The organism is Haloferax sp. AS1 (assembly GCF_014530665.1).
In the GTDB taxonomy this organism is placed as follows: Archaea; Halobacteriota; Halobacteria; order Halobacteriales; family Haloferacaceae; genus Haloferax; species Haloferax volcanii.
Window position 1 is genome coordinate 230687 of sequence record NZ_SPSA01000003.1, and the last position, 57166, is coordinate 287852.

The 57166-nt window shown below is 65.8% G+C and carries 53 protein-coding genes (2 of these 53 cut by a window edge); 34 read left to right on the forward strand and 19 right to left on the reverse strand.

Annotation, left to right across the window (positions count from 1 at the left end):
- Both E4P24_RS17940 and E4P24_RS17945 read right to left on the reverse strand, forming a co-directional pair.
- Positions 1-997: the 5' portion of a hypothetical protein gene (locus E4P24_RS17940; protein ID WP_004041176.1), read on the reverse strand. The gene continues 170 nt to the left of window position 1, outside the view; the window shows 997 of its 1167 coding nt (coding positions 1-997); its start codon is at positions 995-997; its stop codon lies off the left edge, out of view.
- A gap of 248 nt (positions 998-1245) precedes the next feature.
- Positions 1246-2508, reverse strand: coding sequence for a glycosyltransferase family 2 protein (locus E4P24_RS17945; RefSeq protein ID WP_115861427.1), 1263 nt, complete (start codon positions 2506-2508; stop codon positions 1246-1248).
- Positions 2509-2666: 158 nt separating this feature from the next.
- Here E4P24_RS17945 and E4P24_RS17950 point away from each other — a divergent pair, with 158 nt between their 5' ends.
- The 10 genes from E4P24_RS17950 to E4P24_RS17995 all read left to right on the forward strand — a co-directional run bounded on the left by E4P24_RS17950 (position 2667) and on the right by E4P24_RS17995 (position 12008).
- Positions 2667-3308, forward strand: a complete 642-nt coding sequence (locus E4P24_RS17950) for a helix-turn-helix domain-containing protein (RefSeq protein WP_004041174.1) — start codon at positions 2667-2669, stop codon at positions 3306-3308.
- A gap of 132 nt (positions 3309-3440) precedes the next feature.
- The gene (locus E4P24_RS17955) at positions 3441-3680 is read left to right on the forward strand and encodes a 4Fe-4S ferredoxin N-terminal domain-containing protein (protein WP_115891583.1); all 240 of its coding nucleotides are present in this window, start codon (positions 3441-3443) and stop codon (positions 3678-3680) included.
- Positions 3673-6192: a molybdopterin-dependent oxidoreductase gene (locus E4P24_RS17960; protein WP_188148978.1), complete on the forward strand. Its 2520-nt coding sequence runs from the start codon at positions 3673-3675 to the stop codon at positions 6190-6192. The genes E4P24_RS17955 and E4P24_RS17960 overlap by 8 nt, the downstream gene beginning before the upstream one ends.
- Before the next feature lie 2 nt (positions 6193-6194).
- A complete protein-coding gene (gene dsrO, locus E4P24_RS17965) occupies positions 6195-7019 on the forward strand; it encodes a sulfate reduction electron transfer complex DsrMKJOP subunit DsrO (RefSeq protein WP_188148979.1) in 825 nt (274 codons plus the stop codon).
- Positions 7019-8332, forward strand: coding sequence for an NrfD/PsrC family molybdoenzyme membrane anchor subunit (nrfD, locus tag E4P24_RS17970; RefSeq protein WP_004061840.1), 1314 nt, complete (start codon positions 7019-7021; stop codon positions 8330-8332). Before dsrO ends, nrfD begins: the two co-directional genes overlap by 1 nt.
- Positions 8329-8922: a molecular chaperone gene (locus tag E4P24_RS17975; protein ID WP_004061839.1), complete on the forward strand. Its 594-nt coding sequence runs from the start codon at positions 8329-8331 to the stop codon at positions 8920-8922. Before nrfD ends, E4P24_RS17975 begins: the two co-directional genes overlap by 4 nt.
- A 151-nt stretch (positions 8923-9073) precedes the next feature.
- Positions 9074-9547 (forward strand): molybdopterin-dependent oxidoreductase, encoded by a 474-nt coding sequence (locus E4P24_RS17980; RefSeq protein WP_006600054.1) that lies wholly within the window; start codon positions 9074-9076, stop codon positions 9545-9547.
- A gap of 4 nt (positions 9548-9551) precedes the next feature.
- Entirely contained in the window at positions 9552-10304 is a 753-nt protein-coding gene (locus tag E4P24_RS17985; protein WP_188148980.1) for a molybdenum cofactor guanylyltransferase, read from the forward strand.
- Positions 10301-11218: an extracellular solute-binding protein gene (locus tag E4P24_RS17990; RefSeq protein WP_004041165.1), complete on the forward strand. Its 918-nt coding sequence runs from the start codon at positions 10301-10303 to the stop codon at positions 11216-11218. Before E4P24_RS17985 ends, E4P24_RS17990 begins: the two co-directional genes overlap by 4 nt.
- Positions 11199-12008, forward strand: a complete 810-nt coding sequence (locus E4P24_RS17995) for a molybdenum ABC transporter permease (protein ID WP_004041164.1) — start codon at positions 11199-11201, stop codon at positions 12006-12008. The genes E4P24_RS17990 and E4P24_RS17995 overlap by 20 nt, the downstream gene beginning before the upstream one ends.
- 214 nt (positions 12009-12222) lie before the next feature.
- Here the strand turns inward: E4P24_RS17995 and E4P24_RS18000 are convergent, their stop codons facing one another.
- On the reverse strand, positions 12223-13713 hold the full coding sequence (locus E4P24_RS18000; RefSeq protein WP_188148981.1) for an aldehyde dehydrogenase family protein: 1491 nt from the start codon (positions 13711-13713) through the stop codon (positions 12223-12225).
- 209 nt (positions 13714-13922) lie between these two features.
- On the opposite strand from E4P24_RS18000, the gene E4P24_RS18005 reads away from it, so the two are divergent.
- From E4P24_RS18005 to E4P24_RS18020, 4 genes are all read left to right on the forward strand, one after another.
- Positions 13923-14117, forward strand: a complete 195-nt coding sequence (locus tag E4P24_RS18005) for a hypothetical protein (RefSeq protein ID WP_004061830.1) — start codon at positions 13923-13925, stop codon at positions 14115-14117.
- Between the two features lie 181 nt (positions 14118-14298).
- The gene (locus E4P24_RS18010) at positions 14299-14514 is read left to right on the forward strand and encodes a hypothetical protein (protein ID WP_049897149.1); all 216 of its coding nucleotides are present in this window, start codon (positions 14299-14301) and stop codon (positions 14512-14514) included.
- A 236-nt stretch (positions 14515-14750) separates the two neighbouring features.
- On the forward strand, positions 14751-15488 hold the full coding sequence (locus tag E4P24_RS18015; RefSeq protein ID WP_004041160.1) for a sporulation protein: 738 nt from the start codon (positions 14751-14753) through the stop codon (positions 15486-15488).
- A gap of 81 nt (positions 15489-15569) precedes the next feature.
- Positions 15570-16580, forward strand: coding sequence for an aldo/keto reductase (locus tag E4P24_RS18020; RefSeq protein ID WP_004061825.1), 1011 nt, complete (start codon positions 15570-15572; stop codon positions 16578-16580).
- Between the two features lie 18 nt (positions 16581-16598).
- On the opposite strand, the gene E4P24_RS18025 is transcribed toward E4P24_RS18020, so the two are convergent.
- Positions 16599-17618 (reverse strand): GNAT family N-acetyltransferase, encoded by a 1020-nt coding sequence (locus E4P24_RS18025; protein ID WP_006600047.1) that lies wholly within the window; start codon positions 17616-17618, stop codon positions 16599-16601.
- 260 nt (positions 17619-17878) lie between these two features.
- Here E4P24_RS18025 and E4P24_RS18030 point away from each other — a divergent pair, with 260 nt between their 5' ends.
- Positions 17879-18271 carry a pyridoxamine 5'-phosphate oxidase family protein gene (locus tag E4P24_RS18030; RefSeq protein ID WP_188148982.1) on the forward strand — a complete coding sequence of 131 codons (393 nt, stop codon included), beginning with the start codon at positions 17879-17881 and terminating at the stop codon, positions 18269-18271.
- A gap of 6 nt (positions 18272-18277) precedes the next feature.
- On the opposite strand, the gene E4P24_RS18035 is transcribed toward E4P24_RS18030, so the two are convergent.
- Genes E4P24_RS18035 through tenA form a run of 3 tightly spaced genes read right to left on the reverse strand, consistent with a single transcriptional unit; the run spans position 18278 to position 21248 of the window.
- On the reverse strand, positions 18278-19807 hold the full coding sequence (locus E4P24_RS18035; RefSeq protein WP_188148983.1) for a sodium:proline symporter: 1530 nt from the start codon (positions 19805-19807) through the stop codon (positions 18278-18280).
- Complete coding sequence (locus E4P24_RS18040; protein WP_115861623.1) at positions 19801-20586, reverse strand: TenA family protein; 786 nt, start codon at positions 20584-20586, stop codon at positions 19801-19803. The genes E4P24_RS18035 and E4P24_RS18040 overlap by 7 nt, the downstream gene beginning before the upstream one ends.
- Complete coding sequence (gene tenA, locus E4P24_RS18045) at positions 20583-21248, reverse strand: thiaminase II (protein ID WP_188148984.1); 666 nt, start codon at positions 21246-21248, stop codon at positions 20583-20585. Before tenA ends, E4P24_RS18040 begins: the two co-directional genes overlap by 4 nt.
- A gap of 272 nt (positions 21249-21520) precedes the next feature.
- On the opposite strand from tenA, the gene E4P24_RS18050 reads away from it, so the two are divergent.
- The 3 genes from E4P24_RS18050 (at position 21521) to E4P24_RS18060 (ending at position 25394) form a co-directional block, all read left to right on the forward strand.
- On the forward strand, positions 21521-22087 hold the full coding sequence (locus E4P24_RS18050; protein ID WP_004061821.1) for a TATA-box-binding protein: 567 nt from the start codon (positions 21521-21523) through the stop codon (positions 22085-22087).
- A gap of 795 nt (positions 22088-22882) precedes the next feature.
- Positions 22883-24115: a Cdc6/Cdc18 family protein gene (locus E4P24_RS18055; protein WP_004041152.1), complete on the forward strand. Its 1233-nt coding sequence runs from the start codon at positions 22883-22885 to the stop codon at positions 24113-24115.
- Between the two features lie 121 nt (positions 24116-24236).
- On the forward strand, positions 24237-25394 hold the full coding sequence (locus E4P24_RS18060) for a M20 family metallopeptidase (RefSeq protein WP_188148985.1): 1158 nt from the start codon (positions 24237-24239) through the stop codon (positions 25392-25394).
- A 47-nt stretch (positions 25395-25441) separates the two neighbouring features.
- Here the strand turns inward: E4P24_RS18060 and E4P24_RS18065 are convergent, their stop codons facing one another.
- Complete coding sequence (locus tag E4P24_RS18065; protein WP_004041150.1) at positions 25442-25861, reverse strand: heme-binding protein; 420 nt, start codon at positions 25859-25861, stop codon at positions 25442-25444.
- A gap of 234 nt (positions 25862-26095) precedes the next feature.
- Complete coding sequence (gene glyA, locus E4P24_RS18070; RefSeq protein ID WP_008608059.1) at positions 26096-27343, reverse strand: serine hydroxymethyltransferase; 1248 nt, start codon at positions 27341-27343, stop codon at positions 26096-26098.
- Positions 27344-27711: 368 nt separating this feature from the next.
- Between glyA and ilvA the strand changes: the two genes are divergently transcribed.
- On the forward strand, positions 27712-28953 hold the full coding sequence (gene ilvA / locus E4P24_RS18075) for a threonine ammonia-lyase (RefSeq protein ID WP_188148986.1): 1242 nt from the start codon (positions 27712-27714) through the stop codon (positions 28951-28953).
- 154 nt (positions 28954-29107) lie between these two features.
- On the opposite strand, the gene E4P24_RS18080 is transcribed toward ilvA, so the two are convergent.
- Positions 29108-29986 (reverse strand): hypothetical protein, encoded by an 879-nt coding sequence (locus E4P24_RS18080; RefSeq protein ID WP_115891580.1) that lies wholly within the window; start codon positions 29984-29986, stop codon positions 29108-29110.
- Positions 29987-30228: 242 nt separating this feature from the next.
- On the opposite strand from E4P24_RS18080, the gene E4P24_RS18085 reads away from it, so the two are divergent.
- The gene (locus E4P24_RS18085; RefSeq protein WP_004061817.1) at positions 30229-30879 is read left to right on the forward strand and encodes a helix-turn-helix domain-containing protein; all 651 of its coding nucleotides are present in this window, start codon (positions 30229-30231) and stop codon (positions 30877-30879) included.
- Positions 30880-30907: 28 nt separating this feature from the next.
- Here E4P24_RS18085 and E4P24_RS18090 read toward each other — a convergent pair whose 3' ends face one another.
- Positions 30908-31282 carry a hypothetical protein gene (locus E4P24_RS18090; protein ID WP_006600038.1) on the reverse strand — a complete coding sequence of 125 codons (375 nt, stop codon included), beginning with the start codon at positions 31280-31282 and terminating at the stop codon, positions 30908-30910.
- A complete protein-coding gene (locus E4P24_RS18095) occupies positions 31275-32417 on the reverse strand; it encodes an aromatic ring-hydroxylating dioxygenase subunit alpha (protein ID WP_004041144.1) in 1143 nt (380 codons plus the stop codon). The genes E4P24_RS18090 and E4P24_RS18095 overlap by 8 nt, the downstream gene beginning before the upstream one ends.
- Positions 32418-32614: 197 nt before the next feature.
- Here E4P24_RS18095 and solA point away from each other — a divergent pair, with 197 nt between their 5' ends.
- From solA to E4P24_RS18115, 4 genes are all read left to right on the forward strand, one after another.
- Complete coding sequence (gene solA, locus E4P24_RS18100) at positions 32615-33757, forward strand: N-methyl-L-tryptophan oxidase (protein ID WP_115803600.1); 1143 nt, start codon at positions 32615-32617, stop codon at positions 33755-33757.
- 290 nt (positions 33758-34047) lie between these two features.
- Positions 34048-35802: a BCCT family transporter gene (locus E4P24_RS18105; protein ID WP_115803599.1), complete on the forward strand. Its 1755-nt coding sequence runs from the start codon at positions 34048-34050 to the stop codon at positions 35800-35802.
- A 36-nt stretch (positions 35803-35838) separates the two neighbouring features.
- Positions 35839-35997 carry a hypothetical protein gene (locus tag E4P24_RS18110; protein WP_188148987.1) on the forward strand — a complete coding sequence of 53 codons (159 nt, stop codon included), beginning with the start codon at positions 35839-35841 and terminating at the stop codon, positions 35995-35997.
- 197 nt (positions 35998-36194) lie between these two features.
- On the forward strand, positions 36195-38708 hold the full coding sequence (locus tag E4P24_RS18115) for an FAD-dependent oxidoreductase (RefSeq protein ID WP_188148988.1): 2514 nt from the start codon (positions 36195-36197) through the stop codon (positions 38706-38708).
- A 170-nt stretch (positions 38709-38878) separates the two neighbouring features.
- On the opposite strand, the gene E4P24_RS18120 is transcribed toward E4P24_RS18115, so the two are convergent.
- From E4P24_RS18120 to E4P24_RS18135, 4 genes are all read right to left on the reverse strand, one after another.
- Positions 38879-39253, reverse strand: coding sequence for a PIN domain-containing protein (locus E4P24_RS18120; protein ID WP_115803597.1), 375 nt, complete (start codon positions 39251-39253; stop codon positions 38879-38881).
- Entirely contained in the window at positions 39254-39484 is a 231-nt protein-coding gene (locus E4P24_RS18125) for an AbrB/MazE/SpoVT family DNA-binding domain-containing protein (RefSeq protein ID WP_004061804.1), read from the reverse strand.
- Between the two features lie 155 nt (positions 39485-39639).
- Positions 39640-40062, reverse strand: a complete 423-nt coding sequence (locus tag E4P24_RS18130) for a hypothetical protein (RefSeq protein WP_188148989.1) — start codon at positions 40060-40062, stop codon at positions 39640-39642.
- A complete protein-coding gene (locus tag E4P24_RS18135) occupies positions 40059-40922 on the reverse strand; it encodes a ParA family protein (protein WP_007274175.1) in 864 nt (287 codons plus the stop codon). The genes E4P24_RS18130 and E4P24_RS18135 overlap by 4 nt, the downstream gene beginning before the upstream one ends.
- A 260-nt stretch (positions 40923-41182) precedes the next feature.
- On the opposite strand from E4P24_RS18135, the gene E4P24_RS18140 reads away from it, so the two are divergent.
- The 6 genes from E4P24_RS18140 to E4P24_RS18165 all read left to right on the forward strand — a co-directional run bounded on the left by E4P24_RS18140 (position 41183) and on the right by E4P24_RS18165 (position 49494).
- On the forward strand, positions 41183-42553 hold the full coding sequence (locus tag E4P24_RS18140; protein ID WP_049896025.1) for an SLC13 family permease: 1371 nt from the start codon (positions 41183-41185) through the stop codon (positions 42551-42553).
- A 157-nt stretch (positions 42554-42710) separates the two neighbouring features.
- Positions 42711-43364 carry a helix-turn-helix domain-containing protein gene (locus E4P24_RS18145; protein ID WP_004061798.1) on the forward strand — a complete coding sequence of 218 codons (654 nt, stop codon included), beginning with the start codon at positions 42711-42713 and terminating at the stop codon, positions 43362-43364.
- Between the two features lie 183 nt (positions 43365-43547).
- Positions 43548-45416, forward strand: coding sequence for an ABC transporter substrate-binding protein (locus E4P24_RS18150; RefSeq protein ID WP_115861457.1), 1869 nt, complete (start codon positions 43548-43550; stop codon positions 45414-45416).
- A gap of 51 nt (positions 45417-45467) precedes the next feature.
- Complete coding sequence (locus E4P24_RS18155) at positions 45468-46463, forward strand: ABC transporter permease (RefSeq protein ID WP_004061794.1); 996 nt, start codon at positions 45468-45470, stop codon at positions 46461-46463.
- Entirely contained in the window at positions 46460-47380 is a 921-nt protein-coding gene (locus E4P24_RS18160) for an ABC transporter permease (RefSeq protein ID WP_006600034.1), read from the forward strand. Before E4P24_RS18155 ends, E4P24_RS18160 begins: the two co-directional genes overlap by 4 nt.
- Positions 47377-49494: an ABC transporter ATP-binding protein gene (locus E4P24_RS18165; RefSeq protein WP_006600033.1), complete on the forward strand. Its 2118-nt coding sequence runs from the start codon at positions 47377-47379 to the stop codon at positions 49492-49494. The genes E4P24_RS18160 and E4P24_RS18165 overlap by 4 nt, the downstream gene beginning before the upstream one ends.
- Positions 49495-49879: 385 nt before the next feature.
- Here E4P24_RS18165 and E4P24_RS18170 read toward each other — a convergent pair whose 3' ends face one another.
- A complete protein-coding gene (locus E4P24_RS18170; RefSeq protein ID WP_115861459.1) occupies positions 49880-50920 on the reverse strand; it encodes a zinc-binding dehydrogenase in 1041 nt (346 codons plus the stop codon).
- 98 nt (positions 50921-51018) lie between these two features.
- Between E4P24_RS18170 and E4P24_RS18175 the strand changes: the two genes are divergently transcribed.
- From E4P24_RS18175 to E4P24_RS18190, 4 genes are all read left to right on the forward strand, one after another.
- On the forward strand, positions 51019-51792 hold the full coding sequence (locus E4P24_RS18175; protein ID WP_115803594.1) for an SDR family NAD(P)-dependent oxidoreductase: 774 nt from the start codon (positions 51019-51021) through the stop codon (positions 51790-51792).
- 798 nt (positions 51793-52590) lie between these two features.
- Complete coding sequence (locus E4P24_RS18180) at positions 52591-53460, forward strand: fumarylacetoacetate hydrolase family protein (RefSeq protein WP_004061785.1); 870 nt, start codon at positions 52591-52593, stop codon at positions 53458-53460.
- Entirely contained in the window at positions 53457-54629 is a 1173-nt protein-coding gene (locus E4P24_RS18185) for a D-xylose 1-dehydrogenase (RefSeq protein ID WP_188148990.1), read from the forward strand. The genes E4P24_RS18180 and E4P24_RS18185 overlap by 4 nt, the downstream gene beginning before the upstream one ends.
- Positions 54630-54689: 60 nt before the next feature.
- Complete coding sequence (locus E4P24_RS18190) at positions 54690-55667, forward strand: D-xylose 1-dehydrogenase (protein ID WP_004061781.1); 978 nt, start codon at positions 54690-54692, stop codon at positions 55665-55667.
- A 24-nt stretch (positions 55668-55691) separates the two neighbouring features.
- On the opposite strand, the gene xacC is transcribed toward E4P24_RS18190, so the two are convergent.
- Together xacC and E4P24_RS18200 are read right to left on the reverse strand one after the other, a co-directional pair.
- A complete protein-coding gene (xacC, locus tag E4P24_RS18195; protein WP_115803592.1) occupies positions 55692-56567 on the reverse strand; it encodes a pentonolactonase XacC in 876 nt (291 codons plus the stop codon).
- A 141-nt stretch (positions 56568-56708) separates the two neighbouring features.
- Positions 56709-57166, reverse strand: partial view of an SDR family oxidoreductase gene (locus E4P24_RS18200; RefSeq protein WP_004061776.1) — the 3' portion only. It continues 304 nt past the right edge of the window; only the last 458 of its 762 coding nucleotides appear in the window; its start codon lies beyond the right edge, outside the window; its stop codon occupies positions 56709-56711.

Sequence of the window (57166 nt, forward strand, 5' to 3'; positions counted from 1 at the left end):
CGGCGCTAATCCAGTCCATGCCCCAGACGTAGCGAGTGAGCGCGAGCCCGGCGAGGATGGCGATAAAGCTCGTCAGCGCCGAGGCCGCCACGATTTGGAGGCCGTACTCGGAGATGGTTGCGAGGAAGCCGCCGCCGGCACCGATGCCGACGACCGCGAGGAACATCGCGAGCGTGAACGCCCGAATCTCCGAGAGGATGCCGGTGTCCATGCGCGTCGGCACGGGACCCACCCGGCCGAAGTAACCGAAGACGAGCGCGGCGACGAGGACGCCGCCGGTGGTCCCGAGCGAGGGCGTGCCGAACGGTCCCATCGGAATCGGAATCGACCCGATGACCGCGCCGGCGACGATGACGAGCGCGTAGCCCATCACGCTGAACGTCACCTCGGTGACCGACGAGCCCGATTCGTCGTCGTCGGTGCCGCCGATAGCCTCGTCGAAGCCGCGCTTCTCCTCGTCGAGGTCGAGGCGGGCGATGACGGGGTACAACTGCTGGAACACGACGATGACGAGCACGCCGACGACGTAGCCGACCGAGTGGCCGATTTGGTAGTCCTGCCGGGCGGCCGCGGGGAGGGCCTCGATAGCCGACCCCAGCCCCGGACTGCTCGTCAGCGCGCCCGAGAACGACCCCATGATGAGGGGCGTCGACGCGTTGGGGAAGACGAACTGCGTCCAGACGTAGGTGAGCGCCAGCGCGACGGTCGGCATCAGCACCGCGACGGCGACGAAGTTGAGCCCGTACGCCTTGACGGTCCCCTCGATTTCGTGCGCCGCGATGAGACCGACGGCGGCGACGAACAGCGCCAGCGTGAGCCCGCTGTACGCGTCGGGGACGGTGAAGCCGAAGTGGCCGAGCACCAGCCCCGCAAACAGCGGGCCGGCGACGCCGAACTTGACGCCGCGGAAGCTGATTTTGCCGAGCCCCATCCCGACGAGCACCGCGAGGAACAGGACGAACAGGCCGTTGCCGACGAGCGACTCGACTATCGCCACGGGCGGTCACCCCCGAGACCGAGATGCACGCGAGGGGTCGAACCGCACCCGACCGAGCACCGTGACGGGCACTGACATAGTTGAATGTTCGGTGACATACACATGGAGATTCACAGATACGGTGGATAAGGCTTGATTCGATTCTCACGGGCTGACGACGAACCAAAAATCGCTGGACGGCAGCGCACACACTGTATTCTACGGGATATTATCAGCCGCCACGTCGAGACGGCTCGGTCGGCCCACAATCAATCATCATCTATGTGAAATGATTCGCGGAGTTCGGTCGTGAGTCGGTGCACGTCCAACTGTTCCGGCAGGTCGTCCCGGCCGTCGTGGTCCGTGAGCGAACCGGGTTCGAACGCGGGGTTCCGCTTTTCGACCGTCTCCAGGGGAACCTTGGTCGTGACGGTAAAGTGTTCGACCGGCGAGACGAACCCCCAGAGCGCGCCCGCGGTGTTGAGAACGACGAGAACCGGCGTCCACGGGACCGCGAGGAGCGTGAGTTTCGACTCGGACCAGTAGCTCGCGACGCCGACGCCCGTCACGACGAACAGCGTGGCGAACTCGACGAGCGAGCCGATTCGGTAGAGCATCAGGTCGGGGAGCGCGCCGGGGACGAGAAACGTGAGGAGCGTTATCAGCGGGATGAGCGGCGAAAAGCCCCACGCGACGAGGCGGAACTGGAGGAACACCTGATAATGTAGCGGCAGGAGGTCAGAATCCTGTCGCGTCCCCGAGAACCACCGACGGCGCTGTTTGAGCATCGTCATCACCGACGGTGGGGCCTGATTGCGGAACTTGCAGTCCAGCACGTTGAACTCGAGGTTCGTCGCGCTGGCGGCGCGCCACGCGAAGTCCGTGTCCTCGGTGATGGTCTTCGAGTCCCACGTGATGTCGTTTTCGAGGCGCGTCCGAATCGCGATGCCGCCGCCCCACGCGTACAGCGGGAATCTGAACCGGCCGAACGCCCGCTGCTCGCGCTGGTAGCCGATGCGGAACACCTCCGAGAGATACGTCACCCACGACCCGGTGTACAGCGGGAGTTCCGTAATCTGGACGATGTCGCCCTCCGGCAACCCCTCGAAGTTCGCCATCAGCGTGTCCTCGTCGAGGTAGAGGACGAACTCCTTGTCGCAGGGAATCTCGCGGCGCGCCCATTCGAGCGCCCGGCCCTTGTGGGTCGCCGTGCAGGTGAACTCCTCTGGGACGACGTGGACCGACGCACCGTCCACCGAAATCGGCTTCTCGGCGACGACCCGAACGTCCGCGAGGCCGTCGGGGACCGCGTCGACCGTCGATTGGACGATTCCCGCCGCGTCGATGGTGATGATGCGGACTTGGATGTCGTCGTAGCCGTAGGCGACGTCGTCGGCGGCGATAGTCTGTCGCCACGCGAGGACGAGCACCTCGACGAACCACGTGAAGACCGACGCCGAGTAGAGCGCGAAGACGGTCCAGACGAGCATCAAGAGGACGAATATCGCCAGCTCGGACTGGACTTCGAACATGTAGATTAGACATACATTCTTGGAGTAATGAATGTACGGACTACGGAATCGACCGACTCGGTGCGGGCCGGGAGCCGTCGCCCGCGACGAGACAGAGCAGTGCCGGAATCTGAGAACCAGCACAACCCACTTCCCCCGTGTTGACCGACTGACTACCAATGGCTGATTCCACGAGCGGCGTCGCGGAGGCGAAAGCCGACACACTGCGGGAACAACACCTCCAGCTCCTGCTGGAAATCGAGCCTGCAAAGCGCTGTTCGTGCCCGTTAGCCGGCCCCGACTCGGCGGTCGAAGACGTCCACACGCAGCTCGACGGCGACGTCTGCCACGCCGAGGTGACCGTCGGCGACGGGGACGCCTCGAAAGTGGTCCACGCGACGACGAGCGTCGGCGACGACTGTCTCTGCCGGGCGTTCGCCGAGTTCGAATGCGTACCGCGAATCCGCCGCGCCGACGGCGAGTGTATCGTCGTCGAGACGTATCTCTCGGACCGCGCGGTCATCACCGACCTCGTGGAGCGGCTCGACGAACTGACCGAGCGCGTCTGTCTCAGGCGACTCACCTCCGACGGGCGCGGCGATTCGACCGAGTCGAAGACGGCGACTATCGACCTCTCGTCGCTCACGGCGAAGCAGCGCGAGGCGGCGCTCATCGCCGTCCACCACGGCTACTACGAGACGCCGCGACGGACGGAGTTGGCGACGCTCGCGGAGGCGCTCGGCATCTCGAAGTCGGCGCTCTCCCAGCGGTTGAACGCCGTGGAAGCCAAGCTCGCGACGGCGGTGTTCGACTCCGAGTAATCCCTCGACCACCCCGCAAAAACGGCAGACAGCTGACGTTCGAGACGGCTCGGTGCGACGTCGAGTATATAAACCGCTTCATTATCCAGCGGGTGGCCTACCGAGGCCGCCACCCTCGGTACGTGTGTAACCATGAGCGACCCACAACAGCCGCGACTGACTCCGCTCGACGAGTGGGAGACGGAAGCGGCGAACATCCTCGACGGGGGCGATTACGACGCCGAGTTGGGACTGCGGATGGCCCGCGACGCGATTCGGGTCTCGAACGGCGAACTCTCAGACGAGGCGTTCCACGAGAAGTACCACGAGGCGGTCGTCGCGGAGTTCGGTGAGGACGCCCGCCCGACCGAACCGGAGGGGTTCGATGAGTGACGACAGACGCGGCTCGACGGGAGGTGGTGGCGACGGCGTGTTCAGACGCGACGTGCTGAAAGCCAGCGGGGCCGCGGCCGTCGCGCTCGGACTCGGGGGCGGCGGCTACGCCTCCTCGCTGGCCGAGACCGCCACCGAACCGGCGTCGAGGCAGAACCCCGGCATCGAGAGCTACGTCGGACAGGACGAGATTATCAGGACGGCGTGCGCGCCGAACTGTCGCGGGAAGTGTCCGCTCGAAGCGCACGTCCGCGACGGACGCGTCAGGAAAATCGAGCCGCAGATTCCCGAAGACGAGCGGTACAAACGCGCCTGTACCCTCGGGCTGTCGCACACCCAGCGCATCTACAACGCCACGCGGCTCAAGTACCCGATGAAGCGCGTCGGCTGGGAGCCGGGGAGTCCGAACCCCGAGGGCCGCGGCGACGCCGCCGAGTTCGAGCGCGTCACGTGGGACGAGGCGCTCGACTACATCGCCGCGGAGATGGAGCGCGTCCGCGACGACTACGGCCCCGAGAGCGTCTACTTCGAGACGGGGTCGGGGAACAACGGCATCAGCGGCACCATCCAGAGCCGGCTGTCGTCGCTGTTCGGCGGGACTCAGAAGTCGTGGTCCATCGACATCAACGTCGGACTCGGCTTCAGTCGACTCGCCGGAGCCGGCTTCTTCAACGTCCCGACCAACGAGGTCGTCGACTGGCGGAACGCGAACACGGTCATCGTCTGGGGGTCGGACATCTTCGCCAGCAACCTCCAACAGGACGCCTCGAAGCTCCTCGACGCGGTCGAAAACGGCGCGAAGCTCGTCTGCGTCGACCCGGTGTACACGAACACCGCCGCGAAGGCCGACCTCTGGCTCCCCATCAAGCCGGGGAAGGACACGCTCCTGACCCTGTCGATGATTAAGACGGTCCTCGACGACGGCACCTACGACACCGAGTTCCTCCGGGAGCGGACGCTCGGGCCGGCGCTCGTCCGCGACGACACGGGCGAACTGCTCGACGCGAGCGACGTGTTCGACAACGTGACCGAGGACCTGCCCGTCGCGGTCGACGAATCGACGGGCGAGCCGGTCGCGCTCGAACCCGAGACGTACGGCGAGTACGCGCTGTTCGGTGAGTACACCGTCGCCGGCGTCGACTGCCACACGGCGCTTTCGCTCCTCGAAGAACACGTCTCCGACTACGACGCCGACGCCGTCGCCGCCGAGGTCGGCATCAACGCCGACAACATCCGCACCGCGGTGCGCTGGCTCGCAACGCGCGGCCCCGGCGGCATCGCCTCCGGCTACGGCGTCGACCGCTACAAGTACGGCCACACCTTCGGGCAGGCGTACGCCATCCTCCTCGGGCTGACCGGCGACTTCGGTCGCCACGGGAGCATTCAGGGGAGCCACCCGCTCGGCGGGTCGTACGACAACGGCGGCTACGACGCCCCCGAGGACGGGCCCGGAACCACGTCGCTCCCGCAGACGGACATCCTCACCGCGATAGAGTCCGGCGACCCCTACCAGCTAAAGGTGATGTACTCACAGGAGTCGAACTTCATCGCCAACCAGATGCCGGACAGACAGCGGTGGCTGGAGGCGTCGAAGAACCTCGACCTCATCGCCGTCGCCGACATGCACCACACGCCGTCGGTCCAGCACGCGGACATCATCCTGCCCGCGTCCCACTGGTTCGAACGCGAGGACGTCGTGGACACGTGGGGCGGCCACCCGCACATCATGTACCGCCAGCCCGCCCACGACCCGCTGTGGGAGTCGAAGTCCGACCACTGGATGCTGGTCAGGCTGGCCGAGCGCCTCGGCTTCGGTGACTACTTCAACCGCGATAAGTCGGCGACGCTCCGAGAACTGCTCGCCAACGACGACGAGGTGGACTACGAGACGCTGAAAGAACAGGGAACGGTGAAGGTGAGCACGCCGGTCGTCAAGTTCACTGGGGAGTTCAACACCCCGTCGGGCCGGCTGGAACTGTACGACGAGGACGCGCCGACCGAAGGCGGCGTCACGCTGGAACTGCCGAAGCACATCGAGAGCCGGACGGCCGACGACTGGGACACGGCGGAGGACTACCCGCTGATGTTCATCCAGAAGCACTCGAAGTGGCGCATCCACTCGCAGTACGAGTACCAAAACTGGCTGCGGGAGATAAACAACGAGCCGCAGTTGGACATCAACCCGAAGGACGCCGCGGCCCGCGGCATCGAAGACGGCGACTACGTCCGCGTCCACAACGAGCGCGGCGAGATGGTCGTGAAGGCGAAGCTGAACGACGGGATGCAGCCCGGGCTGGTGAACACCGACCAGGGCTGGTGGGGAAGCGACTACGTCCGCGGCCACCACAACGACCTGACCCACACGGACGTGTGTGAGGTGACGGGGAACTTCGCGTTCTACGACACCAGAGTCGAGGTCGAACCGGCGCCGAGCGACGTCGACACGAGCAAGTACACGAGCGACCAGCCGACCGGTTCGGGCGCGACCAGCGCCGGGGCGGGAGGTGACTGACCATGACTAACTACGGCTTAGTAATCGACCAAGAGCGGTGTATCGGCTGTCACGCCTGCGCCGTGACGTGTAAACAGGAGAACAACGTCGGCCTCGGCCAGTACTGGAACCGCGTGCTCACCGAGGGCGGCGACAAGATGGACACGCCGGCCGGGACGTACCCGGAGAACGGCGAGGACGGCACGCTGGAGATGTCCTACCAGCCGACGGCCTGCCAGCACTGCGACAACGCGCCGTGCGTGAAGGTGTGTCCGGTCAACGCGACCTACACCCGCGAGGACGGCATCGTCGAAATCGACTACGACAAGTGTATCGGCTGTCGCTACTGCATGGCCGCCTGCCCGTACAACGCCCGCGTGTTCAACTGGGACGAACCGCAGACGGTCCCCGAAGACGGCACCGGCGACGTGCCGGCCCGGCCGCAGGGCGTCGTCGAGAAGTGTACGTTCTGTTCACACCGCGTCGAGGAGGGGCTCGACCCCGCCTGCGTCGTGAACTGCCCGGCGGACGCCCGCATCTTCGGTGACCTCGACAACGAGGAAAGCACCGTCTCGAAGTACATCAGAAAGTACCAGACGACGCGACTGCTCGAAGACCGCGGCACCGACCCGAAGACGTACTACATCCGCGGCGAGATGAGTCCGGGTCGCCCGCAGACCTCCGACAAGATGGAGAGCGAACTCGACGACGTGTCGGTCTGGTCGGAGCCGAAGGACAACGGTCCGGTCGAGGAAAGCGGCGGAAGCGGCGGCGGCGGCGGGTCGCACGGCTCGCTGTCGAACGACGCGCTTCCGCACGTCCCCGCGTTCGAGGGAGGTGACGACTGATGTCGAGAGAGACCGCCACCTCGCGGTTCGTCGTCCCCGAGTTCGGAAGCGCCGGGAAGCTCTGGGTGGGCTTTCTCGCCGCCGTCGTCTTAGTGGGCGTCGCCGCGTGGGCCTACCAACTCACCACCGGCCTCGTCGTCACGGGGATGCGCAACGTGTTCTCGTGGGGGCTGTACATCATGATGTTCGTCCTGTTCGTCGGGCTGTCGGCCGGCGGGCTCATCATCTCCAGCGCGCCGAAGTTCTTCCACTCGCACCGCTACGAGGGGTTCGCGCGCCTCGGGGTGCTGGTGAGCCTTGCGTGCATCACCGTCGCCGGGCTGCTCATCCTGCCCGACATCGGCCGCCCCGAGCGCCTCTACCAGTTTTTCACCTCGCCGGACTTCCGGTCACCGATGGTGTGGGACTTCGGCATCGTCATCCTCTACGGCGCGCTGAACCTCTGGTATCTCTGGCTCCTGACCCGCCGCGACCTCGCGGCCCGCGGGTCGCGGCTGGCGCTCGGCGTCGAGGACACGGAAGCCGGCCGCGAGCGCGACCGGACGCTCATGTTCTGGACCGCCGCCGTCGCGCTGCCGACCGCGGTCGCGCTCCACTCGGTCACCGGGTGGATTTTCGCGACGCAAATCGGCCGCGGCGACTGGTTCAGCCCGCTCGTCGCGCCGGTGTTCATCGCCAAGGCGCTCGTGTCCGGGCTCGGTCTGCTGTTGGTCGTCTCCGTCCTCGTCTCGCGGTTCACCCGCTTCAGCGTCGACCGCGAGGAGCTGACGAGCCTCGGGAAGGTGCTCGGCATCTTCCTCGCGTTCCACGTCGTCTACCTGCTCGCGGCCGAGCGCCTCCCGCACGCGTGGGCCGACCACTTCGGGTTCTGGGCCATCACCGAAAGCTTCCTCATCGGTGAGTCGGCGTACTTCTGGCTCTGGACGGTCGTCGGCGGGGCGGTCCCGCTTGTCATGCTCGCGCTCCCGTCGTTCCGCAAGCGCGTGTCGGTCATCTTCACCGCCAGCGCCCTCGCGGTGTTCGGGACGACCTTCGAGGGGGTTCGACTGGTCTTCACCGGCTACGACGCGGCCAACATCGACGCCGCGCCCGGCATCTCCGTCGGCGGCGAGTACGCCGGCGTGACGACCGACATCTGGGCGACCGCGGGGTCGTACACTCCCACGCTCGTCGAGGTCGCGGTCACCGCTGGCGTCATCGCCATCGGCGCGCTCATCGTCACCCTCGGACTGCGGTACGTCCCGATTCAGGCGGAACCCGAATCGACCGCCGTCGCGACCGACGGTGGCGAGACGCGGGGGGAAGACCGATGAGTGAACCCGCCGCCCAAAGCCCGAGCGAGGGGAACGAGAAGTACGAGGAGCACGCGGCGGCCGGCGACGCCTTCGAGTCGGCTCGGACGGCGACGTACGCGGTCCTCGCGGCCTGCTGGCGCGAACCGACCGAGCGGCTGGTCGAAGTCGCAAACGACGGCGAACTGTCGGCGCTGTTCGGCCCGCTGGAGTCGCTCGAACTCCACGCGCTGCGAAGCGAGTACGCCCGGCTGTTCATCGGCCCGGCCGGCCCGCCGTGTCCGCCCTACGAGAGCGTCTACCGCGACAGGGCGGACGACGACGAGTTCGGAGAGGTACTGGGACCGGCGACGACGGCCGTCGAGCGCTGGTATCAGGCGTTCGGCGTCGAGCACCGACCCGAGCAGCGCGACCTGCCGGACCACGTCGCGACGGAACTGGAGTTCTGCGCGTACCTCGCCGAACACGGCCGCGACGACCGCCTCGACCAGTTCCGCGACGAACACCTCACGCAGTGGGTCGACGACCTCTGTGACCGGGTCGAAACCGAGACGCGGTCGCCGTTCTACGCGGCGCTCGCCCGGACGACGCGGGAGGTGGTCAGCGACTGACACACAGCCGAGTTGGAACCGCCGAACCGAACGCACTCACCAGGTCGCTCCCGCGCCGAGTCGACTCGCTTTTTCGACCTCTTTAAAAGCCTTAATTATCAGCGGTTACATACACCGTTAGAGTCAACCGATATTGGAGTAGTGAGTACGCATGCACGCACACCACGACCGGTCGCGGCCGGCGACCCCCCTCTCCGAGTCGATTCTCGTCTGCGGCGACAGTCGAGTGTCGCTGACCGGCCCAGAGCTACGCGGGTTAGCCAGCGAGGACCGAACAGTGACGGTCGCGTGCGCGTCGGGGACGCGACACACCGCGACGTGGACCGGGGTTCCGGTCCTCGACCTCTTTGCCGACGCCGGCCTCGACGACGAGACGACGCACCTCCTGGTCGAGAGCGCCGACGGCTATCGGGTCTGCATCGACGTGTACGCCGCCCTCGACGCGGTCGTCGCCTACGCCCGTGACGGGACACCGATAGGCGAAGAACACGACTACGAGACGCGCTTTATCGCGCCCGACGTCGACGGGTCGCGGACGGTGAAAGGCGTCCGCGCCGTCGAGGCGCTCGCGCTCGACCCCGCCACCGACCCCGAATCGCTCGAAGACATCTTCAAGAAGCCCTGACCAGATGACGCGAGAGAGACAGAACCGACCGGACCGGACGGACGCGCCGACAGCGGCGGCCGCGCCGAGTCTACGGCCCGCGCCGGACGCGACGGCCGTCGTCCTCGCCGGCGGCGAGAGCACCCGCTTCGGGCCCGGACACAAGGCTCTCGCGACGCTCGACGGGGAGCCGCTGATTCGGCGCGTCGTCGGGACGCTCCGAGCCGTGGCGGGCCGCCCCCCGATAGTCGCGGTTCGGACCGCAGACCAGCGCGAGCGCCTCGCGCAGGCGCTCCCGAGGGACTGGGACGTGCGGTTCGTCCGCGACGAACCGAGGCTAGCGGGGCCGCTCGCGGGCGTCACCGCGGCCGCCGACACAGTCACCACTTCGTGGCTGTTCGTCGCCGGCTGTGATATGCCGCTTCTCGAACCGCACGCGGTGGCGGCGCTGTTCGAGTGCGCCGCCCGGAGCGACGGCGACCGCGACCGCGACCGGCACGTCTCAGCGGACGGCGACCGCCCCAGTCCGCCGGCCATCGTCCCCGTCTCCGAGCGCGGCCACGAACCGCTTCACGCCCTGTACCGCCGTGCCGCGGTCCGAGACAACGTCTCCGAACTCGCTCCCGACGACGGCCTCGGGGCGCTTTTGAACCGACTCGACGGCGTCGAGTACGTCGGATTCGACGCGCTTCCCGAGAGCGTCGACCGGTCGGTGACGAACGTGAACACGCGCACGGAGTTGGCGCGGGTCGCCGCCGGAGACGAGGTGCGGCGATGAACCCCGACTCGGCCGCGGGTCGGTCGAGCAGACGGGCGTTCCTCGCGGCCGTCGGCGGGGTCGCGGCCGGCGGCCTCACCGCGACAGCGGGCTGTCTCGGCCGGGGTGAGGAAGCACCGACCGTATCGATTCTCGCCGCCGGAAGCCTCCAGCGGGCGCTCACCACCGAGTTCGACGCGCCGGACGGAACTCGCATCGAGGTCGAGGCCCACGGCTCAGCGCGCGTGGCCCGGATGGTCGACGACGACCAACGCGACCCCGACATCGTCGCCCTCGCGGACCCGGCGCTGTTCGACGCGCCGCTTTCGGTCCCGTGGTACGCGACGTTCGCCAACAACGCGCTCGTCGTCGCGTACAACCCCCAGACGGAGGGCGGAACGCGGGTCACCGAGGCCGCCTCGTGGCCCGACGCCCTCCTCGACGACGCGGTCAGCCTCGGTCGGACCGACCCCGACCTCGACCCGCTGGGCTACCGGACGCGGTTCGCGCTCGCGCTCGCGGCCGACCACTACGACCGGCCGGCGCTCACAGCGGACCTGCTCCGCCGCGACCAGATATACCCCGAGACGCAACTGCTCGCGCAGTTCGACGCCGGCGGCGTCGACGCGGCGTTCGTCTACCGGAGCATGGCCGTCGAGCGCGACTACCCGTACCTCGAACTCCCGGCGGCAATCAACCTGAGCGACCCCGACCACGCGTCGGCGTACGCGACAGTCAGCTACACGCTCCCGGACGGCGTCACCGTCCGCGGCGGCCCGATTCGGTACGCCGCGACGCGCCGCACCGACACGGCGGCGGCGAAGTCGGTGTTCGAGGCGCTCGTCGGGACCGCCGGCGACTTCCTCGAACCCTCCGGGTTCACCGTGCGCGCGAGCCACCCACACTACTTCGGAGATGTCCCACCGACAGCCTAACCGCCGCGAGCGCGGCGTCACGCGACTCCTGCCCGAGACGTGGCGAGGCCTGACGCTGCTTCTCGCGGGGGTGCTTCTCCTCTACTACCTGCTTCCAATCGGCGCGCTCGTCTTCGCGCAGTCGCCGGCGTCGCTGGCTACCGACGTGACGAACGAGGTCGTCCTGACCGCCGCCACCAACTCCGTCGTCGCGGCGACGCTCAGCACGCTGGTCGCCGTCGCCTTCGGCGTTCCCTTGGCCTACTGGCTCTCGCGCACGTCGTTCCGCGGCCGCGACGTGATTCTGGCGCTGGTGATGCTCCCGCTCGTCCTCCCGCCGGTCGTCAGCGGGATGTTACTGCTCAGACTCGTCGGCCCCGCCGGCCTCGGCCAACTGACGAGCGTCCCGCTGACGCGCTCGCTTTTCGGCGTCGTTCTCGCGCAGACCTACGTCGCCTCGCCGTTTCTGGTCGTGACCGCGAAGACGGCCTTCGACGGCGTGGACAGGCAACTCGAAGCGGCGGCCCGCTCGCTCGGAGAGGACCGCGTCGGGAGCGTTCGACGCGTGACGCTCCCGCTGGCGAAGCAGGGCATCCTCGCCGGCGTGACCCTGACGTTCGCGCGGGCAATCGGAGAGTTCGGCGCGACGCTCATGCTGGCGTACTACCCGCGGACGCTCCCGGTGCAAATCTGGGTGTCGTACCTCTCGACCGGCCTCGACGCCGCGTTCCCGGTCGCGCTCGTCCTCGTCGGCATCGCCGTCGGGGCGATTCTGCTGGTCCACGCGCTGGGGACGAACCCGTGGGAGTGAACGGACAGAAACCCACCATCGCGCCGCACCCGAGGGTCGAGTGCGGCGGCCCCCGAAGCGACCGTATGCCCGTCGCGAGCGTGGGCGACGAGACGGTCGTCTCCGGCGAGGCCGTCGTGTTGTCGCTGGCGCACGACGGGGGCGTGAGAGGAAGGAACGAAGAGAGGAGTCGGGCTACCGACCGCAGGACTCACTCAGACCGGCGTCGTCCCGCTTACAGCGGGTAGTCGCGGGGTTCGTGCTGGAGGGAAATCCACTTGTCCTCGGTGATTTCGTCGAGGAAGGCGTCGCTGTTGTAGGTGCCGACGCCGGACGCCCCGATGCCGCTGAACGGGACGTGCGCCTCGTCGTTGATGGGCTGGTCGTTGACGTGGACGTTGCCGGTCTCCATCCGGAGGGCGATTTCCTTGCCGGTGGCGAGGTCGCCGGCGTGGACCGATCCGGAGAGGCCGTACTCGGTCGCGTTGGCGAGTTCGACCGCCTCGTCGACGTCCGAGAACGGGATGACGGGCGCGATGGGGCCGAAGTGCTCGTTGCAGGCCGCGGCCATGTCGTTCGTCACGCCCGAGAGGACGGTCGGTTCGACGACCAGCGAGTCGTCGACGCCGTCGAGGTCGGCCGTCGAGCCGCCGGTTTCCAGCGTCGCACCGGCGTCGACCGTCTCCTCGACGTAGCCCAGCATCTCGTCACGCTGGGACTCGTCGATGATGGGACCGACGACCGTGTCGTCCTCGTGGGCGGAGCCGACGGGCAGCTCCGCGGCCCGCTCGGTCAGCTTCTCGACGTACTCGTCGTAGACCGACTCGTGGACGATGTGGCGGTTGATGGAGATACAGACCTGTCCCTGGTGGACGAAGCTCCCGAAGACCGCGGCGTCGACCGCGCGGTCGACGTCCGCACCCTCGGTCACGACGTGGGCGTTGTTGCCGCCGAGTTCCATCGCGGGCACGGCGAGGTTCTCGCCGGCGATGCCCGAGACGCGCTTGCCGACCTCGGTGGAGCCGGTGAACGCCACCACGTCGCTCTCGGGGTGGCCGGCGACGCGGTCACCGATTTCGGAGCCGCGGCCGGTGACGACGTTGACGACGCCCTCGGGGAGGTCGGTCTCCTCGAACAGCTTGGCGAACAGCAGCCCGCCCGTGATGGGGGAGTTGGTCGAGGGCTTCAGTACGACCGCGTTCCCCGCGGCGACGGCGGGCGCGACCGCCCGCATCGACAGGTTCAGCGGGAAGTTCCACGGCGAGATGACCGTCACCACGCCCTTCGGGTTCTTCTGCACGATGTTCTCCTTGCCGGGGATGTTGGAGGCGACGTGCTCGCCACGCATCCGACGGGGCAGCGTCGCGGCCTCGCTCGCGTGGTCGGAGGCGATTTGGATGGAGGTCTCGCCCATGATGCGCGAGCCGCCGACCTCGTGTGCGAGGAGGTCGATAATCTCGTCTTCGTACTCGTTCAGCGCCTGGAGGAACTGCTCGACGACCTCCTGCCGCCGCGCGGGCGGCGCTTCGGCCCACGATTCCTGGGCTTCGGCGGCCGCCTCGTAGGCGGCGTCGACGTCGGCCTCCGTCCCGCGAGGGACGTGCGCGACCGTCTCGCGGGTCGACGGGTCCTCGACTGCGATGCTCTCGCCGCTCTCACTTTCGGTCCACTCGCCGTCGATGTACAGCGCGTTCCAATCGGCGTCGGTGGCGATGTCGTCGACCATGTGCAGTCGTGAGTTGGGGACGGCGGGATAAATGGGGCCGTAATGGGGAGAACTGCTCGCGTTACAACAACCTCAAGAGCCTCTGTCCCCGCGGCGCGCGAGGCGCGGTGACAGTATGGACGTGTCGAATGAAAGCGTCGTACACAACGACGACGAGGAGACGACAGACCGCCGATGAATATATGTTTTTTTAACAGAAACGGGTTCCCATGAGGCGAACCAGGGCGCTGACGATGTATCTCATCGTTCCGTGTCTGCTCTACGCTGCCGCGTTCGTAATCGTGGTAACTCAGTTTTCGGCTGTCGTCGAAACCAGCACGCTGCGGCAGTCACACACGATATTCGCAGCGATTATCGCGGTCGTTCTGCTCGTGAAAAGAGACGAACTGTCCGCCGAGAGGTGAGCGCGTTCCGCTCGGGGTGCGTGCTGTACTGCGTCACGAATCAGAATCGTCCGCCGAGTGCGAGGCGTCATCCGTACGCCTCAAGTTTGCCCATTCGACGGCGAGTCGCCGTTCCGCGAAACATCCGAATCGGCACCCACCTTCTTTACGGAGCGTTCCGTGGTCGCGAACAGAGGACTCGATGACACCGAAACAGGGTGGACATACACCGCTTTCTCCTCGCGCGACGCGAGCGTTCGAGCACCTTCGGCCCCTCGTCGCTGACCGCGACGCCGGGATGCCCGTGGCGGACGCGCGCCAACGAGTTCGCTCGGCGGGTGAAGACCCCGCGGCCGTCGACGAACTCCTGAACAAGGGCTATCTCTACGAAGTCGAAGGCGACGTGTTCGTGACGTGAGCGCTGCCGCGCCGGCCTGACCGGACGCGAAGGCGGACCACCGAACCGGACGCGACGAAGTGCGAGGCCGCGCCGACCGCGACCCGCTCGCGGGAGTCGGGTGCGACTATCCTGTGACACGCGAAGATTTTCGGCTATATAGCTCCCGTGCGACTCGTGAGACGCACATATCCGTCACGAGAATCGAGAGGAGCCACGAGATACTTACACCGCGAGCGAGACGTGCGGGGTGCATCATGAAGAAGGTCCTCGCACGAATCGGAATCGGCAACGCGACCGTCGATACCGTCCTCCCCTCCGATACCGTCCGCCCCGGCGAGACGGTCGACGCAGAGGTTCGCATCGAAGGCGGGTCGGCGGAACAGGAAATCGGGAAGGTTCGGTTCGAGCTGGAGACCCGCTACCGAACCGACGACGGCTACCGAGAGGTCGATATCGCGCAGTACACCCTCGCGGAGAGCCTCACTGTCCAACCGGACGAACAAGAGACACGGGACGTGTCACTCGACATTCCCCACGGGACGCCCGTCACACTCGGGAACGTCGACGTGTGGGTCGAGACCGAACTCGACATCGAACTGGCCGTCGACCCCGAAGACAAAGACTACCTGAACGTCCAGCCGACGCCGCGGCTGCAAGCCGTCTTCGACGCGCTCGACGACCTCGGCTTCTCGCTGCACACCGCCGAGTGCGAGGCCGACCCCCACGGCGTGTTCACCTCGTCGCGGCGCTTCGTCCAAGAGTTCGAGTTCCGACCCACGTCGGGTCCGTTCGCCGGCGATGTAGACGAACTCGAAGTCGTGCCGCGACCGGACGAAGACGCGCTCGAACTGTTCCTCGAAGTCGACCGCCGCGGCGGCGTGCTGAGCGAGCTCAGCGACTTAGACGAGCGGACCGTCCAGACGACGGTTCGGACCACCGACGTGAGCGACGTGCGCGACGAGCTGGAGTCGCTGATTCGCGCCAACGCCTGACGGCGGCGCACGGGACGAATTACCCCAACTCACTTCCGGCGACCCAACGTTTTTGCGTCGATTCGGCGTATCTCTGCCGGCATGACGACACTCGAAGACATCGACCTGGACTTCGTCCCGTTCGGCCAGACGGGTCTCCAGACGAGCGAACTCCAGTTCGGGACGTGGCGGTTCGGCAAGGAGACCGAACAGGGCAACGTCGAAATCGACGAGGAGCGCGCGCACGAACTGCTCGACGCTTACGAGGCGGCCGGCGGGCGCTTCATCGACACCGCAGACATCTACGGCGGCGGCGCGAGCGAGCGCTGGATCGGCGACTGGCTCGAAGACCGAGACCGAGAGCGCTTCACCATCGCGTCCAAAATCTACTGGCAGATTCGCGACGGCGACCCGAACAGCCGCGGGACGAACCGGAAGAACGTCCGCCACCGCATCGACGCCCTACTCGACCGCCTCGACACCGACTACGTTGACGTGCTCTACATCCACCGCTGGGACGACGAGACGCCCACGCGCGAGATGATGAAGACGCTCAACGGCCTCGTCGAAGACGGGAAGGTCCACTACCTCGGCGCGTCGACGCTCCGACCGAACGCCTGGAAAGTGGCGAGGGCGAACGAAATCGCCCGCGCCGAGGGCTGGGAGCCGTTCACGGTCGCACAGCCGCGGTACAACCTCGTCGACCGCGAAATCGAAGGGGATTACTTGGAGATGACCCGCTCGTACGGCATCGCGGTCTGCCCGTGGAGCCCGCTCGGACAGGGCTTTCTCACCGGAAAGTACACCCGCGAGGACGGTCTCACCGGCGAGTCCCGCGCCGCGGAGTCCAGCCGGTTCGAGGAGTCGTATCTGACCGAGGAGAACTTCGACGTGCACGACGAACTCGATGCGGTCGCCGGAGAAGTCGACGCGACGCCCGCGCAGACGGCGCTCGCGTGGCTCATGCACCGCGACGGCGTCACCGCACCCATCGTCGGCGCGCGCACGGTCGAACAGCTGACCGAGAACCTCGAAGCCGCGACCATCGACCTCACGGACGAGCAGGTCGACCGCCTGACCGGGGCGAAGCCCGACCCCTACGCGGGGCTCTAACGGCCTATTTGGGCAGTATTACACGCCCTCGCGAATCGTCTTGTAGAGGTGCGCGAGCGTCTTCATCCCCGGCGCGTTCCGTTCGAGGGAGTAGAAGGGGTGAAGTTCGGGGTTGAACTTCGCCTTGTATCGGTTGATGCGGCGGTTGTTCGCGCCGACGAGGTCGTAAGTCGTCCGCCCGCGGTCCATCGCGTCGCGCATGATGCGCCAGTCCAGCAGGTCGTTGATGGCGAGGTCTGAGTCCACGTCGGCCCGGACGCCGCCCTGCCACCGCGACACCGTCTCCTTGTAGTCGACGGCGAGGATTCCGCCGGCGAACTCGCCGTCGATTCGGAGGACGTAGGGGCGAATCTGTCCCTCGGGAAGGGTGGCGTAGAGGTCCCTGACGAACTCCGGCGACGACCGATAGGAGATGCCCTGCGCTTCGTAGCGCGAGGCGACCTGTTCGACGATGCGCGCGATTGCTTCGGGTCCGCCCTCCTCGATGGTGTACGCGTCGTCGGGCGCGTTCCGGATGTTCGACCGGGCGTCGCTACTGAAGCTCATGAACACGTCGTCGACGCCGGGCGAGAGGTCGACGTGGTAGGTGTACTGCGGCGTTATCGCGTAGTCGTTCCACGAGAACGCCCTGAGGTCGTCGTACCGGCCGTCGAGTCGGATGTGGGCGTAGCGCGGCCGAATCTCGTCGCGGACCCATGCGAGACAGTCGTCGATGAACTCGTGGTGTCGGCCCTCGCGCTTTCGCTGTTTCATGTGGTCCATGTTCAGGAGGACCGGACCGAGGTACGCGACGCGAAGCTCCGGCGGCGGCGAAAACACCGTCGCTATCGGCCCCTTGTTGATTCGGAACACCGGAAACAGTCCGACGACCTCCTCGCCTTTTCGTCCGACGAGCGGAACCAACTCCGCGCCCGCGTGCGCCGCCTGAATCTCCAGCGCGTCGTACTGATGGAACGCGTTGCCATGCGGTGACTGTTCGACGAACGCGTCCCAGCCGTGGACGTCGTCTCCAGTCGCCCGCCGAACCTCGATACTCATGAGTAAGGTGCCTGAACTGTCGCGTCAGCCCTCTTTGTTATGCGCCCGTTATGCGGGTGATTTGACCCGCTTCGGACGGCTCACAACCGCATCACGGCAGTCGTTAACGGCAAATCTCAGATAAGAATCCGACGACGGTGCAAACGTTCGCGGGTCGGAAGTCGACGAGTCGGGAGGAAGCCGTCAAAGCGGGGACTACCCTCGCGTTTGTAACGCCGGGTCGAAGCCACCGTTTTACGCGGTGAGACCGAACTTCGACCATGGCCGGTCTCTCCGAACGCGCCGCGTCGCTCGTGACGAGCGAACCGCTCATGGCGCACCTCGCGACCAGCGTCGACGACCGCCCCCACGTCGCGCCCGTCTGGTTCGACTACGCGGCCGACCGCGGGGTAATCGAAGTGCTCACCACGGGCCGAAAGCTCGCTAACATCCGCGAGAACCCGCGCGTCGCGCTCTCCATCCAGAAGGACGAGAAGGGACAGGCGCAATGGAAGGTGACGGTTCTCGGAACGGCCACCGTCGTCACCGACGACGACGCCCTGCGAGACGCCACGCGGCGAATCAATCGGAAGTACGGGGCCGATGAGTCGGCGTGGCCCGAAAACGAGTTGGTCCGCATCTCGGTGGGGACCGCGACGGTCAGCGAGTACTGAAGTCGTTCAGTCGGACGACGGCGCGTCAGTTTGGCCGTCGTCGAACCGCCGAATCTCCCGCGAGAGCCGCCCGAGGTCGAACCCGGCGTCCGCGAATCGGGCGGCGACGAGCGACGCCGCCGTCGACACCACGAACGCCCCGCCGAAGGAGGTGAGATACAGCGGGTCGGCCGCGGGGAGCAGGCCGCCGACGACCGGAATCGACGTGATGACGCCGCGGAGGTCGGGGAAGAACGCGAGGCCGACGGCGAGCCCGGTGAGACTGCTCGCGAGCGCGCCGAGGCCGGTGATTCGCGTCGAGTACAGCCCGTAGACGAGCGGGAAGGCGACGGCCGCGCCGAGCAGGTCAGCGAAGAAGAACAGCCGGAGGACGCTCTGAGCACGGAGACTGACGTAAATCGCGGCGGCCGCGACGGCGATGGTGAGCGCCCGCGACCCGAGGGCGAGGCGGCGGTCGCTCGGCTCCGCGAGCAGGCGGGCGAGGTCCGCGGTCACGAGACTCGAAAGCGCGTTGAACAGCGTGTCGATGGAACTCATCACGAGCAGGAGCGCGAGGAGGACCGCCGCGAGGACGAGCCACTCGGGGAACGCCTCGCCGAGGAGAACGAAGAAGGCGGCGTCGGCGTTGTAGCCCGCGCTCGCGGGGTCGGTGACGACGGCGGCGTTGCCGACCGCGACGACGCCGAAGAAGGCGGTGACGAACACGATAGCTCCGTTGGCGAGCGCCGCGGTCCGGAAGCTCCGCCCGACCGTCTCCGACGAGTCGGCCGCGTAGATGCGCTGCCACCAGGTCTGGTTGATGAGTTCCGCGCCGAGGATGGCGAACGCGAGCGCGAGGCCGAACTGGAGGCCGGCGACCGCCCCGAGGTCGAGGAGCGCGGGGTTCGTCGCCGTGATGCCGTCGATGGCGGCGGCGGGGCCGCCGAGCGCGACGAGTGCGCCGGCGAACGCGAGCAAGAGGAGCGGGATGACGACGACCGCTTGGACCGCGTCGGTCGCGATGCTGGCCCGGAGGCCGCCGTAACTCGTGTAGAGCAGGACGAAGCCGCCGACGAGGAGCGCGGTCTGCCACTGCGGGACGCCGGCGACGAGCGAGAGCGCGCCCGCGATGCCGGTCAGTTCGGCGGCGAGGAAGATGAACATGTAGAGCGCGCTCACGAGGAGGACGAAGGCGTACATCGCGGTCCCGTAGCGGGCGTGGGCGTACTCGGTCAGCGAGTGGCCTTCGGGGATGAGTTTCCGGATTCGCGGGCCGAGGCGGGCGTAGACGAGCATCGGGACGGCCTCGCCGACCGCGTAGCCGACGACGGCCGCGATACCGAAGCTCGCGCCCGCTTCGGGGGCCGAAAACAGCACCCAGACGCCCATGACGGACGCGACGAGCGTCGACGTCGTCCGCCGGCTTCCCGCGGAGTCGCGGGCGCTGATGAGGTCCTCGACGGAGCCGACGCGACCCCGGGAGAACCACACGCCGACGCCGGTAAACGCGACGAGCGTCGCGACGGTTAGCCCGAGCGCGACGGTCGAACTCACCATCGGTCGTCACCCGGTCGGGACGAACCTCGGCCCAGTTCGTACGCCTCGTCGAAGAACGCGACCTCCAGTTCGACCGTGCGACGGAACAGCTGTTCGAGCCGCCGTTGTCGGCGCGGCGAGGCGGCCGCACCCTCGCGGTCGAGTTCGGTTCGGAGCCACTCGACGAACGACGCGAAGTCGTCGACTGCGTGGAGGTCGACCCACTCGGAGAGGTAAAATCGAGACGGGGAGTCGTCAGCGTCGGCCGCGGCGGTCGCCCACGACAGGTAGACCCACTCGGCGGGGACGAGCACCGCCAGCGTCTCGGCGTACCCGCCCTGCCCCGCGGCGCGTTCGAGGAGGTCGATGAAGGCGCGCGTCGTCGGCGTGGTTTTCGGCTCCGAGTAGACCGATTCGGGCACGTCGAGCGCGTCGAACGCCCGCAGGAAGTAGTCGTCCTCGTCGTCGGTCAGGACGCCGAGAAACGAGACGAGTTCCGACTTCGACGACATCGTCGGCGCGGTGCCGACGGCGTGACCGAAGACGCCGACGAGCGTCTCCACGAAGGCGTAGTCCTGCACGAGATACTGCCTGAACACGTCGTCCGCGAGTTCGTCGGCGGCGAGTTCCCGCGTCAGTCGGTGCGCGGTCGCGTCGTCCCACGACTCGCCCGCGCGGTCGCGGAGCCAGTCGGTAAAGCGCGGGTCCGACCGCGACGCGGCGAACTCGTCGTACGTCTCGGGGGCCGGCTGGCTCTCACCGGGCGAGCCGACCGAGTCCGACGGGTCGCCGTCGGTCATAGCGGCCACTCCTCTTGCCGCCACGCGGCGTCCCAAAACTGGTACTCGTACTGCGCCGACGTGCGGAACAGGTCGCGGTAGCGCTCGCGGTCCGACTCGGTCGCGCTCGCGGCCACGTCGTCCATGAGCGCCTTACACCAGTCGGTGAGTTCGGTGAACTCGTCGCCGGCGTACATCTCGACCCACGCGGCGTACTGGTCGTGGTCCGGGACACCCGCGTCCGCGAGGCGGCGTCCCGTCTCGTTGAACCCCCACATGCAGGGGAGCAAGGCGGCGACGATATCGCCGAACGAGCCGAGCGTCGCGGTGCGAACGAGGAAATCCGTGTAGGCCCGGGTCGTCGGTGACGGCGTCGTGGCTTCGAGTTCGTCGGTGTCGATGCCGAACTCGGCGGCGTAGCTCCGGTGGAGGTCCATCTCCTCGTTGACGGTCGATTCGAGGAGGCTCGCGAACGTCCCCATCGAGTCGAGCGTCGGGGCCTTCGCGGCACCGAGCGCGAAGAGACGACTGTACTCGACGAGGTAGACGTAGTCCTGCCGCACCCAGTAGCGGAACGGCTCCTCGTCGAGGCTCCCCTCCCCGAGTCGGACGACCATCGGATGGTCGAGGATGGCCGACCAGAACTCGTCGGCCTCGTCGTGAATCGTGTCTGTGAACGCCATAGCGAGTAATCGAAGAAGACGCTGAAAAGAATTATGATGGGGTAGTATTCATTAGTTATTCGTGCGGGAGAGCGGCGTCTCGGACCAGCGTATCGGATGTGTTCAACGGGGTCGCCACCGTTCGACGGTTTCTAAGTCCGGACTGTGTTTCAAATCCGGACTGTTGTCCGGTCGACGGCCGATTAGCCGCCCGGTTGTCCAGTTGTCCGGTGGTTAACGGGGAGAAACGACCCCGGTAGTTTAAGGCAAATGAGTGTCAACTATTTCACAAGATGTCGCAGGTGAACGCCATCGGGTCCATCGAGATTCAGAACGTCGTCGCTTCGACGGAAGTTCCGGTCGAGCTCGACCTCGAACGGCTCTCGCTCGACATGAACGGGACCGATTACGACCCCGAGAACTTCCCCGGACTCGTGTATCGGACTCGGAATCCCAAGTCGGCGTGTCTCGTCTTCCGGTCGGGCAAAGTCGTCTGCACCGGCGCGGACAGCGTCGACGACGTGAGTACGGCCATCGAAACGCTGTTCGACGAGTTCACCGAACTCGGAATCCCGATTCCCGACGACCCGGATATCACCGTCCAAAACATCGTTTCGAGCGCCGACCTCGGGGCGGCGCTCAACCTGAACGCGTTGGCTATCGGCCTCGGTCTCGAAGCCGTCGAGTACGAACCCGAGCAGTTCCCCGGACTCGTCTACCGCCTCGACGAACCGAGCGTCGTCGTCCTCATGTTCGGGAGCGGGAAAATCGTGATTACGGGGGCGAAGCGGGTTGGCGACGCCGAAGCAGCCCTCGAAACCGTCGACGATGACGTTCGCGAACTCGGACTACTCGGGTGAGCACTCGTCGGGTACTCGGTCGGCGGTGAGCGACGGGGTGTTGCCCGACGTGTTGGCGTGGTTGGGGGGTAGTGAACTGGAAGTCGGCAGACCGGTCACGGATTCGTTGTTCGTTGTTTGTTGTTGGATTTTGTGCCGCTTTGTTATTTTGTTGTTGTTATTATTTTGTTGCTGTTGTTTTATTGTTTTTTGTTGTGTTAAGTAGTAGAACTAGTAGTCTAGCTACTAGTGATAATGTGATGTCGAGATACCATGACTACTCTTCGAGGACCGGGTGTCACTCACGAGTAGACCATCTGTCCTCGGGAACACACACACACCCCCCTCGCGTTTGTAACGGCTACGCCAGTCCCTAGGGAGATTCGACACACCCCCCTCGCGTTTGTAAATATAGGGGCAAAATCAACCGATAACACCTCACCCGTCGGCCCACCCCCCACGCCGATTCGCGTTACATTCGCGAGGGTGGTGTGTCTGCACTGCCCCTTTCACCACTCGACGTTACAAACGCGACGGTACTCCCCCGTTCGATTACAAACGCGAGGGTGGTCTCTCGGAGGCCGAGTTACAAACGCGAGTGTACCCCCCCCACCGACTGTGTCTTCCTCGTGACCGCCTCTGCCGTTACAAACGCGAGGGTGGTGTCTGACGGTCTTACTTGCGCGATACTACTCGTTGATCGTCGAATCCAAAACCGGGTCCGAAGTGCCGTTCAAACGGCCGTATTTGTCGCTGTTACAAACGCGAGTCCACCCCTTCACATTTATTACGGGTGAGTATGAATACCGAACTCACATGACATCGGACGAGAGCGAGGGTGGGACCCGCGACCCGCTGTTCCGCTATGACCAACCCATCTTTGCGAACGAGGATATCCTCAAAATCTCTCATCTCCCCGGTCCCGACAAGATTGTCGGCCGCGACGAGCACATGTCGAAAGTCGCACAGGCGCTCAACCCCGCCATCTTCGGACGCGAACCGACCCATCTGTTCATCTTCGGCAAGACCGGGTCGGGAAAGACGCTCACCGCTCGCCTCGTGAGCGAGCGACTCCAGCACGAGGCGGTCCGCGAGGACGTCGACGTCCGCATCGCCGTCATCGACTGCGGCGAACAGCACACCGAGGCCTCGGTCATCAAGACGCTCGCCTCGCAGGTCAACGACCCGTCGAAAAGCGGGATGACGATTCCCGAGCGCGGGCTGTCGACCGGCGACTACTACAACCGACTGTGGCAGGTGCTCGACACCTGTTCCGACGTGACCATCGTCATCCTCGACGAAATCGATATGCTCCGCGACGACGAGGTGCTCCGAAAGCTCTCGCGCGCGGGCGAGAATCAAAAGATAGTGGACTCGCGCATCGGCATTATCGGCATCTCGAACAAAATCGACTACCCCGAGGAACTCACGGAGCGCGTCAAATCGAGCTTCGCCCACGACGAACTCGTCTTCCCGTCGTACGACGCGAACCAACTCCGCGAAATCCTCGAAAACCGGAAGGACGCGTTCAAGCCCGGCGTCCTCACCGACGACGTGATTCCCCTCGCGAGCGCGCTCGCCGCCCAGGAACACGGCGACGCCCGGAAGGCCATCGACATCCTGCGCAACGCCGGCCGAATCGCGCGAAACGAGAGCGCCGAGACCGTCACCGACGACCACGTGCGGGCGGCCAAGGAGAAAAGCGAGGCCGACCGCTTCAGCGAACTCCTCGAAGGGACCGCCACGCAGTCGAAGGCCGTCCTCTACTCGCTGGTCCTCCAGACCGGCGGCCGGAAGACCGCCGAGATTACGACGAACAAGATTTACCGACAGTATCTCACCGTCGCCGACGACCTCGACATGGACCAACTCTCCGAGCGCCGCGTGCAGGAACTCCTGCAGGAACTCGACTTCCTCAACGTCATCCAGTCGGAGGTCCGCGGGCGCGGCCGCGGACAGGGCGTCCACGGGACCCACCGCCTGCTCGAGGACCCGGACATCGTCAAGCGAGTGCTCCTCCGGGACAGCCGTATCTCCACGCTCGAATAGCGACGCACGGCACGCGACGCCTGCGTCCGCACGGGTCTCCGATGCTGTCGGCCGCGTCGGAAAAAAGCTACCGCACGAACCCTTAACACACGTCCGTCTCTGTCGATAGACGACCGAAACCATGGACGAAGAGTTACGCTCGTTGCTCACGAGTCTCGTCGAAATCGAGACCGAGAATCCGCCGGGGGACGAGGCGGCGGCGGCGCAGTTCGTGTCCGACTGGCTGGACTCCCGAGGCGTCTCGGCGACGCTCGTCGAGGAACCGTTCCCCGACCGACCGCAGGTCGCGGCCCGCGTCGGCGACGGCGAACCCTCGGTCGTCCTCAACGGCCACCTCGACGTGGTCCCGGCGGGCGACCGAGACCAGTGGACCCATCCACCGTACGACCCGACCGTCAGAGACGGCAGACTGTACGGTCGCGGGAGCGCGGACATGAAGTGCGGCGTCGCCCTCGCGATGCTCGCGACGGTCGAGTTCGCCGACGCGTTCGAGTCCGGAGCGCTCGACGGCTCGCTCGTGTTCCACGCCGCCGTCGGCGAGGAGACGGCCGAACCGGGGACGAAGACGCTCCTCGAACGCGGCTACGACGGCACCTACGGCGTCGTGCTCGAACCGACGGCGCTGCGGACCGCGACGAGCGCGAAGGGCCTCGGCTGGTACGAGATTTCCGTCGGCGGCGACCCGTCGCACGCGAGCCGGCCCGACGAGGGGGACAACGCGATTGGGAACGCTCGTCCCGTTCTCGACGCGCTCGAAGCGTACGACGAGGAGATTCGGGCACGCTCCGACTCGCTCGTCGGTCGCCCGACCGCGACGGTCACGCGGTTCGAGGCGGGGACGAAGGAGAACGTCGTTCCGGAGAGCGCGACCATCACGGTCGACAGGCGGTTCGTCCCCGCTGAGACAGTCGAGGAAGTCGACGCCGAAATCGACGCGCTGCTCTCCGACGTGGCGGCCGAACACGACCTGAACGTCGAGTGGACGCGAACGCGAGTCTACGAATCGGCGGCGGTTCCGACCGACAGCGACATCGCGGCGCGCTTTCGGGACGCGGCCGCCGAGCGGGCGGATATCGACCCCGAGCCGTGGGGGATTCGGGCGGCGACCGACGTTCGGAACCTCGTCAACGACGCCGGGATGGACGCGATTACGTGGGGGCCGGGGTCGATGGCGCAGGCCCACGCCTACGACGAGTACATCGAACTGTCGGAGGTCGAAGCCGGGTACGACATCCTCCGCACGGCGCTCCGCGGGCTGTTCGAGGCCGGCGCAGACTGACACCGACTGTCGGCTGACGGGCTGAAAAAACGTGACGCCGCGTTCGGCTATTCGACGAGTTCTTCGAACCGCTCGACCGCGGCGCTCGCGACCGCCATGTCTTCGGACACCTCGCCGCCGCTGACGCCGACGGTCCCGACGAGTTCGCCGTCGACTTCGAGCGGATAGCCGCCGCCGAAGACGACGAGTCGATTCTCGTCCGTCGTCTGGAGGCCCCACAGCGACTCGCCGGGCTGGCTCCCCTCGGCAAGTTCGTGCGTGGGCATCTGCAGCGCGGCCGCCGTGTACGCCTTGTTTCGAGAGATGTTGACGCTCGCCAGCCACGCGTCGTCCATTCGGTGCTGTGCGATGAGGTTACCCTCTGGGTTCGCGACCGTAATCACCATTCGCAGCCCCATCGACTCGGCTTCCGCTTCCGCCGCTTCGATGAGTGTCTTCGCCGTCTCGAGATTGATTGCATCGGACATATCGCTTCGTCGAAACCGGTCTCGACGGCCCTACTTATACGTGCGCCGCGGGTCTCGAACGAGCGGCCGATTTCGCTCTTCTCTCCCGATTTCGGGCGTCTGAGTGACCCTCGAACGACGCTGACGGGAGAACAACAACTATTGGTTATCTTATACTTATTGTCAACCCTCGGAATCGGGTCGAAGACGCATCGAGAAGGCGTTCGGTTCGAGGCGAACCGACCCGATAGCCGGTCAGTCGTACAGCGGGTACTCGGCGGTTAGTTCGTCGACCTTCTGGTCGACGAACCCCTTGACCGACTCGTCGTGCGGCGCGTCGACGATTTCGTAGATGAGGTCCGCGACGGTCCGGCAGGCCTCCTCGTCGAAGCCGCGGGTCGTCAACGCGGGCGTGCCGGCGCGAATCCCGCTCGGGTTGAACGCCGAACGACTCTCGCCGGGAACCGTGTTGGCGTTGAGGACGATACCGACCTCTTCGAGCGCCGCTTCCACGTCCTTGCCCGTCGTGTCCGGGTGCGACGGCCGGAGGTCGACAAGAACTAAGTGCGTGTCAGTCCCCCCGGAGACGAGTTCGAGGCCGCGTTCCTGTAACCGCTCGCCGAGGGCGGCGGCGTTATCGACGACCTGCGAGGCGTACTCCTCGAACTCGGGGGTTAGCGCCTCGCCGAAGCCGACGGCCTTGCCGGCGACGTTGTGCAGTATCGGTCCGCCTTGGAGGCCGGGGAAGACCGCGGAATCGACGTCGTCGGCGTGTTCCTCGTCGCACATGATGATGCCGCCGCGACCCGACCGAATCGTCTTGTGGGTCGAGCCGGTGACGAAGTCCGCGGTGCCGACGGGCGACGAGTGTTCGCCCGCGGCGACGAGGCCCGTGATGTGGGCGATGTCGGCGAGGTGGTACGCGTCGACCGAGTCGGCCGCGGCCTGTACGCGCTCCCACTCGACCTCTCGCGGGTACGCGGAGTAGCCCGAGATGATGATGTCCGGGTCGAACGCCTCGGCTTTCGCGGCGAGTTGGTCGTAGTCGACGTAGCCCGTCTCGGCGTCGACCTCGTACTGTTCGACCTCGTACGTCTTCCCCGCGACGTTCACCGGGTGGCCGTGGCTCAGGTGGCCGCCGTGGGTCAGGTCCAAGGAGAGAATCTTGTCGCCGGGTTCGAGCACGGCGAGGAACACGCCCATGTTCGCCTGCGAGCCCGAGTGCGGTTGGACGTTGACGTGGTCGGCGCCCCAGAGCTCCTTGGCGCGGTCGATGGCGAGCTGTTCGACCTCGTCGGCGTACTCACAGCCGCCGTAGTACCGGCTCCCCGGGTAGCCCTCGGCGTAGTTGTTCGTCAGTTCCGAGCTTTGGGCCTCCATGACCGCCTCGCTGACGTGGTTCTCGCTCGCTATCATGGCGAGCGTATCGTTCTGTCGTTCGCGTTCGCCCGCCAGCGCGTCGGCGACGGCCGGATCGGTCTCTCGAACGGTGTCGTAAGGCATCGTGGGTGCATCTCGACTCTGCGGTATAACGCTTCGCCGTCCCCCGAGACGAGGCCGGCACGCCGAACCAGAACCACAACGTGACAGGACGCGCACGTTCTGTGTTCGGGTCGATGAGCGCGGTGAGTGCCGCTTGGATATCTTCGAAAGATATCCTGAATTGGGTTCGCTCACGGCCGAAATCGACGTATTACGTGTTCAGTTCTCACCGAGACGAGTACCCACCGGCGATAGCTCTATATTGGAACTTCGTCACGTCTCTCACATACCGTGCCAAGAACTATCACAGACCGCGGAACGTCCCGGAACCGAGGGGACACGCGCACGCCCCGGCGAGCCGTTCGGCCGACCGCCGAGGTGAGCCGTCGATGAGTGAGGTCGAGTCCCTCCCGGTGCAGTACAGCGACATCGAGCGCGCGAGCGAGCGACTCGAAAACGACCGCGTCGTCAAGCGGACGCCGATAGAGCGGAGCACCTCGCTCGGTGACCTCGTCGGCGCGGACGTCTACCTGAAGATGGAACACCTCCAGTGGACGGGGTCGTTCAAGACGCGCGGTGCGTACAACAAGATTCGACAGGATACCGACCGCGGCATCGACGAGTTCGTGGCCGCGAGCGCCGGCAATCACGCGCAGGGCGTCGCGCTCGCGGCGACCGAGTGCGGGGCCGACTCCACGGTCGTGATGCCGGAGAACGCCCCGCAGACGAAAATCGACGCGACGCGCGACTACGGCGCGGAAGTCGAACTCGTCGGCGAGGACTTCCAGGAGACGATGGCGTACGCCCAGTCGCTCGCCGAGGAGTCGGACGCCGAGTTCGTCCACGCGTACGACGACTGCGACATCGTGGCCGGACAGGGAACGCTCGGCGTCGAGATGTACCGCGACCTCCCCGAGATGGACACCGTGGTCGTCCCCATCGGCGGCGGCGGGCTCATCTCGGGTATCGCCACCGCCATCAAGCACCACGACCCCGAGATTCGCGTCGTCGGCGTGCAGGCTGAGGGCGCGGAGACGGTCCACGAGAGCCTCGACAAGGGCGTTCCCGTGACGCTCGACGACACCAACACCATCGCGGACGGCATCGCCACCGGCGGCATCTCCGAGTTGACGCTCCGAACCATCGAGGAACACGTCGACGAGGTCGTCACGGTCTCCGACGGGGAAATCGCGGAGGCGATTCTGCTGTTGCTCGAACGCGCCAAGCAGGTCGTCGAGGGTGCCGGTGCCGCCTCCGTCGCCGCCGTGCTGAGCGACGACCTCGACGTCGAGGGCGAGACCGTCATGCCGCTTCTCTGCGGGGGCAATCTGGACATGACGATGCTCCAGACGGTGCTCGTCCACGGGCTCACCAGCCGTCGCCAGACGCTCCGTCTCCGGGTTCGAATCCGGGACGAACCCGGCGAGATGGCGCGACTCTCCCGGCTCATCGCCGACCGCGACGCGAACATTCACGACGTTCGCCACGTCCGCGCCGTCGACGCCCTCGACGTCGGCGAGGCCCACCTCCTGTTCCGCATCGAGACCAAGGGAGCCGAACACGCGGCGGCCGTCGTGGACACGATAGAGGACGCGGGCTACGCGGTCGACGACGTTTCGGAGCCGAGCTAGCGCCCGGTTCCTCGGTTTCGACCGTTCTCGCAGCCGAATCTCGAATGCCTCTCGATTTGACACGACGTGTGAGATGCGGCGGGACGCGGCTTGAACGACGAACGCGCTGATGTCCTCTCCGCGAAGCGACTCACCGATACCGACGACGCGTCCGCTACGTCTCTCCGGCCGATTGCCGGATGCGCGCCACGACGTCTGCCCGACTCACGTCGGGGTCGTCGTCGGTCGTGAGTCGGCCCATCACGAATTCGAGCAGGTCGAGGTCTTGGAGCAGGTCGAGCGCGTCCATGCGTTCGAGGTCGAGCGCCTTGCCGAACTCGTAGACGGTCTTGGCGTCGTTGGCGGCGTCGGCGAGTTGGTCGATTGTGACGGACTCGGGGAGGCCGATGCCGTCGGCGAGCGCCTCGGGCGACCCGTCGCCGTCCGCCGCGGGTGCCGGTGGTCGCTCGACGCCCGTCGGGTCGCCGGCGAGCGACGTTTCGTACGACGACGGTTCGTGGACGCCTTGGTCGATCATGTACCTGCGGACCGTCTCGTCCGTCACGTCCATCTCGAAGGCGTCGGCCATCCGCTCGAACGTCTCGTACCGCGCGTACACGGCTTCGAGGTACGTCGTGTCTTCGAACGCCGGCACGTTCGGGTTCCGAACGGCTTCGGGCGGTTCGGAATCGGCGTCGTCGTCGGCCGTCTCGGTTGAACTCGTCGTCGGCGCATCGGTCGCGACCGTGACGACGACCGCCGGGTCGCCGTCGAGCGAGACGTCCGCGGCGTCGACGGCGACGTGCTCGCGGTCGCTCGGCAGCACGTCGTCGACGCCGAGCGTGAGCCCAATCGACCCGTCGGAGTCGAGCGACGCCCCTCGGATTCGAACGGGGATGTCGCCGTCGGCGTCCGACGAGAGCGCGAACTCGACATCCGCGGACGCGCCCGAGTCCGTGACCGTCACGGACGACTCGCGGACGCTCGCGGCGTCCGTCCGCTCGCACTCTTCGAGGAATTCGCCCAGCCGCCGAAGCGATGTACCCACGCTCATTGTCCGTTTCGACGGACGCGCCGAGACTCCCTGAAAAGCGGTGTGGAATACTGAGTCAGTTTATATAGCCCCACAGAATATGCGGCGAAAACTATAAACAAAAATCTAATGTTCACACTACTATATCGTGCCCACGAGAAACGCTTCTGTCGCGAGTGTCGACGCGAGTTCGCGACCTTCAACCGAACCGGCAGTCCGGCTTCCCCGGTGTCGAATCTCTGTATCCACGAGGTGAAGACACGATGAGTCTGATAACCGTTGCCGACATCGCGCACGACGACCTCGCGCTGACGCCGACGATTCAGTCGGAGGCCGCGAGCGAGATAGACGTCATCTCTCAATCCGCGACCGACCCCGAGACCGGCCTGTTTTTCTTCGTCGTGAAGGGCGCGGACGTCTCGGCGTTCGAAGCGGCGCTGGAGGTCGACCACACGGTCAGCGACTGGCAGCTCGTCTCCGAGCGGGAGGAGTCGGCGGTGTATCGCATCGGACACACGCCCGACACGATTCTCCTCTCGCCTATCATCACGGAACTCGGCGGGCTCATGCTCGACGCGTGCAGCAACGACACGGCGGGCTGGCGGGTCCGGCTTCAGCTTTCGGACCGCGAGGCGCTCTCAGAGGTGTGGGAGTACTGCGAGGCGAACGACATCTCCTTCGAGCTGAACCGGATGTTCCGACAGGACGGCTGGATGAACGGCGAGCCGAGCAAGCTGACCGACGCCCAGCGCGACGCGCTCGTCGCCGCCTACGAACACGGCTACTTCGAGGAGCCGCGAGAGGCGGCGCTGGACGACCTCTCCGAAGTACTCGACATCTCGCCGACGGCCGTCAGCGGACGCATCAGGCGGGGGACCGCGGAGCTGGTCGAGTCGATTCTCCTCGACGAGTGACGGAATAACCCCCGAAGAAAGGCGGGAGTCAGACCGCGAGGACGTAGTCGTCCTGCGGTTCGTAGATTTCGCCGCTCATCCGCAGGTCGCGGACGGCGTCGAGCGTTTCGCCGATGGCGACGCCGTTGTCCGCGAGCGCCGCGGCGAGCCGCCCGAGTTCGACGCCGTCGGGGTGGTCCTCACCGAGTTCGGTGAGCGCCGTTTTCACGTCGTCGCTCTCGACGTCGACGTCGAACGCGACGCGCTCCCACTCGACGTCGTGGCCGGTGACGTTCGCGTGTCGACGGTACAGGTCGACGGCGTCGTTCGGCTCCGTGACGGAGACGTGGAGGTCGCACGCCGGGCAGGTGACGACGCCGGCGTGTGGTTTTTCGGCTAGTTTGGCACTCTCGTCGTCAGGCATTGTACGCGTCCTGCGCGAGGCGGTGCAGTTTGTGGACGGTGTGTTCGTTCGGACCGAGCTGTGCCTGCCCGAGCGCGCCGGACGTGAGCCCCTCGTACTGGCGTTCGACGAGCTCGAAGTCCTCTTCTTGGAGCTGCCGGCTCGTCTGGACGAACTTCTCTTCTTCTTCGGACAGCTCGGAGTCGCGGAAGTAGTAGTCCGCGATGAGCTGGAAGCGCCCCTCGTCGATGGGGTCGATGATGTACGTGCCGTAGCCGTCGGCGGTGCCGTACATGTTGACCGTGAAGTTCGGCCAGAAGTAGTAGAACTTGGCCTCGTGTTCGGGGTGGATGCGCATCTCGTCGTCGACGTCCTCTTTGTGCTTGTAGTGAAGCACCCAGTGGTAGTCGTTGACTTCGAGTTCGGACTCCATGAGTTCGAGTCCCTGCACCCAGTCTTGGTGGTTCGCCTGACAGTGGTCGCACTCCGAGTAGTTCCCGCTGAACGTCTTCCAGTTGCACTCGACTTCGGAGACGTAGCGCCGGGCGTGTTCGTACTCGCCGAGCGGCAGGTCTTCGAGTTCCGTCTTCATCTCCCCGGCCTGTTCGGCAAGCGAGAGGCTCGGTTCGTCCTCGAAGTTGACGAACACGAGCGGCCCGATGGCGTCGGTGTTGACCTCCATGAGGCCGTTTTCTTCGGGGTCGAGTTCGCTGACGGCGTCGTCGTCGAGGTCGGGATTCAGACTCGCCTCCTCGAAGCTCTTGGGGGTGCTCTGGAGCGACCCGTCGAGTTCGTACGCCCAGAGGTGGTACGGGCAGGTGATGCGGCTGAGGCTGCCGGGGTCGGTCATCGGCGTGTCGTCGAGCATCTTCGACCCGCGGTGGGCACAGACGTTGTAGAACGCCCGCACGTCGCCCTCGCCGTCGCGGGTGACGATTATCTGCTTGTCACCGATGGTTCGCGTGAAGTAGTCGCCCGCGTCCGGGATGTGGGTCTCGTGGCCCGCGTAGACCCAGTACCGACCGAACACTTTCTCCTTTTCCATCTCGTGGACCTCCGGGTCGGTGAAGTACCTCGCCGGCAGCGCGTTCGTTTCCGCGGTGATGTCGGCACTTACCGCACCGATTTCGTCACGATTGTTGTTCCACCGTGTCATGGGAGGAAGAAACACACATCTGTGGAAAAGGATTCGTCGGAAATAGTGGACCCGTATAAGTGGCGGTGGATATCCGCGAGCGGCCGCCGTTCGGCGGCGAGCGCCGCTCTCGGCGGGCCGAGCGTCGTTCCTCTGAAAAAGGGGCTCCGTGATACAGGTCAAGAGTCAAGGGGGGACGTTCCGAACCGCCGGGCACAATGAGTGTCCGCGACGACCGATACGATGTCGCCGTCGTCGGGGTCGGCGGGATGGGGAGCGCGACCGCGTACCACCTCGCCGACCGCGGCCTCGACGTCGTCGGTCTCGAACGCTACGACATCCCTCACTCGCAGGGGTCGTCCCACGGCATCACCCGCATCATCCGCCGCGCGTACTACGAACACCCGTCGTACGTCCCGCTCATCGAGCGGGCGTACGACCTCTGGGACGACCTCGCCGGCGAGACCGGCCGCGATATCATCCACCGAACCGGCTCCATCGACGCCGGCCCCGTCGACAACGACGTGTTCGCGGGTTCGAAACGCTCCTGTGAGGAACACGACATCCCGCACGAGGTGCTGACCGGCGCGGAGGTCAACGAACGATTCCCCGGCTACGAACTCCCCGAGGACTACCGCGCGGTCTATCAGGAAGACGGCGGGTTCGTCGTCCCCGAGCAGTCGATTATTGGCTATACCGAAGCGGCACAGGCCCGGGGTGCCGAAATCCGCGCCCGCGAACGGGTCGAAGACTGGGCGGAGACGAACGACGGCGGCGTGCGCGTCCGCACCGACCGCGGCGTGTACGTCGCGGACGCGCTCGTGCTCGCCGCGGGCGCGTGGAACTACAAACTCGCTGACGCGCTCGACGGCCTCGCGATCCCCGAGCGACAGGCGCTCGCGTGGTTCCAACCCGAGTCGCCGGCGACGTTCGCGCCCGAGGAGTTCCCCGTCTGGAACCTCAGCGTCCCCGAGGGTCGGTTCTACGGCTTCCCGGTCCACGACGTGCCGGGGTTCAAACTCGGCAAGTACCACCACCGCGACGAGGAGGTCGACCCCGACGACTTCGACCGCGAGCCGAACCGCGCCGACGAGGCGATACTCCGCGATGTCACGGAGAAGTACTTCCCGGAGGCCGCGGGGCCGACGATGTCGCTCGCGACGTGTATGTTCACGAACTCGCCGGACGAGCACTTCATCCTCGACACGCTGCCGGACCACCCGCAGGTCGCCGTCGGCGCGGGCTTTTCGGGACACGGCTTCAAGTTCGCCAGCGTCATCGGCGAAATCCTCGCTGACCTCGCCGTCGACGGCGAGAGCGACCTGCCGCTCGATATGTTCTCGCTCGACCGGTTCGAGTGACGACGGGCGGTCGAGCTTGCCGCTCGTCAACCGATTTGACGATATAACTTCCGTAAGTTTTCTTCATTTGCGTATAAATGCCACTATTATCGAAGCCGACTTGTTATGATGTGTAACACCAATGGGTTGGTTGAATCGTGAGGGGTGTGGACTCGTGTCACGGTCGGAGCGGACGCGTCGAATCCGACGCGGGTCGTCTCTCGACGGTGACAGTGGGTGGCCCCAAAGCGGGGACAACGATATGACCGAACACGAATTCATCTGGCGGTCGTCAATGGAGGCTGTATCGAATGGCGAATAGCAACGACTCGACCGGTCGGTCGACGAGCGAGTTACAGGAAGACCTGTTTTATCCCGATATGGAGCGCGAACCCGGTGACAGAAACATCCAGGGGTTGGGGTTCGATATCCATCCCGTCGTCTTCCCGGCCGCGCTCTTGATAATCGGCGTCTTCGTCGCTGCGACGCTCATTCTCGGTGAGCAGGCGGCGAGCGTCTATTCGGGTATCAGGGGCTTTTTCGAGGGGAACTTCGGGTGGTTCTTCCTCCTGTCGGTGAACCTCTTTATCGTGGTCTTGGCGTACTTCGCGCTGAGTAAGTACGGAAAGATAACCCTCGGCGGCGTCGAGGCGGAAAAGGAGTTCAGCGACTTCTCGTGGATGGCGATGCTGTTCAGCGCGGGCATGGGTATCGGGCTCATGTTTTACAGCGTCTCGGAGCCGCTGTACTACTTCAGTAACGTCCCCGGCTTCTTCGACGCCGAGGCCGGGTCCGGCGGTGCGGGTATCGCCGCGATGACGCAGACGTTCTTCCATTGGGGGTTCCACCCGTGGGCCATCTACGGCCTCGTCGGCTTGGGACTCGCGTTCTTTTCGTTCAATCGGGGGCTGCCGCTCACGTTCCGGTCGATTTTCTGGCCGCTCCTCGGCGAGCGAATCTACGGCTGGCCGGGCCACCTCATCGACCTCGTGGCGGTGTTCGCGACGCTGTTCGGCCTCGCCACGTCGCTCGGCCTCGGGGTCGCACAGATAAACACCGGGCTGTCGTACATCCTCGGCGGGAGCATGCTCGGCGTCCTGAGCGTTCCGAACAACACCGGGATGCAAATCGCGCTCATCGCCGTGATTACACTCATCGCTACCGCCTCTGTCGCGGCCGGCCTCGAAGGCGGTATCCGGCGTCTGAGCACGGTGAACGTCTTTCTGATGTTCGTGCTGTTGACGTTCGTGCTCGCCGCCGGCGCGACGATGAGCATCTTCGGCGCGTGGGTGCAGGGCCTCGGGAACTACTTCAGCGACTTCCTCTCGCTCGCGTTCTTCACCGGGACGCTCGGCGACGGCGCGTCCACCGTCAACGCTTGGACGGTGTTCTACTGGGCGTGGTGGATTGCTTGGTCGCCGTTCGTCGGGATGTTCGTCGCGCGCATCTCGAAGGGGCGGACGGTCCGCGAGTTCGTCTTCGGCGTGTTCGTCCTGCCGTCGCTGTTCTCGACGGTCTGGCTCTCGGCGTTCGGCGGGAGCGCGCTGTTCAACTCGCTTCAGGGTAACGGCGCGGTCCTCGCGACCTACAACGAGGCCGGCCAGACGGTCGCCATGTTCGCGCTCCTCGAACAGTTCCCGTTCAGCGCCGTCTCGGGGCTGCTCGCCGTGACGCTCATCGTCACGTTCTTCGTGACCTCCTCGGACTCGGGGTCGCTCGTCGTCGACCATCTCACGTCGGGCGGCAAGCACAACGTGCCGCGGACCCAACGCATCTTCTGGGCGGTCATCGAGGGCCTCGTCGCGTCGCTTCTCCTCTACGGCGGGGGTCTCGGCGCGCTCCAGACGGCGGCCATCGCGACGGGGTTCCCGTTCGCCGTCGTCCTCGTCATCATGTGCTACACGGTCTATCTCGGCCTCGACAAGGAGTACGAACTCCTGCAATCCGAGGAGTTCGCCGAGCGAATCGAGGACTTGGCGGACGAGGACATCGACATCGACGTCGGTCGCTCTCGGACGTCAGTCGTGACCAACGTCCGGCAGAACCCCGGCACGACGGACGACTGACCGCGGAGCCACCGAACCGATGACTCGACGCTATCGATGAACGCGCTCGCTGTCGTTTCGGCGGCGTTCGCGGTCTTCCTTTTCGTCGTTGCACTGTTCGCGATGACGGCCGGTGAGCTACGGGGCGCAGGTCTCGCGTTCCTGAGCGCCAGTCTCGTCATCTACCTCAGAGAGAAGCACCTCGTCGGCGGGTGACTCCGGTCAGTGCGCTCCTCGTCGGCGCACGGCTTTCGTCGCCGCGCGTGTACTCGTCGCTCTCTGACGCTGATTCTCGTCGGACCACGCGACGCACCCGTGGTGAGGCCCCTCCCTCGTCACCCCCCGGTATCTATACACCTCAGATAGTGGACCCGGAGAGATATCCGAAGGCCGCAGTCACTACTGTTTGGTACATGAACACATGGTCTACGTTTCCCGAACGCGCCGGAACGGTCGTCGTCGGGGCCGGCTGTGTCGGTTGTAGCGCGGCGTATCACCTCGCCGAGTCGGGTCGCGAAGACGTCGTCGTCCTCGACCGGGGTCCGCTGTTCGAGACCGGGGGGTCGACCTCTCACGCCCCCGGACTCGTGTTCCAGACGGCCGGGAACAAGCTGATGACGGAGATGGCGTCGTACACGCGCGACCTCTACGACGGGTTCGGTGACTTCCGGACGTGCGGCGGCATCGAAGTCGCCTACACCGAAGACCGCTGGGACTTCCTCAAACGCAAGCGCGAGTGGGGTCAGTCCTACGGCATCGACGAGGGCCAACTCCTCACGCCCGAGGAGGTCGAATCGCGCGTCCCGCAGATAAACGCCGACGTCATCTACGGCGGCTACTACGTCCCCTCGGACGGGAAGGCCGACGCCGTCAGCGCCGCCGAGTCGATGGCGGAGGAGGCGCGCGAGGCGGGCGTCGAGTTCTACGGCCACACCGAGGTCACGGACATCGACACCACCGACGGCAGCGTCGACGCGGTCGAAACCGAACACGGCCGTATCGAGGCCGACGAGGTGCTCGTCGCCACGAACATCTGGGGGCCGCTGTTCGGCGAGATGGTCGGCACGGACATCCCGCTCGTCCCCTGCGCGCACCAGTATCTCGTCTCCGACGAACTGGACGAACTCGAAGGCGCAGAGCGCGAAATCGAACAGCCGCTCCTCCGGCATCAGGACCACTCGCTGTACTACCGCCAGCACGGCGAGCGCTACGGCATCGGCTCGTACAACCACGAGTCGCTGCTGGTCGACCCGGCGGATATCTACGGGCCCGACAAGCTCGACGACCTCGGACTCGAATACCCGTCGCTCCGGGAGTTCACGGAGGAGCATTTCTACGAGAACACCCACCCGGACCACGACCGGTCGGCGTTCGACGCCGCCAGCGAACTCGTCCCCGGCTTCGAGGACTGCGAGTGGACCTCCGCCATCAACGGCATGTTCTCGTTCACGCCCGACGGCATGCCCATCCTCGGGCCGGACGAGGACACCGAGGGTCTCTGGTGGGCGCTCGCCGTCTGGGTCACGCAGTCCGGCGGCGCGGGCGACATCGTCGCCAGCTGGATGGAAGACGGGACGCCGCGGCTCGACGGCTCCCGCGTCAACGCCTCCGGCGCGCACGTCTCCCGGTTCCAGTCGCACACGGGCAGCCGAGAGTACACCTACGGGCGCGGCGCGCAGCAGTACCGCGAGGTGTACCAACTCGTCCACCCGCGCGAACAGCCGGACGGACAGCGCGCGCTCCGCCGGAGCCCGTTTTACGACCGGCAGGCCGACCTCGGCGCGGAGTTCTACGACAGCGACGGCTGGGAGGTCCCGCAGTGGTACGAGTCCAACGAGACGCTCCTCGAAACGTACGACGTGCCGGACCGCCCCGACTGGCTCTCGCAGAACTGGTCGAAGGTCCAGGGCGCGGAACACCAGCATCTCCGCGAGAAAGTCGGCATGGTCGACATGACGACGTTCACGCCCATCGAAGTGTCGGGCCCGGGCGCGCTTGAGTTCCTGCAAGGGCTCCTGACGAACGACATGGACGTCACGCCGGGCCGGATGCGCTACTCCGCGATGCTCAACGAGGACGGCGGCGTACTCGCCGATCTGACCGTCGCCCGCCTCGGCGACGAGCGGTTCGTGCTGTTCACCGGGGGCGGAAGCTCGGCGACGCTCCACTCGCGGTGGGTCACAGAGCACGCGCCCGACGACGGCTCCGTCGACGTGACCGCACACGTCTCCAGTCGGACCGGTATCGGCGTCTTCGGACCCGACTCCCGGAAGGTGCTTTCGGACCTCGTCGAGGCCGACCTCTCGAACGACGAGTTCCCGTTCTACTCCGCACAGGAGACCTACCTCGGTAGCATCCCCGTGACGATGCTCCGACTCTCGTACGCCGGCGAACTCGGCTGGGAAATCTACGCCCCGACCGAGTACGGAAGCCAGCTCTGGGACGCGATTCGCGAGGCCGGCGAGGAGTACGACATCGCGCCCGTCGGCTGGGCCGCGCTCGACTCGACGAGCATGGAGAAGGGATTCCGCCTGTGGGGGACGGACCTCACGCCCGAACACAACCCGTACGAGGCCGGCATCGGCTTCGCGGTCGACCTCGACACCGACTTCGTCGGGAAGGCGGCGCTCGTGGCGGACAAAAACGACGACAGCCCGAGCGACCGAATCGTCCCGATAACGCTCGACGAGGAGGAAGCCGTCGTCGACGCGGGCCACCCGGTGTTCGTCGACGACGAGGTCGTCGGCTACTGCTGTCGGGCCGACTACGGCTACACCATCGACGCCGGCATCGCGTACGCGTACCTCCCCGAGCAGTACGCCAACTCGGGGCAGGACGTCGAAATCCGGTACGAGGGTGACGCCCATCCCGCGACGGTCCGGTCGGGGCCGCTTTTCGACCCCGACCGCGACAAGATGATTCGGTGACGCGCCGGATTTCGTCGCGTCACTGCCTCCGCTCCCGTCTCCGCCTCTGCCTCCGCCTCAGTTTATCCGCGCTGTCGAACCGCGGTCACCGATAGCCCGTCGAAGCCGTGCTGAACTCGGCAGACTTGTCGTGAATCGGGACTGTCTGAAGAATAACTACCCTACCGCTGTCACTCGTCTTCGACGGTCTTCAGGTCGAGCCGCGGGGCAAACGACTCGTACGTCTCGTCGCTCGAAACGATAGTGTCGCCATCGGATTCGACGAGATGGAGCGCATCGAAGGGTGTGAACCCGTGGTCTTCGACGTAGGTCGCGGCCGTGAGAACCGTATCTACGTCCCCGCGCACTTCCAACAGCGCGGCGACGTTCGTGATGACCCGCTCCGTGTCCCGCTCTTCTCGGTACGCGACCATGAGGAGTTCGATGAGCGTGAACTGCGACGTCCACAGTTCGTCTCGATGGTTTCGGTAGACCGCCTCTGCGGCGTCGTCCAGCCAGTCTTCGTCTTTGATGAGCGCCAATAGGAAGTCCGTCTCGGCGTACATTCAGCGGCCGGCCTCGTCGAGCGCCGCGTTCCGCGCTCCGCGACGGAGTTCTTCGGCCGTCTTCTCGACGTCCGCGAACTCGGAGCGGAGCGCATCGAGCGGGTCGTCTTCGATTGGAATCAGCTTGATACCGTCGTGCAGTTGGACGATGTGGTAGTGTTCGCCGTACCGCTCTCTGACCTCTTTAGGGAGCGTGAGGCGTCCGCGACCGTCCAGCGTCGCTTCGGACATACGGCCTACTACGATGGGTAGAAAGAAGAATTTTCCCCATAACCCGATTTGCCACCCACTCGGATAGAACGCTCTCGTTCCAGAACGCTCCCGTTGTCGGTGCTACTCGACTTCTGTCCGGTGCTCCGAGTTCCGACAGACTCGGATTATCCGAATTATTCGGAATCTTCGTCGTCGACGCCGCGCTGTTCGAGGACGCGCTCGACGATTTCTTCGGGGTGTTCGGTCGCCACGGCGAGCGCGGCGTTGTGGAGTTCGCTCTTCGTGACGCCCTTGAGGCCGTGGTCGCGGGTCAGTTCGCGCTCCACGTCGTAGGTGATGATGTCGTCGAACTCGTCGGCGACCGCTTCGAGCACGTACAGCGCCTTGTGGACGGTCTCGTCGAACTCGAAGGCGGGGCGCTCGCGGGGGTCGACGGGTTCGGGGGACGCGGATTCCGTCGCTGACTCGTCGTCCGATTCGACCGCGTCGTCGGTCCCGGCGTCTTCGTCCGCCGGTTCGGGTTCCGGCTCTGGCCCGGAGTCGGTCTCGCCGCTCCCCATCGCGGCGTCGAGGTCGCCGAAGGGGTCTTCGCTCATCGGGCCACCTCGCCTTCTTCGACGATTTGCGCGAGTTCGTCGTAGCACGCCAACTGGTCGCAGGTGCTGTCGTAGTCCCGCAGCGGCATGTGCTCCCGAATCGACGCGTCGATGGCCGACCGATGCCGAATCCCCGGCTTCGGCAGGTCGCCGTCCCACTCGCCGTCGTCGATGGCCTCGAACACCTCCGGGTCGGTGTACGCGAAGTTCGGGAGCTTCGAGGCGATGTTCGGCTTCGAGACGAGCGCCTCCACGAGCCGTCTCGTCGGGCGGTCGTGGTCGATTCGGTCCCGCAGGTCGGTCGGCACGACCGCGAGGATTTCGAGGTCGAAGTGCTCGCGCGCGGGCGTGATGAGTCGCTTGACGGTCTTTTCGAGCCCCGAGAGCGCCCCCGATTCGGGGCGCATCGGCAACACGAGGTTCTGCGTGGCGTACAGCGCGTTGTCGTTGAGTTTCCCGCGCGCCGCGGGGCAGTCCACGACGACGTAGTCGTAGTCGTCTCCGAGAAGCGGGTCGATGACGCGCTGTTTGAGCCGCGCCGACCCCATCATCACGCCGCCGAGGTCGGATTCGACCTGTTCGATGCGGTCGTTCGAGGGGAGGAGGTCGATTTCGAACCCGGTCTCCAAGATGAGCTCTCGCGGCTCCAACTCGGCGTCGTCGAGGAGCACGTCTCCGAGATGTGCCTCCGAGTAGAACTCTTCTCCGAACCCGAGACCCGTCGTGGTGTGTCCGTTCGGGTCGAGGTCGACGAGCAGCACGTCGCTTCCCCGGTGTGCGAGTTCGCGGGCGAGGTTGATGGAGGTCGTCGACTTGCCGATACCGCCTTTGAGGAGACAGACGCTGACTGCACGTGACATGATGGGGATATCGTACTATCGAGATTCTCGGCGTAGTTGAAATAATTATGGTTACTCCAGCTCTTTGAACAACTCACACTCTCCAAATAATCTGAATAATCTAAACTCAGCGAGTTGATCGACTCGGTTCGCTCTCGCCTCGACTGGCGGCCCGAATTGTCGCCGGCAGTAGCTATTTGGGCCCGTTGTGTGCAGGTAAATTCGTGACAGATTGGTTGCCCGACCGAGGGCTGCGCGCCCCCGAACTCTCGTCGCAGACGGTGACCCTCGCGGTCGCCGCCGCCTTGCTCCTCGCGGTCGTCGGGCTCCACCCCGTCTCCGTCCTTCCTGTCCGGTCGCAGTACGCGCTTTCGGTTTTCGTCGTCGCGCTCCTGCTCTGGTTGACGAAGCCGGTTCCGTACGCGATTTCGAGTCTGGCCTGCGTCTCCCTGTTGTACGCCCTCGGCGTCGTTGACACCTTCGAGGCCGCGGTGAGCGGCTTCACCTCCTCGCTCGTGTACTTCCTCCTCGTGTTGTTACTCCTCGGCAACGCGGTCCGGTCGGTGGGGTTGGACACCCAGTTAGCGAACCGACTGCTGTCCCCGGACAGCACCCCTCGCGGGGCCTTTCGTTCCATCGCGCGGAACGTCCTCGTGCTGGCGCTGTTCATGCCGTCGGCGATGGCCCGCGCGGTCGCGTTCATCCCCATCGTCGAGGAGGTGACAGAGGAGTTCGACCTCCCGTCGGGAAGCGGGTTCGAGCGCGCGACGTATCTCCTCTTGGGCCACATCAACCCCATCGCGTCGATGGCGCTCATGACCGGCGGCGGGATGGCGCTCGTCACCTCGGGCATCCTCGCGACGAGCGTCCGCCCGCTCTCGTGGGTCGAATGGGCGGTCTTGATGGTCCCGCCCACGGTGGCGCTCTACGTACTGGCCGCCGCGGCCGCCGGTCTGCTCAACACCGTCGACGCCGAATCGACCGTCGACCCCGGCGCGTCGGGGATTGCGAATGCGTCCGCCGACGGAGAGTTAACCCGCGAACAGGGACTCGTCGCGGCGGTGATGGCCGGGACTGTCCTCGCGTGGGTCGTCGGGTCGTTCGTCGGACTTCCCGAGATTCTCCCGGCGGTCGCCGCGGTCACCGTCCTCGCGCTCCCGGGGGTCGAAGTCGTCGACGCCGACGACGTCAAGGGACTCAGTTGGGGCGTCCTCTTTCTCATCGGCGCGACGCTGTCGATTCTGGACGCCTTGGAAGCGACGCGGACCATCGCGCTCGTCGTCGACCTCCTCGCGCGGTTCGTCCCGTTCGAGGCGTTCAGCCACTGGCAACTCGTCGGACTGCTCCTCGGGTTCGCGGTCGCCGTTCGCGTGCTCTTTTCCACCGGGTCGGCCGCCATCGTGGTGATTCTCCCCATCGTCCTGCGGTTCGCGGAGACGTTCGGCGTGACGCGGCTCTACCTCGGACTCGCGGTTCTCCTCGTCGTGGGGTCGACGACGATTCTCCCGTTCAACACGACCGCCGTCCTCGTCTCGCTGGACCGCGGCCCGCTGACCAACCGGGACGTGACGCTGTTCGGACTCGTGACGATGGGTCTGTCGCTCGTCGTCGTGACCCTCTCGTGGCTCGTTTACTGGCCGCTCGTCGCCTGAGTCGTCGACCGGCGCACCGACCCGTCCGCGCGAATCCGGGGTTCGGTGACGCTCCCCGTTGCGACAACCACCGGGCTATTTGTAGGTGAACGGTATCTCCCGGTACGGGTGAGTTCGCATCTTACGTGTTGAGTTTACGACGGCTCCGACCGGCGTCATGTCGAAGATAGACCGCCGTCTGCGAGACGCCCGGAGCATCGAGTTGGACAACGCGTTTTACGTCGAGGACGGGACGTGGATCGAGTCGCTCACGGTCGCCTCGAACGGCCCCTTCGACGTGGAACCGCTCCTCGCCGACATCTCGGGCGTGACCGTCTTCTACGACGAGGAGATTCCGACCGCCTCGACCGACGTGCAGATACGCCGAGTGACGATTCTCGCCAACGAGTCGTATCCGTTCATCCTCGGACTGGTGCTCAGACAGGAGACGATTCCGAACCGCATCGTCCTCCAAGACGGCGTCTTCGAGGTCGTCGCCACCGCCCAGGACTGGGACCACTTCAGGGAACTCGCCGACGAGATTCAGGAGACGCTCGGGGAGTTCGAACTTCGCTCCGTGACGCAGGACGAAGCCCCCGGTGAACCGCTCGATAGCGGCCGATTAAAGGAGGTGTTAATCTCCAAGCTAACCGACGACCAGCTCGCGGTTCTGGAGACGGCATTCAACCACGGCTACTTCCACATTCCGCGAGAGACCTCTGAGACCGAACTCGCCGAGGAACTGGGTATCGCTCAATCCACGCTGAGCGAACGACTCCGGACCGCGGAGCGAAATCTTCTCGAACTCATCTACGGGCCGCGACAGGAGTAGCGCTGCACGTGCTGGAGAATATTGCCGGCTTTTGCCGACCGGGTATTTAAAAAACGATAGCTATCGGGGCGTATCGGGAACAGCACCATGGAAGATACTCCATAACAAGCGGTCGCAATGTCGGAGAAAAATCGTGATAGTTCGGGTGTCGAACGTGGAACTGGCCTTACGCGACGCGACTACGTGGCGGCGACGGCGACCGCCCTCGGCGTGACCGGACTCGCGGGGTGTTCCGGTGGTGGCGGCAACGGGGGCGGCGGGAGCGACGGCGGGTCGAGTCTCACCCCCGAGGTTCCGTCCGGAACCCCGGAGACGGTCGAGACGAAGTACTGGCGCGAGTGGGAGACCATCGATGCCGACGAACCGCCGCTCGACTACAGCGCGACCGCGGGTGCGGTGTTGGACCCCGTTCCGCTGGAGTTCTCGAGCGAGGACGACCCGTGGATGCGGGAACACGCGCTCATGGTCCAGCGGGGACTGGATTCGCTCGGCGTCAGGACGCAACTCAACGACCGACCGCTGAACCAACTGTACGCCCAGAGCTGGGACACGAAGGGGCTCGAAGCGATAATCTCGATGAGTACCCACGGTCCGGACCCGCAACGCGGGCTGGACCCGAACCCGCTTTTGATGCGGCGGACCGAGGAGAGCCTGTCGAACTATGACAACTACTACCACCCCGACCTGCAGGAGGTGCTGACGGAACAGAGTCGGGCGACCGACCGCCCCGAGCGCGAGGAACTCGTCGCCGAGGCCCAGCGCATCTTCAGCGAGGACGTGGGCGCGCTCATCACGCTGTTCCCCGATATCATCACCGCGGTCAACACGGAGCGCTGGAGCGGCTACGTCCAGACGCCGGGGAACGGCCCGACGAAGGACTCGTTCGTCTGGTCGGAGGTGAACCTCCAGCCCCAGACCGACGACCGGACCTACATCAAGGGCGTGACCACCTCGATGAACTCGCTGAACCTCCCGTGGGCCGCCGGCGGCGCGGAGGCGAAGCGACTGACGTTCATCTACGACGGCCTCTTCGACGCCACGCCGGACCTCGAAGTCGTCCCCGCGCTGGCGACCGGCGGCGGGTTCGTCGACGACACCACCGTCGAACTCACCCTCCGCGAGGGCGTCGAGTGGCACGACGGCGAACCGTTCACCGCGGAGGACGTGAAGTTCACCGTCGAACTGTACAAGGAACACTCCTCGACCAGCCAGACGCCGTTCTACGAACCGGTCGAGTCGGTCGAGGTGCTCGGTGACCACGAGATTCGGTTCAACCTGACGGGCCCCGACGCGGCGTTCATGACCCAGCGCGTCGTTCGCAGCGTCATCATCCCCAAGCACGAGTGGGAGGACGTGGAGAACCCGTCCCAGCACAACCCCGAGTCACCCGTCGGTACGGGGCCGTTCACGTACGAAAACTGGGAGCAGGGGACCCGCTTCGAGGTGTCGAGAAACGAGGGCCACTGGATGTTCGACGACGACTGGCGAGCCGACGTGCTCGGCGACCAGGCCACGACCGGCGAGGGCGTCGACCGCGTCATCTGGATAAACGTCGGCAACATCGACTCCATGATCGGCTCATTGCAGGGCGGCGAAATCGACGCTATCGGCACGACGCTCTCGAACTCGCAGGCCGACCGCGCCGCGAGCACCGCCGGCGTCGAGAAGATGACCTCGGGCAACTTCGCGCCGCTCGACACGAAGCTGATGTTCTCCTGTCCGCTCGTTCGCGACAAGGAGTTCCGCGTCGCCCTCGCCAAGTCGGTCGACACCGAGGGCTTCGCTACCGACGTGTTGCAGGACCGCGCGACCGTCCCGAGCGGGGAGAACCCGATTTCGGACCTCACGCCGTGGCACACGTCGGAGACGACGCACTACGAGTTCGATATCGACAGGGCAGAATCGCTCCTCGAACGGGCCGGCTACACGTGGGACGACGGCGGAAACCTCCGATTCCCCAACGGGGACGCGTGGGCCGCCTTCGTCGAGCGCATCCAGCCCGGAAACGTGCACAAGCGCCGCGACGAACTCGGGCAGGCGGACTTCTCGTGAGGTGACGAGCATGTCGAACACCACCCACTCGCGCCGACGGGGGGCCCGACCATGAGCGAGTTCCAGCGCTTCCTCGCGAAGCGACTCGCCATCTCCATCGTGCTCACCCTCGTGGCCGTCTCGGTCATCTTCGTCGTCCTGCGGCTGCTTCCCGGGAGCCCGTTCGAGTCACTCGTCACCGCGGGCAACCTGAGCCAGCAGCAAATCACCGAGATTCGAGCGATGTACGGCCTTGACCAGCCGATGTGGCGACAGTACCTCAGCTACCTCCAGAGCATCCTGCTGTTCCAGTTCGGCTACTCCATCCTGCGGAGTCAGCCCGTCTGGCAGGTGCTGGCACCGCGGCTCGTCAACACGCTCATCCTGCTCGTCCCCGCGTTAGTGACGACGGCGGTCCTGAGTTCCCTGCTCGGGATGTACGTCGGTTGGAACCGCGGGAGCAAACTGGAGAAGCTCAGCATCATCGCCACGACGTTCCTCCGGTCGACGCCGGTGTTCATCACGGGTATCCTCTTCGTCATCGTCTTCGCGTACAACCTCGAACTGGTGCCCGCCTTCGGCATGCGCTCTATCAGCGCCTCGCCGGAGGGTTACGTCGAGACGTTCGCCTCGTTCGACTTCCTGCACCACTACATCCTGCCGTTTACGGTGTCGGTTCTGTACTACAGCGGCGATTTCCTGCTGTTGGCGCGCAACGGCGTCGTCGAAAAGCGGGGGTCGGAGTTCCTCAAGCTCCACCGCGCGAAGGGGCTCTCGGAGATGCAGCAGCTCGCGCGGGCGGGTCGGAACTCCATGCTGCCGATTCTGACCTACTTCGCGCTGCGTCTCGGGATGATATTCCAGGGGCTCATCCTGCTCGAAGTCGTCTTCGGCTGGCCCGGCATCGGCCGCGAACTCGTGCTCGCCATCCAACAGCAGGACTACCCGCTGGTGCAGGCGGCCGTGTTCATCATGGCGCTTGCGGTCATCGTGGCGAACCTCGTCGCCGACGTGCTGTACGCCTACTTCGACCCGACCGTCTCGACCAGCGGAGGTGGTGCCGCGTGAGCACCGAGACGAAACCCGAAGCCGAACTGAAAAAGCGCGTCGAGGGGGTCGCGGAGACGCTCCGCGACCAGTTTACGTTCCTGCGGCGCGACCGCCTCGCGTTCGCGGGCGTCGTCATCGTCGCGGCGTTCGTCTTCCTCGGTCTCCTCGGGCCCGCACTCGCCCCGCACGACCCCATCGAGCACACCGTCCGCGACGACGCCGGGTCGATGCTACGGCTATCCGAGCCGACCGGCGCGGCCCCGTTCGGGACGACCGCCTACGGGAAAGACGTGCTGAGCCAGTTCCTCGCCGGCGCGCAGCCGACGTTCATCGTCGGCCTGTTCGGCGGCATCGGGACCGGCGCGCTCGGCTTTCTCGTGGGGCTCGTCAGCGGGTACTACGGCGGCTGGGTCGACGAGGTCCTCATGCGCCTCACGGACCTCACGTTCTCCCTGCCGTTTACGCCGATGGCGCTGTTGCTCCTGACGTTCGTGACTCCGAGCGTCTGGCTCATGACGGGCATCATCGTCGCGTTCCTCTGGAAGATGCCCGCGCGCGTCGTCCGCTCCGAGGTCCTCTCCGTCAGAGAGCGCACCTTCGTGAAGTCGGCGCGCGCCAGCGGCGCGAGTGACCTGCGGACGATGCTCTACCACGTCGCGCCGAACGTGCTCCCCATCGGTTTTCTCTACACGGCCTACGGTATCGCGTGGGCGATCGCCGCGCAGGCCAGCTTGGCGTTCCTCGGGTTCGGCGACCCGACCGTCACGAGTTGGGGCCGAATGCTCCGACAGGTGTTCGAATCGGGCAACATGCGCGTCGCTTGGTGGTGGGTGCTCCCGCCCGCACTCGGCATCGCGGCCATCACTACCTCGGTGTTCCTCATCGGACGCGCCTACGAAGAAGTCATCAACCCGGAAATTCAGACCGAACAATGAGTCTCCTCGACATCACAGACCTCACGGTCACCTACTCGACCGACAGCGGAACCGTCCACGCCGTCAACGACGTGTCGTTCAGCATCGACGAGGGCGTCAACTACGGCCTCGCCGGCGAGTCCGGCTCGGGGAAATCGACGCTGGCCGAGGCGGTTCTCGGTCTCCTCCCCAGCAACGGCTCCGTCGAATCAGGTAGCATCGAATTCAAGGGCCGCGACCTGACCGGCCTCAGCGAGCGCGAGCGCCGCGACGTGCTCTGGGAGGACATCGCGTACATCCCCCAGAGCGCGATGGACTCGCTCGACCCGGTGATGTCCACCGGGTCGCAGATTCGGCAGGCGATTCAGACCCATCGGAACGTCACCGACGACAAGGCCCGTGCGCGAGTCCGAGAGCTGTTCGAAATCGTCGGACTCGACCCCGACCGCATCGACGACTATCCCCACGAGTTCTCTGGGGGGATGCGCCAGCGCGTGACCATCGCCATGGCGCTCGCGCTCGAACCGGACCTCATCATCGCCGACGAGCCGACCACGGGTCTCGACGTCATCGTCCAGGACAAGATAATCGACAAGATTCTGGAGATACAGGACCGGATGGACAGCTCGCTGCTTCTCATCACCCACGAAATCGGCGTCATCGCCGAGACGTGCGACGAGCTTTCGATACTCTACGGCGGGAAAGCCATGGAGCAGGGAAGCGTCGACAACGTTCTCGTGAACCCCACGAACCCGTACACGATGGGGCTGAAGAACTCCTTCCCCGAAATCGAGGAGGGCGACCAAGACCCCGTCTCGATTCCGGGGTCGCCGCCGAACCTGAACGAGGAACCCAGCGCCTGCGTCTTCAAGGACCGGTGTCCGTTCGCGACCGAGGAGTGCGAGGCGTCTCACCCGGACCTCGTCGACCTGCCGAACCGCAACCACCGCTCGGCGTGCCACCACGTCACCAAAGCCGCCCAGATGCGGCGCGACGCCACCGACCCGGAGACGTGGGGTATCCCCGATAGCCACGACGAGTCGGACCGCGGTGAGGTGCTCCTCGAAACCGACGGCCTCGAGAAGTACTACGAGCAGAGCCAGCCGCTCTTGGAGAAACTTAGGGGGAACGACCCGAACTACGTTCGCGCCGTCGACGGCGTCTCCCTGCGCGTCCGGCGGTCAGAAATCCTCGGTATCGCCGGCGAGTCCGGCTGTGGGAAGTCGACGCTCGGCGAGACCATCGCGCTCTTGAAACAGCCGACCGGCGGCGAGTTCGTCTTCGACGGCGAGTCCTACGAGCACTACGCGGACGGGAACATGCGAGAATTCCGCCGCAAAGTCCAGATAATCTTTCAAGACCCCTTCGACTCGCTCAACCCGAGACAGACGGTTCGGCAGTTGGTCGGCGAGCCGCTCACCATCCACGACTACCGGACCGAAGAGCGCGAACGGGCCGTCGTCGAGACGCTGGAGAAAGTCGGGCTCACGCCCGCGCGGAAGTTCCTCGACCAGTACCCCCACCAGCTATCGGGGGGCCAACGCCAGCGCGTCGCGGTTGCCAAGGCGCTCGTCCTCGACCCCGACTTCCTCATCTGCGACGAACCGGCGTCGATGCTCGACGTGTCGCTGAAGGTGAACCTGCTGAACCTCCTGCGCGAACTCGCGGACACGGAGGACATCGGTATCGTCTACATCTCTCACGACCTCGCCAGTCTGGTACAGGTGTCGGACCGACTCGCCATTATGTACCTCGGGCGGGTCATCGAGGAGGGCGACGTCGAATCCATCGCGGCCGAGCCGAAACACCCGTACACCACTTCGCTCCTCGCGGCCGCCCCCGAGAAGGACCCGACGGTCGACCGCGACCGCGTCCTGCTCGACGGTGAGCCCCCGGACCCGGTCAACCTCCCGTCCGGTTGCGTCTTCGCCCCGCGGTGCCCGAAAGCGGAAGACGCGTGCCGGGAGAGTGAACCCGGACTCGATACCGTCCGTGACGGTGAGCACCGCGCTGCGTGTTACTTCCCGGACGGCGAGACACCCGATGCGGACGGCCTCACCGACGACCACTCGGACTCTACATACGGGGACCCCGAGTTCTCGCCCCCGGCCAGCGGCGACTCGGCCAGCGACTGACGCCGCCCTTCGACTCTCCTCGCTTCGTCTCCTTAGCGACCTCCCAGTAGCTCCGTGTCCCGATTCGAGGTTCGGCTGACGCATTAGAATTGCATAAAACAAACAATATTATAAGGAAGAATATTAGAACAGTTTTCAAATTATTGAATCTACTTACTTATATTTGTTTCTTCTATGTGTTTATTTTTGTGAATATATCCCAGATGTCCAAATAAAACCGGAAATTTCTGTTAATATCTACCCTAAATAGTCAAAATGGGTCTAAAAAGCTGACTTCAGCTATATTGCGGGGTTCCATGGTTGATATATCTATTTACGCCGGATGTAATATTGTGTTTAAACTGATTTACTATTATCCGGTCTGGGTTGCGGTCGACCGCTCTCCCTACGCCAACTCCGAGATATCGAACACCGGCTTGCACGTCCCGCCTTCGATGAACGTCTCGAAGGCTTCGTCGGCTTCGAACAGCGAAAACCGGGTGTCGACGAACGTCTCGCAGTCCACGTCGCTGTCGCGAATCAGTCGGAAGGAGCGCTCGAAGTCCTCGTACATCGAGGCGTACGAACACTGGAGGTCGATTTCGGCCCGAACGAGCGGGGAGTAGGGCATCGACGTCTCGCCGGTCTGGCCGACGAGGACGATTTGGCCGCCCTTGCGGACCTCGTCGACGGCCGTCGTGAGCCCCGAGGGGTGGCCGGTCGTGTCGAACACCACGTCGTAGCCGACGCCGCCGGTGTGGCGCTCGCGGCGCGCCTCGGTGTCGTCGTCGGCGACGTTGACCGTCTCGAAGCCGAGTTCCTCCGCGAGCGGGAGGCGATAGTCGGCGTCCTGTCCCACGCCGGAGACGACGACGGTGCCGCCCTGCGCGGCCGCGATTTGGGCCGTGAGCAGACCGATTGGCCCGGGGCCTTCGACCAACACGCGGTCGCCCGCGCCGACCCGGGAGTTCTCGATGACGGCGCGCGCGGCGATGCTCGTCGGCTCCGCGACCGCGGCGTGCTGCTGTTTCACGTCGTCGGGAATCGGGTGGAGGGCGCGCTCCGGGACGGCGATGAACCGCTCGTACGCGCCGTCGTGGTCGACGCCGGTGATGACCGCGTCCTGGCAGACGTTCTCCTCGCCGATGCGACACTGATAACACTCGCCGCAGCCGCGAATCGGTCGTTCGACCACGCGGTCGCCGACGCCGAACTCCGTCACGCCGTCGCCGACTTCGACCACGCGACCGGCGTACTCGTGGCCGATGACCGTCGGGAGGTCCATCCGCTCGAAGGCGGATTCGAACTCGTAGATTCCCGCGTCGCTCCCGCAGAGGCCGGCGTAGTCGACCTCGACGAGCACCTCTCCGGCACCCGGTTTCGGTTTCTGTCGCTCGACGAACTCCATAGCGCCGGAGCTACGCTCTACTTTGGCAAGTCCTCGCATGAGAGCACATGTGGCACGGGTCGGTAAAAACGTATTGCATGCGGCACTCCCGTCGCGCGTTCCGCAACTATCATGTCGGCACCGTGCGGACTGAGACCATGGTCGCATACGAGCACACGCCAGTCTCCGTCAGTGACAAGCGCGTCGTCGTCGTCGGCGGGACGAGCGGTATCGGTCAGGCAATCGCCCTCGGATTCGCCAGCGAGGGCGCGGACGTCCTCGCAACCAGCCGACGCGAGTCGGCGGTCGACGAGACGGCCGACGCTATCGAGGAACTGGGAGCGAACGCGGTTCGGGAGACCTGCGACGTGACGGACCCGGCCTCGCTCGAACGCGTCCGCGAGCGCGCCGTCGAGGAGTTCGGCGGCGTCGACGTGGTCGTCGCCTCGCAGGGCGCGATATCCCGCGAGACGGTCCGCGACATCGACGACGACGCGTGGGACCACGTCACCGACATCGCGCTCGGGGGCGTCCGCCGCGTGACGCAGGAGCTGGTCCCGGCCGTCGCCGACGGCGGGTCGATTATCAACATCTCCTCGTTGGCCGCGCGGCTCTCGATGGCGAACCTCCCCGCCTACTCGGCGGCGAAGGGCGGCGTCGAGGCGTTCACCCGCGCGTCCGCGAAGGAACTTGCCCCCGAGATACGCGTCAACGCCATCGCACCGGGCTTCGTCATCACGCCGCAGAACGCCGACACCTACGCCGAAGGGACCGAAAAGCGCGAGCGAATCGACGAGCGAACGCCGCTCGGCAGAGTCGCGGAACGGGAGGAAATCGTCGGCGCGGCGGTCTTCCTCGCGAGCGACGCGTCTTCGTTCGTGACTGGTGAGGTCGTCACCGTCGACGGCGGGTTCGCGGACAGCGCGTTCTAACCCCGTCTTTCGTCTCCCGTCTCCCGTCTCCCGTCTCTCGTCTCCCGTTTCGCCATCGACGCGCTCTCGTGAGCGCGCGCTAGCCCCTCCCGACGGGAGTTTCGATGTCGCTTCCGACGGGTTTGCCGCCGGCAGACGCCGGAGACTGCTGGACAATCGTTCTGTAATAGGGAACGAAGGTGCGAGGCCGAGTGACTCGTCCCCCGCGTTCGCTCTTGCTCCGGACTCTCGGGAACCCCGCCCCGCTTCCCGGCGTCGGCCGTCCGAATTACAAGCGTATGTGTGTAATCTAAAACCGGCGCACCGCACGTCGCGTGGGCTGTTCCCGGAATCTCTCGTTCGTGCGTGCTGTGATTGCATTCTGTGATAGAAAACGGGAGTGTCTGGCGAACTCTCGACCCACTCGTTCCTGATTATCGGCCGAGACGAGCCGTAATAGTCGACTTGTCTCTCTCGGTGGTCGTTTTCGACGACACCGGTGTGGGTCGTCAGTTCGCGCTCGTGGGCTCCAACACGGCCGTCTCGTCGCCGCGTTGCCGATTCGACCCGCCGACTCGGCGTGTTCTGTTACTGGGAATTCGTGTGTCTCTCTACGTCACACGCGTCGGGCTCGTGTCGCCTCTTCTGCCTGTCATCTCGCGCTCGTCGGCGCTCGTCGTCAACGGGCGAGCGAACTACACCCGGCCGGGAGTTCGAGACCGAACCCGCCGACGTCTCGGGGTTTTCTGCATTGCCCCGCGCCGCGCCGCCCATACCGGGACGTACTTTTATTACAATCGCTGGTAATGAGGATACTGAATGCATTACCACCAGCTAGCGGTGTCGGGAGAGCGTCGTCTCACGGCAAGCCGCGACTCCACGACGTACGACCTCACGAGCGCCGACGCGGACCTTCGGACGTTCGGTGACTTGGCTCGGGTGGCGAGTATCGCCCGGACCTCGGTCGACCGACTCGCCGCCGAACTGACCGAGGACGCCGACGTGGTCGACGACGCGTTCGTCGACCGGCACGCGACGGTCCCCGTCGACGCCGAGGAAATCTGGGCCGCGGGCGTCACCTACCAGATAAGCGAGCAAGCGCGCGAGGAGGAGAGTTCCATGCCCGATATGTACTTCGACGTGTACGACGCCGACCGGCCGGAGGTTTTCTTCAAGGCCACGCCGTCTCGGACCGTCGAACCGGGCGACGCCATCGGCGTCAGAGGCGACTCCGAATGGGACGTGCCGGAGCCCGAACTGGGTATCGTGCTTCGCCGGGGGGAAATCGTCGGCTACACCGTCGGCAACGACGTGAGTAGTCGGTCGATAGAGGGCGAAAACCCGCTGTATCTCCCACAGGCGAAAGTGTACGACCGCTGTTGTTCCATCGGCCCGTGTGTGGTGACGCCCGAAGACGTGGAGGACCCCCACGAGTTGGAGATGAGCATGACTATCGAGCGCGACGGCGAAGTCATCTACGACGACGCCACGAACACCAGCGAGATGGTCCGCAGCTGCGACGAACTCGTGTCGTACTTCACGCGACACAACACGGTGCCCGAACTGGCGGTCATCCTGACGGGCACGTCGCTCGTCCCCGAACAGCCGTTCGACCTTCAAGAGGGTGACCACGTCGACATCACTATCGAGGGTATCGGAACCCTCTCGAACTCCGTCACCACCGTATGAGCCCCGCCCCCACCGACATCGTCGAGGAGTTCACGCGCCGCGACTGGCAGGGAGACGACGTGACGGGCACCGTGCGGGTCGCCATGATCGGCCTCGGCTGGTGGACCTGCGACGAGGCGATTCCCGCGGTCGAGGCGTCCGAGTTCTGCGAGACGACGGTCGTCGTCAGCAGTTCGAAGGAGAAAGCCGAGGGCGCGAGGGAGTTGGCCGAGTCGATAACCCACGGCCTCACCTACGACGAGTTCCACGAGGGGGTCGCCGCCGACGCCTACGACGCGGTGTACGTCGTCACGCCGAACGGTCTGCATCTCCCGTACGTCGAAACCGCCGCCGAGTTGGGGAAGGCGGTCCTCTGCGAGAAACCGCTGGAAGCGTCGGTCGAGCGGGCCGAAAAGCTCGTCGCCGCCTGCGACCGCGCCGACGTGCCCCTGATGGTCGCCTATCGGATGCAGACCGAGCCGGCCGTCCGGCGCGCCCGCGAACTCGTCGAGGCCGGCGTCATCGGCGAGCCGGTGTTCGTCCACGGCCACATGTCCCAGCGCCTGCTCGACGAGGTCGTCCCCGACCCCGACCAGTGGCGGCTCGACCCCGAACTCTCCGGCGGCGCGACCGTCATGGACATCGGGCTCTACCCGCTGAACACCGCCCGGTTCGTCCTCGACGCCGACCCCGTCCGCGTCAGGGCGACCGCCCGCGTCGACGACGAGGCGTTCGAGGCCGTCGGCGACGAGCACGTCAGTTTCGGCGTCGACTTCGACGACGGCACGCTCGCGGTCTGCACCGCCAGCCAGTCGGCTTACCAGTCGAGCCACCTCCGGGTGACCGGCACCGAGGGCGAACTCGAAATCGAGCCCGCGTTCTACAACCGCCAAAAGCGGGGATTCCGACTGTCGTGGGGGGACCAGTCCGCCGACTACGACTTCGAGCAGGTAAACCAGATGACGGAGGAGTTCGACTACTTCGCGTCCCGGCTCCTGTCGGGTTCCGACCCCGCGCCCGACGGCGACCACGCGCTCGTGGACATGCGCGCGATGGACGCGATTTACGCCGCGGCGGAGCACGGGACCGATGTCGCCGTCGACGCCGCCGACTCCGATTCCGCCGACTCCGATTCCGCCGACGCTGCCGCCGCCAACCACGACGCCGACCCCGATTCCGACGGGACGTAGGACTCGATTCGGCGCGTCGTCGCCCGCAGTTTTATTATCGGGTTTCCCGCAGTTCCCCGCATGAAGTTCGGCATCCTCGGCACGGCAGGCATCGGCGTCAAATCGGTCATCCCCGCGGTGCAGGCGAGCGAGCACGAGGCGGCCGCCATCGCGTCCCGCGACGAGGCACGGGCGAGCGCCGTCGCCGACGAACTCGGCATCCCCACCGCCTACGGCAGCTACGAGGCGCTGTTGGCCGACGACTCCCTCGACGCGGTTTACATCCCGCTCCCCAACGGCCTCCACGCCGACTGGGTTCGCGCGGCCGCCGACCGCGGGCTGCACGTCCTCTGCGAGAAGCCGCTGACCGCCAGCGCCGACGAGACGGCCGCCGTCTTCGACTACTGCGAGGACGCGGGCGTCACGCTGATGGAGGCGTTCATGTACCGGTTCCACCCGCTGACCGAGCGGGCCGCGGAACTCGTCGCGTCTGAGCTCGGCGCGGTCGTCTCTGTCACGTCGAACTTCTCGTTCCGCCTGCCCGACGGGGCCGACGACATCCGCATCGACCCCGACCTCGCCGGCGGGAGCGTCATGGACGTGGGCTGCTACGCCGTCAGCGCGGCGCGACTCTTCCTCGGGACGCCCGACCGGGTGTACGCGACCACGACCGACACGCGCGACTGCGGCGTCGACACCCGGATGTCGGGCGTCTTGGAGTACGACTCCGGCGCGACCGCCCGCGTCGAATCGTCGTTCGACACGCCCGAGACGCAGTACTACCGCGTCCAGACCACCGACGGCTGGCTGGAGGCGAACCCCGCGTTCAACGTCGACCCGACGGCCGCGGCCGAACTCACTTACGCGACCGACGGCCGCGTCGTCACGGAGACGTTCGACCCGACAGACAGCTACCGCCGCGAGGTCGAGGCGTTCGCCCGCGCCGTCGAGACCGGCGAGACGCCGCGCGTCGACCGCGAGGAATCCGTGTCGGTCATGCGGACCATCGACGCGATTTACGAGAGCGCCGAGACCGGGGCCGCAGTCGAGCTGGACTGACCGCCCGCCGCTGTCCGTTTCGACTCACCCCAACCGAACGTCGGAGCGGAACTCGGGCCGCCCGGTCGCCGCCACGTCGAGGCGGAACAGCGCGCCCGCAGCGTCGCCGGTGCTCTCGTCGCCCTCGCCAGCGCTTCCGTCCCCGTCGCCGCCGGCGGTCGTCACGTAGAGCGAATCGAGGTCCGGCCCGCCGAAGGCGACGCTCGTCACCTTCTCCGTCGGCACGTCGAACCGGCCGAGTTCGGTGCCGTCGGCGTCGTACTCGACCACACAGCCGCCCTCCCAGCGGGCCGACCAGATGTGCCCCGTCGAATCGACCGTCATCCCGTCCGGTAGCCCCGGCGTCTCCGGCGATTCGACGAACCGCTCGCGGGCCGAGACGGCTCCCGTCTCTTCGTCGTAGGCGTACCGATAGACGGTGCTCGCCTCGGTTTCCGTGAAGTAGAACCGCTCGCGGTCGCGGGTGAATCCCATCCCGTTGGGGATTCCGACGCCGGTTTCGACCGTCGTCACCGTTCCGTCGGTGTCGAGGCGGAACAGCCGCCCGCCCGCCGTATCTGACGGCATCGTCCCGCAGAACACCCGCCCGGCGGGGTCGGCGATGACGTCGTTGAACCGGGTCGGTGAGTCGACGATTCGCGCGCTTTCCCGGAGGTCGCCGTCGACGACGCGCCCGACGCGACCGCGGTCCATGAACGCTAGGAGCGACCCGTCGCGCTGTATCGTCACGCCGGCGATGACCGACGTTTCGACCGGACAGTCGTGCGCTCCGGTCTCGGGGTCGTAGCGGTGGAGTCGCCCGGATTCGATGTCTACCCAGTACAGCCGCTTCTCGTCGGGGTGCCAGACCGGACCCTCGCCGAGTCGGCACGACGTGTCGACCACTCTCGTAACGGTCATGGGCACCCGTTCGGAACCGACCGCAAAATACGCTTCCCTCGGGTTCGGGGCGCGGCACGCCGACACTGCGCCGCCGTGCTGCTACGCCACCGCGCCCCGTGTCGCCGTGCCGTCGCACCCCCGAACCCCCGCGCCCGCCGCTCAGAAGTGCGAGAGCTTGTCGCGTCGGTAGAGGTCGAGCGACAGCACCGTGTTCGGTGACCGCTGGCGGACCGCGTAGGCGATGGCGTCGGCCACCTCTATCGCCTCCGTCACTTCGCCCTCCTCGAACGACGCTTCGAGCGTCTCGCCGCTCTCGGAGCCGAACTCGGTCCGAACCTCGGTCGGATTGACGCAGGTCACGCCGACGTTCTCCTCGCCGACGGCCCCTTGGAGGCTCGACGCGAACCCGCGGACCCACCACTTCGTCGCGGCGTACACCGGGTTGTGCGGCCGCGGGTGGTTCCCCGACATGCTCCCGAGGAAGACGAGGTTGCCCTCGGACGCTTCGAGGTGCGGAAGCGCCTCCCTGGCCGTGTAGAACATCCCGTCGACGTTGACGCCGGTCATCAGGCGGTACTCCTCGTCGGTCAGCTCCGCGACCGGCTTGTCGATGCCGA

Coding starts and splice junctions, on each gene's coding strand:
- E4P24_RS17945 (WP_115861427.1), bottom strand. CDS start 2,508: ATGTTCGAAGTCCAGTCCGAGCTGGCGATATTCGTCCTCTTGATGCTC.
- E4P24_RS17950 (WP_004041174.1), top strand. CDS start 2,667: ATGGCTGATTCCACGAGCGGCGTCGCGGAGGCGAAAGCCGACACACTG.
- E4P24_RS17955 (WP_115891583.1), top strand. CDS start 3,441: ATGAGCGACCCACAACAGCCGCGACTGACTCCGCTCGACGAGTGGGAG.
- E4P24_RS17960 (WP_188148978.1), top strand. CDS start 3,673: ATGAGTGACGACAGACGCGGCTCGACGGGAGGTGGTGGCGACGGCGTG.
- dsrO (WP_188148979.1), top strand. CDS start 6,195: ATGACTAACTACGGCTTAGTAATCGACCAAGAGCGGTGTATCGGCTGT.
- nrfD (WP_004061840.1), top strand. CDS start 7,019: ATGTCGAGAGAGACCGCCACCTCGCGGTTCGTCGTCCCCGAGTTCGGA.
- E4P24_RS17975 (WP_004061839.1), top strand. CDS start 8,329: ATGAGTGAACCCGCCGCCCAAAGCCCGAGCGAGGGGAACGAGAAGTAC.
- E4P24_RS17980 (WP_006600054.1), top strand. CDS start 9,074: ATGCACGCACACCACGACCGGTCGCGGCCGGCGACCCCCCTCTCCGAG.
- E4P24_RS17985 (WP_188148980.1), top strand. CDS start 9,552: ATGACGCGAGAGAGACAGAACCGACCGGACCGGACGGACGCGCCGACA.
- E4P24_RS17990 (WP_004041165.1), top strand. CDS start 10,301: ATGAACCCCGACTCGGCCGCGGGTCGGTCGAGCAGACGGGCGTTCCTC.
- E4P24_RS17995 (WP_004041164.1), top strand. CDS start 11,199: ATGTCCCACCGACAGCCTAACCGCCGCGAGCGCGGCGTCACGCGACTC.
- E4P24_RS18000 (WP_188148981.1), bottom strand. CDS start 13,713: ATGGTCGACGACATCGCCACCGACGCCGATTGGAACGCGCTGTACATC.
- E4P24_RS18005 (WP_004061830.1), top strand. CDS start 13,923: ATGAGGCGAACCAGGGCGCTGACGATGTATCTCATCGTTCCGTGTCTG.
- E4P24_RS18010 (WP_049897149.1), top strand. CDS start 14,299: ATGACACCGAAACAGGGTGGACATACACCGCTTTCTCCTCGCGCGACG.
- E4P24_RS18015 (WP_004041160.1), top strand. CDS start 14,751: ATGAAGAAGGTCCTCGCACGAATCGGAATCGGCAACGCGACCGTCGAT.
- E4P24_RS18020 (WP_004061825.1), top strand. CDS start 15,570: ATGACGACACTCGAAGACATCGACCTGGACTTCGTCCCGTTCGGCCAG.
- E4P24_RS18025 (WP_006600047.1), bottom strand. CDS start 17,618: ATGAGTATCGAGGTTCGGCGGGCGACTGGAGACGACGTCCACGGCTGG.
- E4P24_RS18030 (WP_188148982.1), top strand. CDS start 17,879: ATGGCCGGTCTCTCCGAACGCGCCGCGTCGCTCGTGACGAGCGAACCG.
- E4P24_RS18035 (WP_188148983.1), bottom strand. CDS start 19,807: ATGGTGAGTTCGACCGTCGCGCTCGGGCTAACCGTCGCGACGCTCGTC.
- E4P24_RS18040 (WP_115861623.1), bottom strand. CDS start 20,586: ATGACCGACGGCGACCCGTCGGACTCGGTCGGCTCGCCCGGTGAGAGC.
- tenA (WP_188148984.1), bottom strand. CDS start 21,248: ATGGCGTTCACAGACACGATTCACGACGAGGCCGACGAGTTCTGGTCG.
- E4P24_RS18050 (WP_004061821.1), top strand. CDS start 21,521: ATGTCGCAGGTGAACGCCATCGGGTCCATCGAGATTCAGAACGTCGTC.
- E4P24_RS18055 (WP_004041152.1), top strand. CDS start 22,883: ATGACATCGGACGAGAGCGAGGGTGGGACCCGCGACCCGCTGTTCCGC.
- E4P24_RS18060 (WP_188148985.1), top strand. CDS start 24,237: ATGGACGAAGAGTTACGCTCGTTGCTCACGAGTCTCGTCGAAATCGAG.
- E4P24_RS18065 (WP_004041150.1), bottom strand. CDS start 25,861: ATGTCCGATGCAATCAATCTCGAGACGGCGAAGACACTCATCGAAGCG.
- glyA (WP_008608059.1), bottom strand. CDS start 27,343: ATGCCTTACGACACCGTTCGAGAGACCGATCCGGCCGTCGCCGACGCG.
- ilvA (WP_188148986.1), top strand. CDS start 27,712: ATGAGTGAGGTCGAGTCCCTCCCGGTGCAGTACAGCGACATCGAGCGC.
- E4P24_RS18080 (WP_115891580.1), bottom strand. CDS start 29,986: ATGAGCGTGGGTACATCGCTTCGGCGGCTGGGCGAATTCCTCGAAGAG.
- E4P24_RS18085 (WP_004061817.1), top strand. CDS start 30,229: ATGAGTCTGATAACCGTTGCCGACATCGCGCACGACGACCTCGCGCTG.
- E4P24_RS18090 (WP_006600038.1), bottom strand. CDS start 31,282: ATGCCTGACGACGAGAGTGCCAAACTAGCCGAAAAACCACACGCCGGC.
- E4P24_RS18095 (WP_004041144.1), bottom strand. CDS start 32,417: ATGACACGGTGGAACAACAATCGTGACGAAATCGGTGCGGTAAGTGCC.
- solA (WP_115803600.1), top strand. CDS start 32,615: ATGAGTGTCCGCGACGACCGATACGATGTCGCCGTCGTCGGGGTCGGC.
- E4P24_RS18105 (WP_115803599.1), top strand. CDS start 34,048: ATGGCGAATAGCAACGACTCGACCGGTCGGTCGACGAGCGAGTTACAG.
- E4P24_RS18110 (WP_188148987.1), top strand. CDS start 35,839: ATGAACGCGCTCGCTGTCGTTTCGGCGGCGTTCGCGGTCTTCCTTTTC.
- E4P24_RS18115 (WP_188148988.1), top strand. CDS start 36,195: ATGAACACATGGTCTACGTTTCCCGAACGCGCCGGAACGGTCGTCGTC.
- E4P24_RS18120 (WP_115803597.1), bottom strand. CDS start 39,253: ATGTACGCCGAGACGGACTTCCTATTGGCGCTCATCAAAGACGAAGAC.
- E4P24_RS18125 (WP_004061804.1), bottom strand. CDS start 39,484: ATGTCCGAAGCGACGCTGGACGGTCGCGGACGCCTCACGCTCCCTAAA.
- E4P24_RS18130 (WP_188148989.1), bottom strand. CDS start 40,062: ATGAGCGAAGACCCCTTCGGCGACCTCGACGCCGCGATGGGGAGCGGC.
- E4P24_RS18135 (WP_007274175.1), bottom strand. CDS start 40,922: ATGTCACGTGCAGTCAGCGTCTGTCTCCTCAAAGGCGGTATCGGCAAG.
- E4P24_RS18145 (WP_004061798.1), top strand. CDS start 42,711: ATGTCGAAGATAGACCGCCGTCTGCGAGACGCCCGGAGCATCGAGTTG.
- E4P24_RS18155 (WP_004061794.1), top strand. CDS start 45,468: ATGAGCGAGTTCCAGCGCTTCCTCGCGAAGCGACTCGCCATCTCCATC.
- E4P24_RS18165 (WP_006600033.1), top strand. CDS start 47,377: ATGAGTCTCCTCGACATCACAGACCTCACGGTCACCTACTCGACCGAC.
- E4P24_RS18170 (WP_115861459.1), bottom strand. CDS start 50,920: ATGCGAGGACTTGCCAAAGTAGAGCGTAGCTCCGGCGCTATGGAGTTC.
- E4P24_RS18175 (WP_115803594.1), top strand. CDS start 51,019: ATGGTCGCATACGAGCACACGCCAGTCTCCGTCAGTGACAAGCGCGTC.
- E4P24_RS18180 (WP_004061785.1), top strand. CDS start 52,591: ATGCATTACCACCAGCTAGCGGTGTCGGGAGAGCGTCGTCTCACGGCA.
- E4P24_RS18185 (WP_188148990.1), top strand. CDS start 53,457: ATGAGCCCCGCCCCCACCGACATCGTCGAGGAGTTCACGCGCCGCGAC.
- E4P24_RS18190 (WP_004061781.1), top strand. CDS start 54,690: ATGAAGTTCGGCATCCTCGGCACGGCAGGCATCGGCGTCAAATCGGTC.
- xacC (WP_115803592.1), bottom strand. CDS start 56,567: ATGACCGTTACGAGAGTGGTCGACACGTCGTGCCGACTCGGCGAGGGT.